The 56,586-nt window shown below is 66.7% G+C and carries 50 protein-coding genes, 2 rRNA genes, 1 pseudogene and 1 riboswitch (1 of these 54 running past the window's edge); of the genes and pseudogenes, 26 read left to right on the top strand and 27 right to left on the bottom strand.

What is annotated here, in order from left to right; translation table 11 throughout:
- Positions 1-52 precede the first annotated feature (52 nt).
- Positions 53-1,225, bottom strand: coding sequence for an isovaleryl-CoA dehydrogenase (locus ACAM57_RS03315; RefSeq protein WP_369660694.1), 1,173 nt, complete (start codon positions 1,223-1,225; stop codon positions 53-55).
- A gap of 141 nt (positions 1,226-1,366) precedes the next feature.
- On the opposite strand from ACAM57_RS03315, the gene ACAM57_RS03310 reads away from it, so the two are divergent.
- Complete coding sequence (locus ACAM57_RS03310) at positions 1,367-2,395, top strand: AraC family transcriptional regulator (RefSeq protein WP_369660693.1); 1,029 nt, start codon at positions 1,367-1,369, stop codon at positions 2,393-2,395.
- A gap of 21 nt (positions 2,396-2,416) precedes the next feature.
- Here ACAM57_RS03310 and ACAM57_RS03305 read toward each other — a convergent pair whose 3' ends face one another.
- From ACAM57_RS03305 to ACAM57_RS03275, 7 genes are all read right to left on the bottom strand, one after another.
- A complete protein-coding gene (locus ACAM57_RS03305; RefSeq protein ID WP_369660692.1) occupies positions 2,417-2,890 on the bottom strand; it encodes a hypothetical protein in 474 nt (157 codons plus the stop codon).
- Between the two features lie 46 nt (positions 2,891-2,936).
- Complete coding sequence (locus ACAM57_RS03300) at positions 2,937-3,263, bottom strand: thioredoxin family protein (RefSeq protein ID WP_369660691.1); 327 nt, start codon at positions 3,261-3,263, stop codon at positions 2,937-2,939.
- 85 nt (positions 3,264-3,348) lie between these two features.
- Entirely contained in the window at positions 3,349-4,041 is a 693-nt protein-coding gene (locus tag ACAM57_RS03295; RefSeq protein WP_184640913.1) for an HAD family phosphatase, read from the bottom strand.
- A 112-nt stretch (positions 4,042-4,153) separates the two neighbouring features.
- Positions 4,154-4,924, bottom strand: coding sequence for an SDR family oxidoreductase (locus ACAM57_RS03290; protein ID WP_126023760.1), 771 nt, complete (start codon positions 4,922-4,924; stop codon positions 4,154-4,156).
- A gap of 72 nt (positions 4,925-4,996) precedes the next feature.
- On the bottom strand, positions 4,997-5,917 hold the full coding sequence (locus ACAM57_RS03285) for a pseudouridine synthase (RefSeq protein ID WP_369660690.1): 921 nt from the start codon (positions 5,915-5,917) through the stop codon (positions 4,997-4,999).
- Positions 5,914-7,224, bottom strand: coding sequence for a leucine-rich repeat-containing protein kinase family protein (locus tag ACAM57_RS03280; RefSeq protein ID WP_369660689.1), 1,311 nt, complete (start codon positions 7,222-7,224; stop codon positions 5,914-5,916). The genes ACAM57_RS03285 and ACAM57_RS03280 overlap by 4 nt, the downstream gene beginning before the upstream one ends.
- A gap of 9 nt (positions 7,225-7,233) precedes the next feature.
- The gene (locus ACAM57_RS03275) at positions 7,234-8,295 is read right to left on the bottom strand and encodes an MBL fold metallo-hydrolase (RefSeq protein ID WP_369660688.1); all 1,062 of its coding nucleotides are present in this window, start codon (positions 8,293-8,295) and stop codon (positions 7,234-7,236) included.
- 120 nt (positions 8,296-8,415) lie between these two features.
- Between ACAM57_RS03275 and ACAM57_RS03270 the strand changes: the two genes are divergently transcribed.
- The 8 genes from ACAM57_RS03270 to iaaH all read left to right on the top strand — a co-directional run bounded on the left by ACAM57_RS03270 (position 8,416) and on the right by iaaH (position 17,665).
- Positions 8,416-8,850, top strand: a complete 435-nt coding sequence (locus tag ACAM57_RS03270; protein ID WP_126023764.1) for a MerR family DNA-binding transcriptional regulator — start codon at positions 8,416-8,418, stop codon at positions 8,848-8,850.
- A gap of 27 nt (positions 8,851-8,877) precedes the next feature.
- Positions 8,878-9,609, top strand: coding sequence for a carbonate dehydratase (can, locus tag ACAM57_RS03265; protein WP_369660687.1), 732 nt, complete (start codon positions 8,878-8,880; stop codon positions 9,607-9,609).
- 43 nt (positions 9,610-9,652) lie between these two features.
- A complete protein-coding gene (gene aceK, locus ACAM57_RS03260) occupies positions 9,653-11,473 on the top strand; it encodes a bifunctional isocitrate dehydrogenase kinase/phosphatase (RefSeq protein ID WP_369660686.1) in 1,821 nt (606 codons plus the stop codon).
- 50 nt (positions 11,474-11,523) lie between these two features.
- Positions 11,524-12,708 carry an acetyl-CoA C-acyltransferase gene (locus tag ACAM57_RS03255; RefSeq protein WP_126023767.1) on the top strand — a complete coding sequence of 395 codons (1,185 nt, stop codon included), beginning with the start codon at positions 11,524-11,526 and terminating at the stop codon, positions 12,706-12,708.
- Between the two features lie 84 nt (positions 12,709-12,792).
- Positions 12,793-14,043, top strand: a complete 1,251-nt coding sequence (locus tag ACAM57_RS03250) for a glutamate carboxypeptidase (RefSeq protein WP_369660685.1) — start codon at positions 12,793-12,795, stop codon at positions 14,041-14,043.
- Positions 14,044-14,074: 31 nt separating this feature from the next.
- On the top strand, positions 14,075-15,205 hold the full coding sequence (locus tag ACAM57_RS03245) for an acyl-CoA dehydrogenase family protein (protein ID WP_184640920.1): 1,131 nt from the start codon (positions 14,075-14,077) through the stop codon (positions 15,203-15,205).
- Between the two features lies 1 nt (position 15,206).
- Entirely contained in the window at positions 15,207-16,046 is an 840-nt protein-coding gene (locus ACAM57_RS03240) for a metallophosphoesterase (protein WP_369660684.1), read from the top strand.
- A 98-nt stretch (positions 16,047-16,144) separates the two neighbouring features.
- Positions 16,145-17,665, top strand: coding sequence for an indoleacetamide hydrolase (gene iaaH, locus ACAM57_RS03235; RefSeq protein ID WP_369660683.1), 1,521 nt, complete (start codon positions 16,145-16,147; stop codon positions 17,663-17,665).
- Between the two features lie 13 nt (positions 17,666-17,678).
- Here iaaH and ACAM57_RS03230 read toward each other — a convergent pair whose 3' ends face one another.
- Positions 17,679-18,419, bottom strand: coding sequence for a response regulator transcription factor (locus ACAM57_RS03230; protein ID WP_369660682.1), 741 nt, complete (start codon positions 18,417-18,419; stop codon positions 17,679-17,681).
- 188 nt (positions 18,420-18,607) lie between these two features.
- On the opposite strand from ACAM57_RS03230, the gene ACAM57_RS03225 reads away from it, so the two are divergent.
- Both ACAM57_RS03225 and thiC read left to right on the top strand, forming a co-directional pair.
- Positions 18,608-19,027 (top strand): YchJ family protein, encoded by a 420-nt coding sequence (locus tag ACAM57_RS03225; RefSeq protein ID WP_126023773.1) that lies wholly within the window; start codon positions 18,608-18,610, stop codon positions 19,025-19,027.
- Between the two features lie 41 nt (positions 19,028-19,068).
- Positions 19,069-19,174, top strand: a riboswitch (TPP riboswitch).
- A gap of 89 nt (positions 19,175-19,263) precedes the next feature.
- A complete protein-coding gene (thiC, locus tag ACAM57_RS03220) occupies positions 19,264-21,147 on the top strand; it encodes a phosphomethylpyrimidine synthase ThiC (RefSeq protein ID WP_369660681.1) in 1,884 nt (627 codons plus the stop codon).
- 32 nt (positions 21,148-21,179) lie between these two features.
- On the opposite strand, the gene ACAM57_RS03215 is transcribed toward thiC, so the two are convergent.
- The 5 genes and pseudogenes from ACAM57_RS03215 to glyQ all read right to left on the bottom strand — a co-directional run bounded on the left by ACAM57_RS03215 (position 21,180) and on the right by glyQ (position 26,665).
- Complete coding sequence (locus tag ACAM57_RS03215; protein WP_369660680.1) at positions 21,180-22,154, bottom strand: M48 family metallopeptidase; 975 nt, start codon at positions 22,152-22,154, stop codon at positions 21,180-21,182.
- 45 nt (positions 22,155-22,199) lie between these two features.
- On the bottom strand, positions 22,200-22,973 hold the full coding sequence (locus ACAM57_RS03210) for a 1-acyl-sn-glycerol-3-phosphate acyltransferase (protein ID WP_126023775.1): 774 nt from the start codon (positions 22,971-22,973) through the stop codon (positions 22,200-22,202).
- Positions 22,973-23,565, bottom strand: a pseudogene (gene gmhB, locus ACAM57_RS03205) (D-glycero-beta-D-manno-heptose 1,7-bisphosphate 7-phosphatase). The gene ACAM57_RS03210 and the pseudogene gmhB overlap by 1 nt, the downstream one beginning before the upstream one ends.
- 22 nt (positions 23,566-23,587) lie before the next feature.
- Positions 23,588-25,741, bottom strand: a complete 2,154-nt coding sequence (glyS, locus tag ACAM57_RS03200; RefSeq protein ID WP_184640926.1) for a glycine--tRNA ligase subunit beta — start codon at positions 25,739-25,741, stop codon at positions 23,588-23,590.
- A gap of 15 nt (positions 25,742-25,756) precedes the next feature.
- Positions 25,757-26,665, bottom strand: a complete 909-nt coding sequence (glyQ, locus tag ACAM57_RS03195; protein ID WP_184640927.1) for a glycine--tRNA ligase subunit alpha — start codon at positions 26,663-26,665, stop codon at positions 25,757-25,759.
- Positions 26,666-26,815: 150 nt separating this feature from the next.
- On the opposite strand from glyQ, the gene ACAM57_RS03190 reads away from it, so the two are divergent.
- Complete coding sequence (locus ACAM57_RS03190) at positions 26,816-27,634, top strand: phosphatase PAP2 family protein (RefSeq protein WP_369660679.1); 819 nt, start codon at positions 26,816-26,818, stop codon at positions 27,632-27,634.
- A 74-nt stretch (positions 27,635-27,708) separates the two neighbouring features.
- Here the strand turns inward: ACAM57_RS03190 and ACAM57_RS03185 are convergent, their stop codons facing one another.
- Entirely contained in the window at positions 27,709-28,779 is a 1,071-nt protein-coding gene (locus tag ACAM57_RS03185) for an asparaginase (protein WP_184640929.1), read from the bottom strand.
- 163 nt (positions 28,780-28,942) lie between these two features.
- Here ACAM57_RS03185 and ACAM57_RS03180 point away from each other — a divergent pair, with 163 nt between their 5' ends.
- Together ACAM57_RS03180 and ACAM57_RS03175 are read left to right on the top strand one after the other, a co-directional pair.
- The gene (locus tag ACAM57_RS03180; protein ID WP_184640930.1) at positions 28,943-29,620 is read left to right on the top strand and encodes a TetR/AcrR family transcriptional regulator; all 678 of its coding nucleotides are present in this window, start codon (positions 28,943-28,945) and stop codon (positions 29,618-29,620) included.
- Between the two features lie 194 nt (positions 29,621-29,814).
- Positions 29,815-30,939 (top strand): hypothetical protein, encoded by a 1,125-nt coding sequence (locus tag ACAM57_RS03175; RefSeq protein WP_369660678.1) that lies wholly within the window; start codon positions 29,815-29,817, stop codon positions 30,937-30,939.
- Positions 30,940-30,960: 21 nt separating this feature from the next.
- On the opposite strand, the gene ACAM57_RS03170 is transcribed toward ACAM57_RS03175, so the two are convergent.
- From ACAM57_RS03170 to ACAM57_RS03145, 6 genes are all read right to left on the bottom strand, one after another.
- The gene (locus ACAM57_RS03170) at positions 30,961-31,275 is read right to left on the bottom strand and encodes a hypothetical protein (protein ID WP_369660677.1); all 315 of its coding nucleotides are present in this window, start codon (positions 31,273-31,275) and stop codon (positions 30,961-30,963) included.
- 128 nt (positions 31,276-31,403) lie between these two features.
- The gene (locus ACAM57_RS03165; protein ID WP_369660676.1) at positions 31,404-31,799 is read right to left on the bottom strand and encodes a hypothetical protein; all 396 of its coding nucleotides are present in this window, start codon (positions 31,797-31,799) and stop codon (positions 31,404-31,406) included.
- A gap of 245 nt (positions 31,800-32,044) precedes the next feature.
- Positions 32,045-33,061, bottom strand: a complete 1,017-nt coding sequence (locus ACAM57_RS03160) for a spore coat protein U domain-containing protein (protein WP_369660675.1) — start codon at positions 33,059-33,061, stop codon at positions 32,045-32,047.
- Complete coding sequence (locus ACAM57_RS03155) at positions 33,058-35,379, bottom strand: fimbria/pilus outer membrane usher protein (RefSeq protein WP_369660674.1); 2,322 nt, start codon at positions 35,377-35,379, stop codon at positions 33,058-33,060. Before ACAM57_RS03155 ends, ACAM57_RS03160 begins: the two co-directional genes overlap by 4 nt.
- A gap of 40 nt (positions 35,380-35,419) precedes the next feature.
- Positions 35,420-36,151: a molecular chaperone gene (locus ACAM57_RS03150; RefSeq protein ID WP_184640935.1), complete on the bottom strand. Its 732-nt coding sequence runs from the start codon at positions 36,149-36,151 to the stop codon at positions 35,420-35,422.
- A 20-nt stretch (positions 36,152-36,171) separates the two neighbouring features.
- Positions 36,172-36,687: a spore coat protein U domain-containing protein gene (locus tag ACAM57_RS03145; protein ID WP_126023789.1), complete on the bottom strand. Its 516-nt coding sequence runs from the start codon at positions 36,685-36,687 to the stop codon at positions 36,172-36,174.
- Positions 36,688-37,001: 314 nt separating this feature from the next.
- On the opposite strand from ACAM57_RS03145, the gene ACAM57_RS03140 reads away from it, so the two are divergent.
- From ACAM57_RS03140 to ACAM57_RS03110, 7 genes are all read left to right on the top strand, one after another.
- Positions 37,002-37,589, top strand: a complete 588-nt coding sequence (locus ACAM57_RS03140) for an NAD(P)H-dependent oxidoreductase (RefSeq protein WP_126023790.1) — start codon at positions 37,002-37,004, stop codon at positions 37,587-37,589.
- Positions 37,586-38,851, top strand: a complete 1,266-nt coding sequence (locus ACAM57_RS03135; protein ID WP_369660673.1) for an amidohydrolase family protein — start codon at positions 37,586-37,588, stop codon at positions 38,849-38,851. Before ACAM57_RS03140 ends, ACAM57_RS03135 begins: the two co-directional genes overlap by 4 nt.
- 23 nt (positions 38,852-38,874) lie before the next feature.
- Positions 38,875-39,741, top strand: coding sequence for a creatininase family protein (locus ACAM57_RS03130; RefSeq protein WP_126023792.1), 867 nt, complete (start codon positions 38,875-38,877; stop codon positions 39,739-39,741).
- A 72-nt stretch (positions 39,742-39,813) separates the two neighbouring features.
- Entirely contained in the window at positions 39,814-40,797 is a 984-nt protein-coding gene (locus ACAM57_RS03125; RefSeq protein WP_369660672.1) for an ABC transporter substrate-binding protein, read from the top strand.
- 20 nt (positions 40,798-40,817) lie between these two features.
- Entirely contained in the window at positions 40,818-41,663 is an 846-nt protein-coding gene (locus ACAM57_RS03120) for an ABC transporter ATP-binding protein (protein WP_369660671.1), read from the top strand.
- Positions 41,660-42,469, top strand: a complete 810-nt coding sequence (locus tag ACAM57_RS03115; RefSeq protein WP_369660670.1) for an ABC transporter permease — start codon at positions 41,660-41,662, stop codon at positions 42,467-42,469. The genes ACAM57_RS03120 and ACAM57_RS03115 overlap by 4 nt, the downstream gene beginning before the upstream one ends.
- An 8-nt stretch (positions 42,470-42,477) precedes the next feature.
- A complete protein-coding gene (locus ACAM57_RS03110; RefSeq protein WP_369662388.1) occupies positions 42,478-43,857 on the top strand; it encodes an FAD-binding oxidoreductase in 1,380 nt (459 codons plus the stop codon).
- Between the two features lie 6 nt (positions 43,858-43,863).
- On the opposite strand, the gene lnt is transcribed toward ACAM57_RS03110, so the two are convergent.
- The 4 genes from lnt to ACAM57_RS03090 form a co-directional block, all read right to left on the bottom strand.
- Complete coding sequence (gene lnt / locus ACAM57_RS03105; protein WP_369660669.1) at positions 43,864-45,429, bottom strand: apolipoprotein N-acyltransferase; 1,566 nt, start codon at positions 45,427-45,429, stop codon at positions 43,864-43,866.
- On the bottom strand, positions 45,429-46,307 hold the full coding sequence (locus ACAM57_RS03100) for an HlyC/CorC family transporter (RefSeq protein ID WP_126023798.1): 879 nt from the start codon (positions 46,305-46,307) through the stop codon (positions 45,429-45,431). Before ACAM57_RS03100 ends, lnt begins: the two co-directional genes overlap by 1 nt.
- A gap of 109 nt (positions 46,308-46,416) precedes the next feature.
- Positions 46,417-47,145, bottom strand: coding sequence for a GNAT family N-acetyltransferase (locus ACAM57_RS03095; RefSeq protein WP_126023799.1), 729 nt, complete (start codon positions 47,143-47,145; stop codon positions 46,417-46,419).
- Between the two features lie 109 nt (positions 47,146-47,254).
- On the bottom strand, positions 47,255-47,728 hold the full coding sequence (locus ACAM57_RS03090) for an Lrp/AsnC family transcriptional regulator (protein WP_019658474.1): 474 nt from the start codon (positions 47,726-47,728) through the stop codon (positions 47,255-47,257).
- 156 nt (positions 47,729-47,884) lie between these two features.
- On the opposite strand from ACAM57_RS03090, the gene hppD reads away from it, so the two are divergent.
- The 5 genes from hppD to ACAM57_RS03065 all read left to right on the top strand — a co-directional run bounded on the left by hppD (position 47,885) and on the right by ACAM57_RS03065 (position 53,524).
- Complete coding sequence (gene hppD / locus ACAM57_RS03085; protein WP_184640941.1) at positions 47,885-49,012, top strand: 4-hydroxyphenylpyruvate dioxygenase; 1,128 nt, start codon at positions 47,885-47,887, stop codon at positions 49,010-49,012.
- 35 nt (positions 49,013-49,047) lie between these two features.
- A complete protein-coding gene (locus tag ACAM57_RS03080; protein WP_369660668.1) occupies positions 49,048-49,857 on the top strand; it encodes a transporter substrate-binding domain-containing protein in 810 nt (269 codons plus the stop codon).
- Between the two features lie 27 nt (positions 49,858-49,884).
- Positions 49,885-50,760 carry a phenylalanine 4-monooxygenase gene (gene phhA / locus ACAM57_RS03075; RefSeq protein WP_369660667.1) on the top strand — a complete coding sequence of 292 codons (876 nt, stop codon included), beginning with the start codon at positions 49,885-49,887 and terminating at the stop codon, positions 50,758-50,760.
- Positions 50,761-50,884: 124 nt separating this feature from the next.
- Entirely contained in the window at positions 50,885-52,582 is a 1,698-nt protein-coding gene (locus ACAM57_RS03070) for an AMP-binding protein (RefSeq protein WP_184640944.1), read from the top strand.
- Between the two features lie 9 nt (positions 52,583-52,591).
- Positions 52,592-53,524, top strand: coding sequence for an MBL fold metallo-hydrolase (locus ACAM57_RS03065; protein WP_369660666.1), 933 nt, complete (start codon positions 52,592-52,594; stop codon positions 53,522-53,524).
- Positions 53,525-53,671: 147 nt separating this feature from the next.
- Here the strand turns inward: ACAM57_RS03065 and rrf are convergent.
- Together rrf and ACAM57_RS03055 are read right to left on the bottom strand one after the other, a co-directional pair.
- Positions 53,672-53,784 (bottom strand): 5S ribosomal RNA (rrf, locus tag ACAM57_RS03060).
- Positions 53,785-53,911: 127 nt separating this feature from the next.
- A 23S ribosomal RNA gene (locus tag ACAM57_RS03055) occupies positions 53,912-56,586 on the bottom strand (it continues 196 nt past the right edge of the window).

The raw sequence follows: 56,586 nt of genomic DNA, 5'->3' as shown, positions 1-56,586 counted from the left end.
TCCTTGTCTCCTTCGTCCGGCACCTTCCCCGCTGGGGAAGGCGCAAAACATCCTAGGCCGTTTCGGAGAAGAGCTCGCGGCCGATCAGCATGCGCCGGATCTCGCTCGTGCCCGCGCCGATCTCGTACAGCTTGGCGTCGCGCCACAGCCGCTCGACCGGGAATTCCTTGGTGTAGCCCACGCCGCCCAGCGTCTGGATCGCCTCGCCGGCCATCCAGGTCGCCTTCTCGGCCGAGTACAGGATCGCGCCCGCCGCGTCCTTGCGGAAGGTGCGCGCATGGTCGTTGCGGTCGCAGGCCTTGCCAACGGCGTACACATAGGCGCGCGTGGCCTGCCAGGTCGAGTACATGTCGGCGATCTTGCCCTGCATCAGCTGGAACTCGCCGATGCTCTGGCCGAACTGCTTGCGCTCGTGGATGTAGGGAATCACCGCGTCCATGCAGGCGGCCATGATGCCCAGCGGGCCGCCGGAGAGCACGGCGCGCTCGTAGTCGAGGCCGCTCATCAGCACCTTGGCGCCCATGCCTTCGCCGCCGAGCACGTTCTCTTCCGGCACTTCGCAGTTGTCGAAGAACAGCGGATAGGTGTTGGAGCCGCGCATGCCCAGCTTGTCGAGCTTGGTGCCGGCCGAGAAGCCCTTGAAGCTCTTCTCGACGATGAAGGCCGTCATGCCGCGCGCGCCCATCTCGGGCTCGGTCTTGGCGTAGATCACCAGCGTGTCGGCGTCGCCGCCGTTGGTGATCCACATCTTGCCGCCGTTGAGCACGTAGTAGCCGTCCTTCTTCTCGGCCTTGAGCTTCATGCTCACCACGTCGGAGCCGGCGTTGGGCTCGCTCATGGCCAGCGCGCCCACGTGTTCGCCGCTCACCAGCTTGGGCAGGTACTTCTTCTTCTGCGCGTCATTGCCGTTGCGGTGGATCTGGTTCACGCACAGGTTGGAGTGCGCGCCGTACGACAGGCCCACCGAGGCCGATGCGCGCGAGACCTCTTCCATGGCCACGATGTGGGCCAGGTAGCCCAGCTCAGTGCCGCCGTACTCCTCCTTCACCGTCATGCCGTGCAGGCCGAGGTCGCCGAGCTTCTTCCAGAGGTCGTGCGGGAACAGATTGTCGCGGTCGATGTCGGCGGCGCGGGGGGCGATCTCGTTGGCGGCGAAGTCCTGGATCGCGCTGCGCAGCGAGTCGATGGTCTCGCCCAGGTCGAAGTTCAGGCCGGGATCGTGCATGGGGTTTGTCTCCTCTGAGGTCGGCGCGCAGAGCTACCCGCGCGGAATGGCGCTTGCTTGAAAGTCCGCAGCTTACGCTTCGCTGCGCCTCAATTGGCGCCACAATGGTTGCAAATTGCGCCACGACCCGCCGCCCAAGCCATGTCCCCCCCGTCGTTCCTCCGCCCCACCCGCGCCGTCACGCCGATGGCCTTCGTGAGAGCTATCGTGCAGGCCTACGAGCGCTACGGCAAGGACCCTGCGGAGGCACTGAGGGTGGCACAGATCACGCCGCGCGAACTGGCCCGGCCGGGCGCGCGGGTGACGGCGGCGCAGTTCGAGGCGCTGTCGAGCCACGCCATGCAGGAACTCGACGACGAAACGCTCGGCTGGTTCTCCCGGCGCCTGCCCTGGGGCAGCTACGGCATGCTGTGCCGTGCCTCGCTGAGTTCGCCCAACCTGGGCGTGGCCCTCAAGCGCTGGTGCCGCCACCACCGGCTGCTGACCGACGACATCGGCCTGTCGCTCGACGTGGCCGGCGGCGTGGCCACATTGCGCATCGCCGAGAACCGCCCGCTCGACGACGCCTTCCGCGAGTTCTGCCTGGTGACCATCCTGCGCTTCGTGCACGGCTACATGTGCTGGGCCATCGATTCGCGCATCTCGCTGCGCCATGCGGCCTTTCCATTCGCCGCGCCGCCGCACAGCGACGCCTACCCGCTGATGTTCGCGCCCGACGTGCGCTTCGGCGCGCCGCAGGCCGGCATCGCCTTCGACGAGCGTTACCTCGTCCTGCCGCTGCAGCGCGACGAACGCGCGCTGCGTGCCATGCTCAAGCGCGCGCTGCCGCTCACCATCCTGCAATACCGCCGCGACCGCCTGCTGGGCCAGCGCGTGCGCGAACTGCTGCGCTCGCGCACCAACGAGGCCACCACCGCCGAAGCGCTGGCCGCGCTGCTCAACGTGTCGGGCCGCACGCTGCACCGGCAGCTGCACGAGGAAGGCACCTCGCTGCAGGCGCTGAAGAACGAGGTGCGCCACGAGATGGCCGTGGATCAATTGCGCCGGACCAACCGCCCCATCAAGCAGGTCGCGCTGGCCGTGGGCTTTCGCAACGAGAAGAGCTTTTCGCGCGCCTTCCAGCAATGGACTGGGCAGGCGCCGCGCGACTTCAGGCAGCGGGACAAATAGGCGCTGCGTTCGGATGCGGGGTCAGCCGGCCCGCGCCGGCAGTGGATGCTCTTCGCGCAGCAGTGCCTCGAACGCCGAGACCTGCCAGGCGAACTCCTCGGCGAAAGCCTCGGGATCGGTGATCGCATAGGCGCCGTATGCATAGACGGTTGCGTAGGCCGCGTACTCCGCGGCCTGCAGTGCGCGGCCGGCAACCGCCTGGAACACCGCATAGGTCGCCGAGACTGCCGCATGGGCCGTTCCGTCGATGGAGCGGGAGCCCGGATGGCTCCCTGCCACCACGGCCATCCGCTGTTCGGCCAATGCCAGGGCGGCGGAGCTGATCTTGCCTTCGAGGAATGCGCCCAGCGTGTCCAGCCCTTCCAGGGCCTTCGGCGACTCCAGCAGGTGCCGCACACGCTGCACGCACGCGAAGCCGAAACGCAGCCGCAGCAACCGCCGCGCTTCCGAGCCGAGATCGGCCGTTTTCGCGAGCTGATGCAGTTCGGAGTTCATGGGTTCGCGGCGCTGCACCGATGGGCAGGCACCATGCCGGGAGCGGTCAGGCCGGCCGATCGATCAGCGCCAGCGCATCGGCGATGGACTTGCTGTCCTCCGGACGCACCAGCTTCGCGACTTCCTTGCCGTCGCGCATGAACACCAGCGTGGGCCACAGCCGCACGTTGAACGAGCGGCCCAGCGGGCGGCCGCTGCCGTCTTCCACCTTGATGCGGCGCACGTTCGGGAACTGGGTGAATGCTTCGGTGATGTTCGGCTGCGCGGCCTTGCAGATGCCGCACCAGTTGGTGCCGAACTCGACCACGGCGGGGCCGGTGAGCGCGTCGATCTCGCTGCGCTCGGGCTGCTCGGTTTTGTATTCGGAGGTCATGGATGTGCTTGCTTCCTTCCTGCCTGCCTTCGGCTCGGGGTTGGCTCGGGGGTGCCCGGGCTTCCTCCCGCATTCCAACAGAAACTCAGGCCGCCTGCAGCCCGTAGCCCGAAAGCAGCGCGGGCAATTCGGCCATGTCGCTGAACACCCTCACCGCGCCCACGCTCAACAATGGGCCCGGGCCGCTGTGACCCGACTCGCCCGTGCTGTAGCCGAACACCGTCGCGCCCGCCGCCACGCCGGCCATCGCGCCGGTGACGGTGTCTTCCACGATGGCGCAGCGCCTGGGGTCCACGCCCAGCGCCTTGGCCGCCGCGAGGTACACATCGGGATGCGGCTTGGAGCGCGGCATCTCGTGGCCGCTGAAGATGCGGCCCTGGAAAAAGTCGAGCAGGCCGACCTTGGCGAGCTGCAGTTCGACCTTGTGGCGGTCGGCGCCGGAGGCGCAGGCGATGCGGCCGTCGAGCATGGCGTGGATTTCGCGGATGGCTTCAGGAGCACGCGGAATGGCGACAAGATCGCGTTCCAGTGCCTCGTTGCGGCGGGCGCGGAAGTTCGCCAGCCATTCGTCGGTGATCCGGAAGCCGGTCTTCGATTCGATCAGCGCGGCTTCGTCCTTCACCGCCTTGCCAGTGAAGGTGTTCATCGCTTCCTCTGTGCTGAGCTGCCAGCCCAGTTCGCCGAGCATGCCGGCCAGGACGCGGTTGGTGATGGGTTCGGAGTCGACCAGGACGCCGTCGCAGTCGAAGAGGACTGCGGAGAAGGGGAAAGGGGACATTGTGTTTTTTGGGCCTTTGGGGTGCCGTTGATGGTAGCAATCGGCTTTTGGGGTTTGCTTTCCGAGGCCGGGTCTCGGCCCGGCCCCGGGAAACAAACACCCAGCCAAAAACTCAACGCGCGTGCGTAACGCCCCCGTCAACCACCAACGTAGACCCCATCACATAGTCCCCAGCCCGAGAGGCCAGGTAGATGGCAGCCCCAGCCATGTCTTCCGGCACCCCGATCCGCCCCGCAGGAATCCGCCCCTTGATCTCATCCCCATGATCCCGAGCCACCTTGTTCATATCCGAAGCAAAGGCCCCAGGCGCAATCGCACTGACCACGATGCGATCCTGCGCCAGCCGCAGCGCCATGCGCCGGGTAAGCTGAATCAGCCCCGCCTTGCTCGCCGCATAGGAGTACGTCTCCTGCGGATTGACCGAGATCCCGTCGATCGACGCAATGTTGATCACCTTCGCCAGATGGTCGGTGGCGGCTTTCTTGAGCATCGGCGTCAACGCCTTGGTCAGGAAGAACGGCGTCTTCAGGTTCAGGTCCACCACCTTGTCCCATCCGCTTTCCGGAAACTCCTCGTACGGCGCACCCCAGGCGGCACCGGCGTTGTTCACGAGGATGTCCAGCGAGCCTTCATGCTTCGCATAGGCATCGACCAGCGCCTGCGCCCCCTCCACCGTCGACACGTCGGCCGGCAAGGAAACGCAATGCCCGAAAGCCGACAGCTCCTTCGCCGTCTGGTCGCAGGCCGCGGCCTTACGCGCCGAGATGTAGACGCGCGCGCCCTGCGCGAGGAAGCCCTCGGCGATCATGCGGCCGATGCCGCGCGAGCCGCCGGTGATGAGCGCGGTGCGGCCCTTCAGCGAGAAGAGTTGGGTGGTGTCCATGGTGCGGATGTCTCCTGAAAGAGTGATCGGATTCAGGAAACCGAGCTTATTGCGCGCCGCTCCGCGCGCGCGTCACCTCGGTGTCAGCAGCAGGCTGCGGCGGCTGCCGAAGCTGCGTTGCGCCCCCGTCACCGGGTCGACGAAGGAGAGCGAACGCGCGAGCAACTGCATGGGCCGGGCGAAGTCGTCGGCGCCCTCGGGCAGCAGCACGGGATAGATCGGATCGTTCACGATCGGCATGCCCAGCGCCAGGCAGTGCACGCGCAGCTGGTGCTTGCGGCCGGTAATGGGCGACAGCCGCAGCAGCGCAAGGCCGTCCTGCACGTTCAGCACTTCGATGCGGGTCTCGGAGTTGGGCTCGCCGGGCTCCTCGCGTACGCGCATGAAATGGTCGTCGTCCACAAGGCGGCTGCGGTAGACCTCCGGCACCGACGACACGCCCTCCCGCCACGGCACCACGGCCTCGTAGTGCTTGGTGATGCGGCGCTCCGGAAACAGGGACTGGTAGACGCCTCGCGTCGCGGGCTTCACCGAGAACAGCACCAGCCCCGAGGTGCTTCGGTCGATGCGGTGCAGCGGCACGAGGTCGTCGAGCCCCAGCTTGCGCTTGAGGCGCACCAGCAGGCTTTCCTTCAGGTACTTGCCCTTGGGCGTCACGGGCACGAAGGGAGGCTTGTCGACGACCAGCAGCTGGTCGTCCTGGAAGACGACCTCCTCCTCGAAAGGAATGCTCACCTCGCCGTCGAGCGTGCGGTAGTAGTACACGCGCAGCGGCGACTGGTAGCGGCGCGCGGCGGTCACGGGCACGCCGTGCTCGTCGACGACGTCTCCCGCCTCGATGCGCTCCATCCAGGCCTGGCGCGTGATGACGGGAAAGCGCTCGATCAGGAACTCCGCGATGGTCGGCCAGGCACCGTAAGGCAGGCCGATGCAGCTCGGGCCCACGCCGTCGCGCGTGGGCAGCGGCATCTGCGCAGGGCGGCGACGGGTCATGGCTGGAGGGCGTGCTGCTGCAGTATCGACAGGGCTTCGGCGAAGGTCGGGCGCGCTGCTGCGTCGGGGTGCAGGCAGCGGCCCTTCAGCCTTGCGGCCTCCGGCGCAGGCACGTCGGTGCAGCGGTTCAGAAGCTCTTCCAGCAGGCAGCCGAAGGCGCGCACCTCCAGCGCCTGGAACGCCTGTGTCTGCCTCGCATCGAGCGCGCCGGTGAGCCATGCGGCGCCGAAGTCGCCCAGGCGGCCGCCGCCTCGCGCATGCCACAGGATGTTGTGGGCGTAGAGGTCGCCGTGAAGAATCCCGCGCGCATGCAGATGCTGCATGGCCGAGGCGATGTCGCGTGCGATGCGCATCGCCTCGCCGGCAGTCCACTTCGCCTCTTCGGCGTAGACGTCGCGTGTGCACGACGCAAGGCTCGGCGGCCCGGCGAGCGTAGCGAACGCGGGATCGACCAGCGCCATCACGAGCCCCTCCGTGCCTTCGGGGTGTCCGTCGATGCGGCTCTGCGCGGCGATCAGCGTGGGGTGTGCGCCGGCCGCGATGCTGGCGGCCATCTCGCTGTGCGGCCAACCGTCGCTGGTGACCGCGCCCTTGAAGAGCTTGACTGCCACCGGCCGTGAGTCAGCACCCAGGGTTGCCCGATGGATCACGCCCGATGCGCCCTCGCCAAGCTTTTCGCCCAGCGTGAGTTCGCTCCAGTCGACATGCGGCACCGACTGCGCCACGATGGCCGCATCCTCGGCCTGGGTGTCGAACGGATTGCCGGCGCAGGCGAGCCACGACAGGCGCGGCAGCGATGGCAGCCACCCCGGCAGCGTCTCGAAGCGGTTGGCGGAGATGCGCAGCAGTTCGAGCTGCTCGAACCTCGCCATCGAATCAGGCAGCGTGCGCAGGCGGTTGCCTGCGAGCATCAGCTTCTGCATCCGCGTGCATGCGCCAAGCGAATCGGGAAGCTCTTCGATTTCGTTGTCGGTGAGGATCAGCCATCGCAGCGAAGGCGGCAGCGCATTGGCCGGTACGGTGCGGATGCGGTTGGCCTTGAAGCCGACGATGTCGAGGCCGTTACAGCGGCCGATGGATTCAGGCAGCGTGGTGAAGCGGTTGTCGGAGCAGAACAGCACGCGCAGCCTGCGAAGGCGGTGCAGGTCGTCGGGCAGCGTCTCGAGCGCGTTGCCCGACAGGTTCAGCACCTCCAGCGAATCGGCAAGGTCGAAGACCTCGCGCGGAAACTCGGTGAGTCCGCACGAGAGATCGATTCGTGTTGCGCCTGCCAGCCGGCCCGCGCGCAGCTGAGCCAGCGTGTCCATCGGGCGAGTCTAAGCCTTGGGGCCGAAGCGGTAGATGCCGTCCTGGCCCAGTTCGCGCTTCACCTGGCCCGAGAACCACAGCAGGTGCAGGTGCGCCACGGTCTCGCCCATCGCGAAGGTCATCTGGTGCAGGTCGAGTTCGCGCTTGAACAGGATCGGCAGGCCCTCGGCGGCCGTGAGCGCGCGCGCCATGCAGGCTTCGAGCAGCTCGGCCAGGCGGTCGCGGTGATGCTCCTGCAGCTGCTCGACGCGGCGATGGATGCCCCGGAACGGCTTGCCGTGCGAAGGCAGCCCCAGTGTGTCGGCAGGCAGCGACTTGAATTTCTCGATGCTGTCGAGAAAGAGTCGCAGCGAGTTCGCCTCGGGCTCGCCTGCGTGCACGCTCACGTTGGTGGAGATGCGCGGCAGCATCATGTCGCCGCCCAGCAGCAGCTTGAGCTCGTCGCAGTACAGCGAAATGTGCTCGGGCGCGTGGCCATAGCCGCTGATGCAGCGCCAGGCGTGGCCGCCGATGTCGACGATGTCGCCGTCGAGCATGCGCACGAAGCTGTCGGGCACCGAGGGCACCATGTTCGCGTAGTAGTTGGTACGCGCCCGTATCTTGGCGACCGACTCGGGATCGGTCAGGCCGTGCGAGGCGAAGAAGCGCGCCGCCTGTTCGCCGCCCGCCAGGGTGTCGCCGGCGGTGCTGAGCACGCGGGCCACGTGGTAGTCGGTGGAACTGATCCACAGCGGTGCGTTCCAGCGCTTGCACAGCCAGTCGGCCAGGCCGATATGGTCGGGGTGCATGTGGGTGACGATGACGCGCAGGATCGGCATGCCCTGCAGCTGCGTCTCGAACACCTGCTCCCATTGCGCGCGCGCCTCGTCGCGGGCGATGCAGCAGTCGACCACCGTCCAGCCCTCGACGCCGTCGATGCTGTCGCGAAGCAGCCAGAGGTTGATGTGGTCGAGCGCGAAGGGCAGCCGCATGCGGATCCAGCGCACGCCGGGCGCCACTTCCAGGGTCCGGCCGGGCTCGGGGAGCGTGTCGCCGAGGGGGTAGTGGAGTTCGCGTTCGAGGAGGTTCATGTAAGATTGACGTTTACGTAAACGTCATGAGTCAAGGGCACCATTGTAGGGATCGCGGCGAAAACCTGCTGTCGCGCCCGTAACGTCCCCCGAACAAGGCCCTTTTCCGCCACCGTCGTCATGCCCGCGCAGACCTTCACCATCAGCCAGCTCGCGAAGGAGTTCGACCTCACCACGCGGGCCATCCGCTTCTACGAGGACATGGGCCTGCTCTCGCCCGAGCGCGCCGGCCTGCAGCGCATCTACAGCTCGCGCGACCGGGCCCGGCTCACGCTCACCCTGCGCGCCAAGCGCCTGGGCCTGAGCCTCACGGAGGCCAAGGACATCCTCGACATGTACGACAGCCCGCGCGACACCGTCCCGCAGCTGGAAAGATTCCTCGGCGTGCTGGGTGCCCACCGGGCCCAGCTCGAAGCGCAGCTGGCCGAACTGCAGGCCAATCTCGCCGAAGTGAAGGAGCACGAGAAGAAGGGGCGGGCAACACTCGCCAAGGCGCAGAAAACCAAGGCACAGAAGGCCGGCAAGGCCCAGAAACCGGCCGAAGCCAAGGCCTGATACACCTCTCACCGACAATAGCCGACTATGTCCGAAAAATCCGACAACCTCGACGACCTCTTCGCCCACAACCGCGCCTGGTCCGCGCAGATGGAACGCGACCGGCCCGGCTTCTTCACCGGCCTGGTGAAGCAGCAGACGCCGCGCTACATGTGGATCGGCTGTTCCGACAGCCGCGTGCCCGCCAACCAGATCACCGGACTGGAGCCGGGTGAAGTGTTCGTGCACCGCAACGTGGCCAACATCGTGGTGCACTCGGACCTCAACGCGCTCTCGGCGATCCAGTTCGCGGTGGAGCACCTGAAGGTCGAGCACATCATGGTGGTCGGCCACTACGGCTGCGCTGGCGTGAAGGCTGCGTTGAGCGGCGCGCGCATCGGCCTGGCCGACAACTGGATCCGCCACATCCAGGACGTGCGCGACCGCCACCACGTGATGCTGGAGAGCCTGCCCGACGAGGAAGCCCGCGTCGATGCGCTGTGCGAACTCAACGTGGCCGAGCAGGTGGTCAACGTGGCCGTCAGCACCGTGATGGTCGATGCCTGGGCCCGCGGCCAGAAGGTCAAGATCCACGGCTGGACCTTCGGCGTGCACGACGGCCTGCTGCAGGACCTGGGCCTGAGCGTGGACGGCACCCAGCCGCTGGACGCCGCCTACAAGGCCACCGTGCAGCGCATCCGCCACAAGTGGAGCAAGCCGGGCGAGGTGGTGCGTTCGATCGGGGCCCAGGCCGCGAACAGCGGCTCCGAGCCGGCCTGATACCGGGCGGCTCGCAGCCTTTCATCCGCTGTCTCTCGCCGCCATGTTCCCGCAGCGCCTCGACTCGCCGCTGGCCTACGACATCGCGAAGGCGATGATGGACGGCTTCAACCGGCACTACCGGTTGTTCAGGGCCGAGTCGGCGCGCGCCAAGCACCGCTTCGAGACTGCCGACTGGCATGGCCAGCAGCGCGCGCAGCGCGAGCGCATCGAGTTCTACGACCTGCGCGTGAGCGAGGCCGTGGCCCGGCTCGAGAAAGAGTTCAAGGCAGGCGAGCAGCCGATGGACGTGTGGCACCAGATCAAGCTGCACTACATCGGCCTGCTGGTGGACCACCACCAGCCCGAGCTGGCCGAGACCTTCTTCAACTCGGTGACCACGAAGATCCTGCATCGGGCGTACTTCCAGAACGACTTCATCTTCGTGCGCCCGGCCATCAGCACCGAGTACATCGAGCCGCGAGGCGCGCCCACCTACCGCCCCTACTACCCCAAGCCCGAGACGCTGGCCGACACCGTCGAGCAGATGCTCGACGACTTCGCGCTGATCGGCAGCTTCGCCAGCAAGCGGCGTGACGCGGAGCGCGTGGCGCACGTCATCCTGGGCCGCTTCAACCAGGTCAAGCTGCGCGCCAACTTCCAGCTGCAGGTGCTCTCGGGGCTGTTCTTCCGCAACAAGGGTGCGTACGTGGTCGGCAAGATCATGAACGGTTTCACCGAGCTGCCCTTCTCGCTGCCCATACTGCACGACAGCCACGGCCGGTTCTACATTGACGCGGCGCTCTTCGGCGAGGACGACCTGCAGATGCTCTTCAGCTTCGCGCGCGCCTACTTCATGGTCGACATGGAGGTGCCCTCCGCCTGGGTGCAGTTCCTGCGCTCGCTCATGCCGCGCAAGCCGCGCGCCGAGATCTACAACGCACTGGGCCTGGCCAAGCAGGGCAAGACGCTCTTCTATCGCGACTTTCTTTCGCACCTGAACTACTCGAGCGACCGCTTCCGCATCGCGCCCGGCATCAAGGGCATGGTGATGCTGGTGTTCGACCTGCCTTCGTTCCCGTTCGTGTTCAAGGTCATCAAGGACTTCTATCCGCCGCAGAAGGACACCACGCGCGAGCAGATCAAGGGCAAGTACATGCTCGTGAAGCAGCACGACCGCGTGGGCCGCATGGCCGACACGCTGGAGTACAGCGACGTGGGCTTTCCGCTCGACCGCTTCGAGCCCGAGCTGATCGAGGAAATCCGCAGGTTCGCGCCCAGCCAGCTGGAAATCGGCGACCGCGACGGCAACGGGGAGATGGAAGTCGTGGTGAAACACGTCTACATCGAGCGGCGCATGATCCCGCTGAACATCTACCTGCAGGAAGCCTTCGACACCTTGGCCGCCCCCGAGAGCCCGGCGCATGCGAAGCGCGCGAAGGACCAGCTCGAACATGCGGTCGTCGAATACGGCAACGCCATCAAGGACATGGTGGCCGCCAACATCTTCCCCGGCGACATGCTGTGGAAGAACTTCGGCGTCACGCGCGGCGGCAAGGTCGTGTTCTACGACTACGACGAGATCGAGTACGTCACCGACTGCCAGTTCCGCAAGGTACCCACGCCGCGCAACGAGGAAGACGAGATGAGCGGCGAGGTCTGGTATTCGGTGGGCCCGAAGGACGTGTTCCCCGAAACCTTCGAACCCTTCCTGCTGGGCAACAAGGACGTGCGCGCGGCCTTCATGGCGCACCACGCCGACCTGCTCGACGCCGCCTTCTGGCAGCACCACAAGGAACGCATCCAGGCCGGGCAGATGCTGGACGTGTTCCCCTACGAAGAGTCGCAGCGCTTCAGGCACGAGGGGCACGCGACGCACTTCTGACCCGTCGTTTCTTTTCCGATTCCGCTTTCACATTTCCGAAGGAGACCTCCATGTCCGAATCCATCGTCATCGTCGGCGCCGCCCGCACCCCCATGGGCGGCTTCCAGGGCGATTTCGCCTCCCTTTCCGCGCACGACCTCGGCGGCGTCGCCATCAAGGCCGCCGTCGAGCGCGCGGGCATCGCGCCCGACAGCGTGGGCGAGGTGCTGTTCGGCAACTGCCTGATGGCCGGCCAGGGCCAGGCCCCGGCGCGCCAGGCGGCCTACAAGGGCGGCCTGCCCGACAGCGCGGGCGCTGTCACGCTCAGCAAGATGTGCGGCTCGGCCATGAAGGCAGCGATGCTCGCGCACGACCTGCTGCTGGCGGGCACGCACGAGGTGATGGTGGCCGGCGGCATGGAAAGCATGACCAACGCGCCCTACCTCATGCTCAAGGGCCGCGGCGGCTACCGCATGGGCCACGACCGCATCTTCGACCACATGATGCTCGACGGCCTCGAAGACGCCTACCAGCCCGGCCGCAGCATGGGCACCTTCGGCGAGGACTGCGCCGCCAAGTACAAGTTCACGCGCGAGCAGCAGGACGCCTTCGCCATCGCCAGCGTCGAGCGCGCCAAGAAGGCCACCGACACCGGCCTCTTCAAGGACGAGATCGCGCCCGTCACCGTGAAGGGCCGCGGCGGCGAGACCGTGATCTCGGTCGACGAGGGCCCGGGCAAGGTCAAGCTCGACAAGATCCCCACGCTCAAGCCCGCGTTCAAGAAGGACGGCGGCACCATCACCGCCGCATCGAGCTCCTCGATCAACGACGGTGCGGCCGCGCTGGTGATGATGACCGAGTCGCACGCGAAGAAGATCGGCGCGAAGCCCATCGCCCGCGTCGTCGGCCACGCCACGCATGCGCAGCAGCCCGAGTGGTTCTCCACCGCGCCGGTCGGTGCGGTGCAGAAGCTCTTCGCCAAGACCGGTTGGAAGGCGCGCGATGTCGACCTCTGGGAAGTGAACGAAGCCTTCGCCGTGGTGCCGATGGCGCTGATGCACGAACTCGACGTTTCGCACGACATCGTCAACGTGCACGGCGGCGCCTGCGCGCTGGGCCATCCGATCGGTGCCAGCGGCGCGCGCATCATGGTCACGCTGATCCACGCGCTGAAGGCGCGCGGCAAGACGCGCGGCGTGGCGACGCTGTGCATCGGCGGCGGCGAAGGCACGGCCGTGGCACTCGAATTGCTATAAGAGCAGGGCCGGCAGCGTCCGATCAGGGCGCTCCCGGCTTTTTTCATACAGACAGACATACAAATGCGTAGAGCAGGAGATTTCATGCGCCCTTCCATCCACCGTACCGCCCTCGCCGCCTTGCTGGCCGCCGCCTTCGTCGCGCCCGCCGCCACCTGGGCCCAGAAGCGCGACAACGTGCTGTTCCAGGCCGCCACCGACGAGCAGCCCGCGGTGATCAAGACGCTGGAGAAGCTCGTCAACATCGAGACCGGCACCGGTGACGCCGAAGGCATCGCCGCCGCGGGCAACTACCTCGAAGCCGAGCTCAAGAACCTGGGCTTCACCGTCACGCGCAGCAAGTCGGCCGGCCTCGTGGTGGGCGACAACATCGTCGGCAAGATCAAGGGCCGCGGCGGCAAGAACCTGCTGCTGATGTCGCACATGGACACCGTCTACCTGAAGGGCATCCTCGCGAAGGCGCCCTTCCGCGTCGAGGGCGACAAGGCCTACGGCCCCGGCATCGCCGACGACAAGGGCGGCAACGCGGTCATCCTGCACACGCTCAAGCTGCTGAAGGACTACGGCGTGCGCGACTACGGCACCATCACCGTGCTGTTCAACACCGACGAGGAAAAAGGCTCCTTCGGCTCGCGCGACCTGATCCAGGAAGAAGCCAAGCTGGCCGACTACGTGCTCTCCTTCGAGCCCACCAGCGCCGGTGACGAAAAGCTCTCGCTCGGCACCTCGGGCATCGCCTACGTGCAGGTCAACATCACCGGCAAGGCCTCGCACGCGGGTGCCGCGCCGGAGCTGGGCGTGAACGCGCTGGTCGAGGCGTCCGACCTGGTGCTGCGCACGATGAACATCGACGACAAGTCGAAGAACCTGCGCTTCAACTGGACCATCGCCAAGGCCGGCAACGTCTCGAACATCATCCCCGCCAGCGCCACGCTGAACGCCGACGTGCGCTACGCGCGCAACGAAGACTTCGACGCCGCCATGAAGACGCTGGAGGAGCGCGCGCAGCAGAAGAAGCTGCCCGAGGCCGACGTCAAGGTGATCGTCACGCGCGGCCGTCCGGCCTTCAACGCGGGCGAAGGCGGCAAGAAGCTGGTCGACAAGGCGGTGGCCTACTACAAGGAAGCCGGTGGCACGCTGGGCGTTGAAGAGCGCACCGGCGGCGGCACCGACGCCGCCTATGCGGCGCTCTCGGGCAAGCCCGTGATCGAAAGCCTGGGCCTGCCGGGCTTCGGCTACCACAGCGACAAGGCCGAGTACGTGGACATCAGCGCCATCCCGCGCCGGCTGTACATGGCCGCCCGGCTCATCATGGACCTGGGGGCAGGCAAGTAAGGCACGAAAAGAAAAGACAGGAGACAACGCCATGCTGCTCAGCGCCGACCAGGAAGCCATCCGCGACGCGGTGCGCGACTTCTCGCAAGCCGAACTCTGGCCCAACGCCGCGAAGTGGGACCGAGAGCACAGTTTTCCCAAGGAAGCGCACCAGGGCCTCGCCGCGCTGGGCGCCTACGGCATCTGCGTGCCCGAGGAGCATGGCGGCGCCGGCCTCGACTACCTCACGCTCGCGCTGGTGCTGGAGGAAATCGCCGCCGGCGACGGCGGCACCAGCACCGCCATCAGCGTGACCAACTGCCCGGTCAACGCCATCCTCATGCGCTACGGCAACACGCAGCAGAAGAAGCAGTGGCTCGAGCCGCTGGCGCAGGGCCGGATGCTCGGCGCCTTCTGCCTCACCGAGCCGCAGGCCGGCAGCGATGCATCGAGCCTGCGCACCACCGCGCGCAAGGATGGCGACGGCTACGTGATCGATGGCGTGAAGCAGTTCATCACCAGCGGCAAGAACGGGCAGGTCGCCATCGTCATCGCGGTGACCGACAAGGGCGCTGGCAAGCGCGGCATGAGCGCGTTCATCGTGCCCACCGACACGCCGGGCTACAACGTCGCGCGGCTGGAAGACAAGCTCGGCCAGCACAGCAGCGACACCGCGCAGATCAACTTCGACGGCTGCCGCATTCCGCGCGAGAACCTGATCGGCGCGGAGGGCGAGGGCTACAAGATCGCTCTCGGAGCGCTGGAAGGCGGGCGCATCGGCATCGCCGCGCAGAGCGTGGGCATGGCGCGCAGCGCCTTCGACGCCGCGCTGGCCTACGCCAAGGAGCGCCAGGCCTTCGGCGGCTCCATCTTCGACCAGCAGGCCGTGGGCTTCCGCCTCGCTGAATGCGCGACGCAGATCGAGGCCGCGCGCCAGCTGATCTGGCACGCGGCCAGCCTGCGCGACGCCGGCCTGCCCTGCCTGAAAGAGGCCGCCATGGCCAAGCTGTTCGCAAGCGAGATGGCCGAGCGCGTGTGCAGCGCCGCCATCCAGACACTGGGCGGCTACGGCTACGTGAACGACTTTCCGCTGGAGCGCATCTACCGCGACGTGCGCGTGTGCCAGATCTACGAAGGCACTTCGGACATCCAGAAGCTGCTGATCCAGCGCGCGCTGGCGTGACGTGAGCGCACGCCGAGGGCGACGCCCGGGCTGGTGGTACGCCGCGGCATTCGTGCTCGCGGCATTGGCCGTCTGGAGCTTCGTCATCGAGCCACGCTGGGTGGCCGCGCGCGTCGAGCCCCTGAGCTCGGACCAGTGGCAGGCGCCCGCCGGCCTGAAGGTCGCGGTGGCTGGCGACTGGCACCTCACATCCCGCTCGGCATGGCGCGTCACCAGCGTGGAGCGCGCCGCGCGCATCATCGACGAGATCAACGCCGCGCAGCCCGACGTGGTGCTGCTGCCCGGTGACTTCCTCGCGGGCACCGGCGAGGACGACGAGCCCCTGCCCATCGAAGACATGGCCGCCGTGCTCGGCAAGCTGAAGGCGCCGCAGGGTGTGTACGCGGTGTTGGGCAATCACGACTGGTGGCACGGCGGCCAGCGCACCGCAGAGGCACTGGCCGCGCAGGGCATCCGCGTACTGGAGAACACTTCGGCGCGCCTGCCCGGCCACGACATCTGGGTCGCCGGCATCGGAGACCATTCGACCGGCCATTCGGATCCGATGCGCGCGCTGGCCGGCATCCCCGCCGATGCGGCGACGCTGGTCATGATGCACGACCCCTTCAGCTTCGCGACCATGCCTCGCACGCGAGGCCTCGTGGTCGCCTCGCACACGCATGGAGGGCAGGTGAGCATTCCCGGCTACGGCGCGCTGATCGTGCCGGGCGCCGCCCCGCGCGAGTGGGCCTATGGCTGGATCGCGCACAAGGGCCGGCGCATGTACGTCACCAGCGGGCTGGGCGTCAGCATCCTGCCGGTGCGCTTCAACATGCGACCCGAGTGGGTGATGTTCCGGTAGGGCTGCGGGCCGCCTCTGCCGCCTGTCATCGGTTTGGATGACAGACAGGCGCCGCGTGCCGGCGCACCATGGCCGCCTCTTTCCCGGAGGCCCTTGCCATGACCGTTCAGAAATCCATTTCCCTTGCCGCTCGGCTGGCCCTTGTGCCGTCCGCCGTCGCTCTCGCCCTCTCCGCCCAGGCCCAGCCGGCGACGCCCGACATCGCGACGCTGACCGCAACAGAAGCCGTGCGGCAGCTGTGCGCAGGCACCGTCACCAGCGAGCAGCTGACGGCCGCCTACATCGCGCAGGCCAAGGCGAAGTCGAACCTCAACGCGTTCATCACCCTCGACGAAGCCGGTGCGCTGAAGCAGGCGCGTGCCGCCGATGCGCAGCGCAAGCGCGGCGGCGCATGCAAGCCGCTGGCGGGGCTTCCGGTGGCCATCAAGGACAACATCCAGGTGCAGGGCCTGCCCGCCACAGCCGGCACACCGGCGCTCAAGGGCTTCGTGCCTGCCGCCGATGCGCCGGTGGTGGCCAGGCTGCGCGCGGCCGGCGCCGTCGTGCTCGGCAAGACCAACATGCACGAGCTGGCCTTCGGCGTCACCGGCTACAACCCCGCCTTCCAGACCGGCACCGAGGTGGGCGTGCGCAATGCCTACGACGCCAGCCGTATCGCGGGCGGGTCGTCTTCGGGCAACGGCTCGGCACTCGGCGCGCGCATGGTGCCCGCGGCGCTGGGCACCGACACGGGCGGCTCGGTGCGCATTCCCTGCGCATTCAACGGCTGCGCCTCGCTGCGCCCGTCGGTGGGCCGCTATCCGCAGCAGGGCATCGCGCCGATCTCGCATACGCGCGACACCGCCGGGCCGATGGCACAGTCGATGGCCGACGTGGCGCTGCTCGACAGCGTCATCGCCGGCGGCGCACCGCCGAAGCCCGCGAACCTCAAGCGCGTGCGCCTCGGCGTGGTGCCGACCTTCCAGGCGAATCTCGATGCCGACACGCGCGCGGCCACCGATGCCGCGCTCGAAAAGCTACGCGCTGCCGGCGTCACGCTGGTGAACGTCGAGATGCCGAAGCTCATGGAGCTCAACGGCGCCGTCGGCTTCCCGCTCGCGCTCTACGAGGCGAACGACGACATGGCGGCCTATCTCGCGACATACCGCACCGGCATCGACATCGCGCAGCTCACGGCCGGCATCGCGAGCCCCGACGTCAAGGGCACCTTCGAAGCCTTCGTCATCCCGCGCAAGCTGCCGGCGCCCAGCGGCGTGGTGGATGCGAAGCCGGTCTACGACAACGCGATGCGCGTCGCGCGCCCCGCGTTGCAGAAGCTGTATCGCGACACCTTCACGAAGAACAGGCTCGACGCGCTGGTGTTCCCGACGGTGCCGCGCGTGGCCCTGGCGGCCGCGCCGGACGCCAGCAGCCCCGAGAACTTCGGCGCGCTGATCCAGAACACCGACCCGGGCAGCAATGCCGGCATTCCCGGCATCCAGTTGCCCTCGGGCATCGGCGCGACGACGGGTCTGCCCGTGGGCCTGGAGCTCGACGGCCCCGCCGGCAGCGACCGCAGGCTGCTGGCCGTGGGCCTCGCGGTGGAGAAGGTGCTGGGACGGCTGCCCGCGCCGAAGTGACCGGCTGCGGGTGTCAGCGCAAGGCCGCCAGCGCCGAGCGGCGCTCGATGCCCAGCTTGTCGAAGATGCGGCGCAGGTAGGTGCGCACGGTGGGCACGCTCACCGCCATGCGCCGCGCGATCTCCTTGTCGGTGAGCCCTTCGCGTACGCAGCGGGCCACCTCCTGCTCGCGCGCACTCAGCAGCGCATCGGAGGAGGCAGGTGCATGCGATGAAGGTATGGCTGTTGCAGCGGCACGCTGCGCCCGCTGCAACGCGCCGATGAACGCCGGCTCGATCAGGTCCAGCAGCGCCTTCTCGTGATCGCCGAAATCGCCGCGCCCCTTGCGGCGCCAGATGCGCAGGTCGCCCAGTGCCCGGTCGCCCTCGAAGGCATGCAGGTTCATGCCCCAGTGCAGGCCGTCGCGCGCGAGGAAGTCGTTGAAGAAGGGCGTGCGCATCAGCTCGCGCTGCGGCATCACCTCGGTCACGCGCGTGGCACGGCGGCGCGACTGCAGCACGAAGGTGATCGGGTCGTGGTGCTGGTGCCACTGCGCGTAAGTGTCGAGGTTCGCCGGGTCCATGTGGATCGCCACGCGCGAGCCGAAGCTGTTGCCCGCCGCGTCCCAAACGAAGGAGGCGAACTGGTCGGCGTGCAGCAGGTCGAGCAGAGCCCTACCGAGGCGCTCGCGGATCTCGTGCTCGCCACGGTCGTCCTCGGCCAGCAGCGCGAAGACGCCGCGCAGGGCCTGCTGTTCGGGGGCTGTGAGGTACATCGCGGGCTTTCTCGACGGGCTAGGGCAACGCTATCGTTTAGCAAGCGCCGCGCCAAGGGTGGATGCCCAGGGACCGGGCCGGCCGGTGCGCAGGCGCTGCAGGAGCCCATCCGCCGCAAGCGGCCTTCACCGGCTCCGGGCTTGCCCTGTCGGAAGCTGGGCCGCGAGGTGTTCCAATAGCGGTCTTCATGAGTTCCACCGATCCCACCCCCGGGCCTTGCCCCTGCGGCCGAACCGACCGCCGCGACAAGCCCGTCGCCCATGCCCTGTGCTGCGGCCGATATCTCGACGATTTCGACGGCACGCCCGCGCCCGATGCCGAATCGCTGATGCGCTCGCGCTATTCGGCCTTCGTGCTGGAGCGCGGCGAGTACCTGCTCGCCACCTGGCACCCCTCGAAGCGCCCGGCCTCCATCGAGTTCGAGCCGGGCGTCAAATGGCTCGGGCTGGACGTCCGCGCCCGGTCGGTGCTCGATGCGGACCACGCCGAGGTCGAGTTCGTCGCGCGCCAGCGCGGCCCCTCCGGCGCCGCCACGCGCCTGCACGAGCGCAGCCGCTTCGTGCGCGAGGACGGGCGCTGGTACTACCTCGACGGCGACCTGCGGTAACAACCCGCGGGTTGACGCGCCCGGCCGAGGCTCGCACAATCGGCCCCGCTCCGGGGTGCACGCATGTGGCGTGCTGAGATGGCAAAGCTGCCGACCCGCGAACTTGATCCGGGTCATACCGGCGTAAGAAGAGCTGCACTCCCTGACTTCGGTCCGTCCACCTTCCCGTGACGGGCTTCTGCCGAAGACCACCGAGCGATTGCGGAGCACCCTTTCCTCAACAAGGAGTGCCTCCGATGAATGCCCCCGACAAGTTCACCTCGCTGCTTTCGCTGACGCGCGAGCCCTTTCCCGCGTCGCACAAGTGCGTGATCCCGGGCAGCCGGCCCGACCTGTTCGTGCCCGTGCGCGACGTGCAGCTGACCAACGGCGAGACCGTGTCGCTCTACGACACCTCCGGCCCGTACACCGACCCGAAGGTCGAGATCGACGTGCGCCGGGGCCTGCCCGACGTGCGCGGCGCGTGGATCGCCGAACGCGGCGACACCGAGAGCTACGAAGGCCGCGTGCACCATGCGCTGGACGACGGCGCCAAGAACGAGGACCGCGACGCCCAGCGCCTGGCCGAACTGCGCGCCGGTGCCTCGGCGCTGCAGCGCACGCCCCGCCGCGCGAAATCGGGCGGCAATGTCACGCAGATGCACTACGCACGCCGCGGCATCGTCACGCCCGAAATGGAATACGTCGCCCTGCGCGAGAACGGCAAGCGCGAGTGGATGGCCGAGTACCTCGCCAACGAGGAGCGTGCGAAGCGCGTGGCTGGCAACCCGATGGGCGCGAGCATCCCGCGCATCATCACGCCCGAGTTCGTGCGCGACGAGGTGGCGCGCGGCCGCGCGATCATTCCCGCGAACATCAACCACCCCGAGGTCGAGCCGATGGCCATCGGCCGCAACTTCAAGGTGAAGATCAACGCGAACATCGGCAATTCGGCCGTCACCTCGAGCATCGAGGAAGAGGTGGAGAAGCTGGTGTGGGCCATCCGCTGGGGCGCGGACAACGTGATGGATCTTTCCACCGGCAAGAACATCCACACCACGCGCGACTGGATCGTGCGCAACAGTCCCGTGCCGATCGGCACCGTGCCCATCTACCAGGCGCTCGAGAAGGTGGGCGGCGTGGCCGAGGACCTGACCTGGGAGATCTACCGCGACACGCTCATCGAGCAGGCGGAACAGGGCGTCGACTACTTCACCATCCACGCCGGCCTGCGCCTGCCCTTCATCCACCTGACGGCCAACCGCATGACGGGCATCGTGTCGCGCGGCGGCTCGATCATGGCCAAGTGGTGCATCGCGCATCACAAGGAGAGCTTCCTCTACACGCACTTCGAGGACATCTGCGACATCATGAAGGCCTACGACGTGAGCTTCTCGCTCGGCGACGGCCTGCGCCCCGGCTCGGGCGCCGACGCCAACGACGAGGCCCAGTTCGCCGAACTGCGCACGCTGGGCGAGCTCACGCAGATCGCCTGGAAGCACGACGTGCAGACCATGATCGAAGGCCCGGGCCATGTGCCGATGCACATGATCCAGTCGAACATGGACGAGCAGCTCAAGCATTGCCACGAGGCGCCCTTCTACACGCTGGGCCCGCTGACCATCGACATCGCGCCGGGCTACGACCACATCGCCAGCGCGATCGGCGCGGCCATGATCGGCTGGGCCGGCACCGCGATGCTGTGCTACGTGACGCCGAAGGAGCACCTGGGCCTGCCCGATCGCGACGACGTGAAGCAGGGGATCATTGCCTACAAGATCGCCGCGCACGCCGCGGACGTGGCCAAGGGGCACCCGGGCGCGCGCTCGCGCGACGACGCGCTGAGCAAGGCGCGCTTCGAGTTCCGGTGGCAGGACCAGTTCAACCTCGGCCTCGACCCCGACACGGCGCGCGAATTCCACGACGAGACGCTGCCCAAGGATTCGAGCAAGGTGGCGCACTTCTGCTCGATGTGCGGCCCCAAGTTCTGCTCGATGAAGATCACGCAGGAAGTGCGCGAGTACGCCGCGAAGAAGGGCGTGGCCGAGGATCAGGCCATGAGCGAGGGCATGGAGGAGAAGTCGAAGGAGTTCATGGCGGGCGGGGGTGAGATGTACATCCCCATCAAGGCCGTGTCCTGAAGCGTTGACCCCGGGGCCGGGGCGCCCCGGCCTCAGTTCCAGCGTGGAACCGCTTCGTCCTTGAGCTGCTGCCGCAGCGCGTCGTAGTCGGGCACCACGCTCTCCACGGTCTCCCAGAAGCGGTGCGAGTGGTCCATCACCCGCAGGTGGGCCAGTTCGTGCGCCACGACGTAGTCGATCACCGGCAGCCGGAAGTGGATCAGCCGCCAGTTGAGCCGGATCGACCCGTCGGCGCTGGCGCTGCCCCAGCGCGTTGCCGCGTTGGACAGCGACAGCTTCTGCCACTGCACGCCGAGCAGCGGCGCGAAGTGGTCCAGCCGCTCGATGAACAGCTTGCGCGCCTGCCGCATGAGCCAGGCCTGCGCGGCGTCGCGGATCTGCGAGGGCTCGGCGTTCTGCGAGACGGCCAGCCGCAGGATGCGCGGCGCGCCTTCCTCGGTGGCTGCGTCCAGCGTGCCACCGACGCTCGCGAAGCCGTGCTTGGGATCGAGCCGCATCACGACCGGCTCTCCCAGGAACGGGAAGGCTGCGCCGTCCTTCCATTCGATGCGCGTGGCTTCCACGCGCGCGAGGCGCTGTCGCGTCTCCGTGAGCTTGCGCAGGATCCAGTCCGACTTCTCGTGGATGGCCGCATCCACATCGCGCAGCGCCACCCAGCGCGGCGCGCGCACCGACAGCCCTTCGGCCCCCACCAGGAAGCCGATGGTCTTGCGCTTGCCGCGCTTGAATTCGTAGGCCACGCGCGCGGAGCCCAGCACCACTTCGCGCGTGGCCTGGGGGTGGGCGAAGTTCGCGAGCGTCAGCGTGTCGGCCAGCGGCACCGCGGGCGGCGCATTCGGATCGACGGGCGCGGGAGGAAGGATGGCCGCGTCCGGCAGCACGGAAGGCGGTACCGCCGGCTTCGGCTTCCTCGGACGGCGCGGACGTGCCGGCGCGGGCGCCGGGGGCGCGAACTCGCTCCCCAGCCCCTCGAACAGGTCCATCGTGAACCGGAGCAATCCCCCCATGGCGGGCCTTCTGGCTTCTGTCGCTCTACCGGCGGCCCGCGCCCGTCAGCTCACCGCTTCCTGCCGGGCGGGCCGGGAGGGGCTGTTCGCGTAGGCCTCGGGGTCGAGGCGGCGCATCTCGGCCTCGATCCACTCCTCGACCTCGCGCATCAGCTCGTCGGGCTTGCGGCCCACGCTGGGAATGGCCGGGCCGATGGACACGTCGACCACGCCGGGGCGCTTGATGAAGGCCTTGCGCGGCCAGACCTTGGCCGAGGTCACGGCGATCGGGATCACCGGCACGCCGGTCTCGCAGGCCAGCCGCGTGCCGCCGCTCTTGTAGGTGCCCTTCTGCCCGCGCGGGATGCGCGTGCCCTCGGGGAACATGATGATCCAGATGCCCTGCGCGAGCAGCTTGCGCCCCTGGTTCACCACCTTGTTGAAGGCCTGTGCGCGCTGGCTGCGGTCGATGTGGATCATGTCCAGCCGCGCCATCGCCCAGCCGAAAAAGGGGATGTAGAGCAGCTCCTTCTTGAACACGTAGGCCAGCGGATGCGGCATCAGCGTGGGCATGAGGAAGGTCTCGAGCGTGGACTGGTGCTTCACCAGCAGGATCGCGCCGGCGAGCTTGTCGGTCGGCAGGTTCTCCATGCCGCTCACGCGCGTCCTGATGCCCAGCAGCACCCGCGCGCCGCCGATGGCCCAGCCCAGCCACCGCACGGCCATCCAGTAGAGCGGCACGCCGCGCTTCCAGAGCGAGCTGACGCACATGATGATGCCCCAGGGCACCACGGTGACGAGCATCCAGAGTGCGTGGAGAACGGAACGGAACAACGCCATCAGACAGCCACCTGCAGTGCATCCCGCGCTTCGCGCGCGAGCAGAAAATCGACAAAGGCGGCGAGGTCGTCGTGGACCATCGTGTTCGCCGGGTATTCGGAAGGAAGCGGATCCACGCCGCGGCAGGCCGCGCCCATGCCTGTGAGCAGCAGGTGCGGCTCGCAGCCGGCCGCCGCGCCGGCCTGCAGGTCGCGCAGGCTGTCGCCGCAGGTCGGAATGCCCTTGAGATCGATGCCGTAGCGGTCGCCGATCTGCAGGAACAGGCCGGCTTCGGCTTGCGGCAGTCGCAGTTCTCGTCGGGGCTGTGCGGGCAGTAGAACACCGCGTCGACCTTGCCGCCCACGGCCGCGAGCATCTTGTGCATCTTGGCGTGCATCGCGTTGAGCGAGGCCATGTCGAACAGGCCGCGCCCCAGGCCCGACTGGTTCGACGCGATCACCACGTGCCACCCCGCATGGTTGAGCCGCGCCACCGCTTCCAGCGCACCGGGCAGCGGCGTCCACTCGATGTCGCTCTTCACGAAGTCTTCGCGGTGCACGTTCAGCGTGCCGTTGCGGTCGAGGATGACGAGTTTCATGGCGGTGCCGCCCATGGTGGTGTTGCCGGAAGGATGTTCAGACCGCCAGCCGCTCGAGCTGCGCCACGCGGTTCATCGCGGCGTGCAGCGACATCAGCAGGCCCAGCCGGTTCAGCCGCAGGTCGGCCTGCTCGGCGTTGACCATCACGCCGTCGAAGAAGGCATCGACCGGCTCGCGCAGCGCGGCCAGCGTCTGCAGCGAAGCGGTGTAGTCGCCGGCGTCGAACTGCGCGTTGGCGGCGGGCACGACCTGCGCCATGGCCGCGTGCAGCGCCTTCTCGGCGGGCTCCTGCAGCAGCAGTTCGCTGACGTGCGCGTCAGCCTCGGGAGCCTTCTTGAGGATGTTGCCGATACGCTTGTTCGCTGCCGCGAGCGCTGCGGCGGCCGGCAGGGCAGCGAAGGCGCGCACGGCGGCCAGCAGCTTGGGCACCTCGCCCAGGCGCTGCGGGCGCGGTGCCAGCACGGCCTCGACCTCCTGCGCGCTGGCGCCCTGCTCGCGCAGGGAACCCGCAAGGCGGTCGTAGATGAAGTCGACGACCTGGCCAACGTCCTCCGCCGCCTTGTGCAGCGGGAACTCGCCGGTCTTGCCGATGGCGTCGTCCAGCGCCGTGCGCGCGTCGCTCACCAGCCTGGTCAGCTCCAGCGGCAGGTCTTTCTCGACCAGCATGCGGATCACGCCCAGCGCGTGGCGGCGCAGCGCGAACGGGTCGCGGTCGCCCGTGGGCAGGTTGCCGATGCCGAACATGCCGACCAGCGTCTCGAGCTTGTCGGCCAGCGCCACCACGAGGCCCACGGTGTTGCGCGGCAGCTCGTCGCCGGCGAAGCGCGGCTTGTAGTGGTCCTCGATGGCGTCGGCCACCGATGCGTCGAGGCCGTCGTGCAGCGCGTAGTAGCGGCCCATGATGCCCTGCAGCTCGGGGAACTCGCCGACCATGTCGGTCACGAGGTCGGCCTTGGCGAGCTGGGCGGCCTGCGTGGCATGCGCGGCGAGGGCCGCGTCGCCGAGCTTCTCGGCAATGCCGCGCGCGATGCGCATCACGCGCTCCACGCGCTCGCCCTGCGTGCCCAGCTTGTTGTGATAGACCACCTTGCCCAGCGATTCGACGCGCGAGGCCAGCGACTTCTTGCGGTCCTGGTCGAAGAAGAACTTGGCGTCGGCCAGGCGCGGGCGCACCACGCGCTCGTTGCCGCCGATGACCGCGCTCGCGTCGTCGGGGCTGATGTTGCTGACGACGAGGAACTTGTTGGTGAGCTTGCCCGAGGCGTCGAGCAGCGGAAAGTACTTCTGGTTGGCCTTCATCGTGAGGATGAGGCACTCCTGCGGCACTTCGAGGAACTCGCGCTCGAAGCTGCAGACCAGAACGTTCGGGCGCTCGACCAGCGCGGTCACTTCGTCGAGCAGGGCGTCGTCCTCGATGGGCACCGAGCCGCCGCCGGCCTTCACCGCGGCCGCCGCGAGCTGGCGCGCGATCTCGGCGCGGCGCGTCTCGAAGCTCGCGATGACGGCGCCTTCCTCCTGCAGCTGCAGCGCATAGCTGTTGGCATCGCGCAGCACCACCGGATCGACCGCCGCCTCGAAGCGGTGGCCGTGCGTTTCGCGGCCCGCCTTCAGGCCCAGCGCCTCCACCGGAACCACGGCATCGCCGTACAGCGCCACGAGGCCGTGCGCGGGTCGCACGAAGCTCACGCTGCTCCAGCCCGGCAGCTCGCAGCCGCTTTCGAGCTGGTAGCTCATGACCTTGGGAATCGGCAGCTTGGCGATGGCTTCGGCCAGCGCCTTCTGCAGGCCCTCGGCCAGCGTTGCACCCTTGGCGGTGCTTTCGTAGAACAGGGCTTCGGCCTTGCCGTCCATCGCGCGCTTGAGGCCGGGCACGGCGGAGGCGTCGGCGCCCAACGCGCCCAGGCGCTTCAGCAGAGCGGGCGTAGGCTGGCCCGAAGCGTCGAGGCCCACGGCCACGGGCATGAGCTTCTGCGACACGGCCTTGTCTGCGGCGCGTTCGGCCACGTGCGTGATGTGCGCGGCCAGGCGGCGCGGCGAGGCGTACGGCGTCAGCACCGCACCGGCGTCGGCAAGGCCCTGCGCCACGAGTTGGTCGCGCAGCACGCCGGCAAAGGCGTCGCCGAGCTTCTTCAGTGCCTTCGGCGGCAGCTCTTCGACAAACAGTTCGACCAGGAGGGAGTTCTTGTTCATGGGGGTCGTCATCGCTCAGGCAACCTTCTTCGGCGGGATCTGCGCGACCCACTCGCGCGGCGCCATCGGGAAGCCCAGGCGCTCGCGGCTGTCGTAGTAGCTCTGCGCCACGCTGCGCGCGAGGTTGCGGATGCGGCCGATGTAGGCGGCGCGCTCGGTCACGCTGATCGCGCCGCGCGCGTCCAGCAGGTTGAAGCTGTGCGCGGCCTTCAGCACCTGCTCGTAGGCGGGCAGCGCGAGCTGGGCGTCCATGAGGTGCCTGGCCTGCTTCTCGTGCGCGTTGAAGGCGGTGAACAGGAACTCGGCGTCGCTGTGCTCGAAGTTGTAGGTCGACTGCTCGACCTCGTTCTGCTTGTAGACGTCGCCGTAGCTCAGGCCGTCGGTCCAGGTGAGGTTGTAGACGTTGTCCACGCCCTGCAGGTACATGGCCAGGCGCTCCAGGCCGTAGGTGATCTCGCCGGTGATGGGCTTGCAGTCGATGCCGCCGACCTGCTGGAAGTAGGTGAACTGGGTCACCTCCATGCCGTTGAGCCAGACTTCCCAGCCCAGGCCCCAGGCGCCGAGCGTGGGGTTCTCCCAGTCGTCCTCGACGAAGCGGATGTCGTTCTTCTTCAGGTCGAAGCCCAGGGCCTCGAGGCTGCCGAGGTAGAGCTCGAGGATGTTCGAGGGCGCCGGCTTCAGCACCACCTGGTACTGGTAGTAGTGCTGCAGGCGGTTGGGGTTCTCGCCGTAGCGGCCGTCCTTGGGGCGGCGGCTGGGCTGCACGTAGGCGGCTTTCCAGGGCTCGGGGCCCAGCGCGCGCAGGAAGGTGGCGGTGTGCGAGGTGCCCGCGCCCACTTCCATGTCGTACGGTTGCAGCAGCGCGCAGCCCTTGTCGGCCCAGTACGACTGCAGTTTGAGAATGATTTGTTGGAAGGTCAGCATGGATCTGCGTGAAGGCGGCCGCCCGGCGGGAGAAGAACCCGCGGCGCAACGAACCGGCTATTTTACGAGGCGGCGGGCAGTCAGGAACGGGCCGCTATGCTCCTGCCCTTCCCGTCGAACCCCCAGCCCTGTCGCCCGAACGCCCCACTCATGCCCGTTGACCATGCCGCACTGATCGCCCTGGGAGAGCGCCTCGGCGCCCAGGCCTGGCCCGGATTCCTGGTTCTTCTCGCCCTGCTGACCCTGGTCGCCGGCATCGCCGCATGGGGCTTCGAGCACCTGCGCCGCCGCCGCGCGGCGCAACCCGAGCCGGGCGCCGGGCTGCTGTTCGGCGGGCTGGCCATCGGTGCGGCGGCGGTGCTGGCGCTGGCCTGGGTATTCGCCGAAGTGGCCGAGGGCCTTGGCAACGGCCGGCCAATGGGCCTGCTGGACGAGACGATCAGCCATTCCGTGGGCGTGAATACGCCACCGGGCGTGCGCGAGGTGTTCTCGTGGCTCACCCACCTTGCCGACCCGATCACCGTGGTGCTGCTGTGCACCGGAGTGGCGATCGCGCTGTGGCTGCGCGGGCACCGCGGCTTCGCTGCCGGCTGGGTCGCGGCCACGGTCGGCAATGCACTGCTGAACCACATGCTCAAGCACATCTTCGAGCGCGCCCGGCCGGTGCATGACTTCGGCTTCGCGCAGGTCTCGGGCTACTCCTTTCCGAGCGGCCACAGCTCGGGCTCGATGGTGCTCTACGGCATGCTGGGCTACCTGGGGCTGCGCATGATGCCCGCGCGCTGGCGCGTGCCATCGGTGATGGCGGCGACGGCCGTGATCGTCACCGTGGCCTGCAGCCGCATCTTCGTGCGGGCGCACTTCCCGAGCGACGTGCTCGCGGGGCTGTGCTCGGGCGCCGCATGGCTGGCGATCTGCATCGCGAGCATCGAGTACGCGCGGCACCATCGCGGAACGGACCGCCGATAGAAAGAAAAAAGGCCGCTGCGGCTTTCACCGCTGCGGCCTTGTTCTGCAGAGGGGCGCCATGCGCCCCGGGGGGATCAGTACTCCCAGAAGATGCGCTGCAGTTCCTTGGTGTTGTTCGTCTTGGTCAGGGCGACCATCGCCAGGATGCGCGCCTTCTGCGGACGCAGGTCGTGCGCCACCACCCAGTCGTACTTGTCGTCGGGCTGCTCGGCGTTGCGGATCACGAAGCCGTCGGGCACGCGGGCGCTGCGGATCACGATCACGCCGTCGGCGCGGGCCTTCTGCAGGTTCGGAACGATGCGGTCGGCCACCGAGCCGTTGCCGGTACCGCCGTGGATCAGCGCCTTGGCGCCGCTCTTGGCGATGGCGTCGATGGCCACCGAGCTCACGCCCTCGTAGCCCATGGCAATTTCAACCGGCGGCAGCGCGGTGATGCTGTCGATGTCGAACTCCGAGTTCATGGTGTGACGCTTCACCGGCGCGCGGAACCAGTAGTTGCGGCCTTCGACGATCATGCCCAGCGGGCCCCACTGGCTGGAGAAGGCATTGGTCTTGATGTTGACGTTCTTGCTCACGTCGCGGCCGGTGTCGATGTTGTCGTTCATCGTCACGAGCACGCCCTTGCCCATCGCGTCCTTGCTGCCCGCCACGTTCACGGCGTTGTACAGGTTGAGAGCGCCGTCGGCCGACAGCGCGGTGCCCGGGCGCATCGAGCCGACCACCACGATCGGCTTGCTGGTGTGCACGGTCAGCGTGAGGAAGTAGGCGGTTTCTTCCAGCGTGTCGGTGCCGTGGGTGATGACGATGCCGTCCACGTCCGATTGCTTCGACAGCGCAGACACGCGCTTGGCCAGCGTCATCAGGTTGTCGTTGGTGAGGCTTTCCGACGCGACCTGGAACACCTGTTCGCCGCGCACGTTGGCGACCTTGGAGAGCTCCGGCAAGCCGGCGATCAGCTTCTCGACGCCGACCTTGGCGGCCGCGTAGGTGGCGCTGTTGACGGCCGAGGCGCCGGCCCCGGCGATGGTGCCGCCGGTGGCGAGGATCACCACATTGGGCAGCGCCTGCTGCGCCTGCGCGAGCGCGCTGGCGGCCAGCAGCGCGGCGCCGGCCGCGAAGGCACGGAAACGGGGAGAGAGGTACATAAACAACTCCTGTGTTGAATGGAATTTTTCGAGGCGGCGAGGAAGATACAGGAACCATGCCCGCATGCCCTGCCCGCTCATGCCGGCATGGCATGCGGTCATGCCAGGGGTACCGGTGGTATTACCATCGACCGCGCGCACCGCCGCTCGCCCACCCGCCACCATGAACGCCGATCCCGCCGCCCTTCCCGTCTCGACCGCCCAGGAAATGCCCGCGCCCGACGGCCCCCTGTCGCGCGCCAGGCCCGGGCGCGAACGCATCATGGCGGCGATCCGCACCGCGGCGGTCACGGAGTTCAGCCTGCATGGCCTCAAGGGCACCTCGACCCAGGCCATCGCGGCGCGCGCCGGCCTCACCAAGCCCCAGCTGCACTACTACATCGCCGGCAAGGAAGAACTCTACGAAGAGCTGCTGATGCAGGTGCTGCACGCATGGAAGGTGGTGTTCTCCTTCGAGGACGCGAGCGACCCGGCCACGGTGCTGGGCGACTACATCCGCAAGAAGCTGGACCACGCCATCGACAGCCCCGAGATGTCGCGCATCTTCACGCGCGAAATTCTCGACGGCGGGCGCAACCTCGACCGCTACTGGCCCAACGCACGGGCCTGGACGCAGAAGAAGATCGACGTCATCAACGGCTGGATCGCGCGCGGCCAGATGCGCCCGCTCGACGCACGCATCCTGCTGATGCACATCTGGGCCATGACGCAGAGCTATGCCGACTACGCGATCCAGACGCGCGTGATGCTCGGCCTGCCGCCCGACGCGCCCTTCGACCGCGAGCCGATCGCGCGCGAGCTGGTGGCCTTCGTGCTGCACGGCTGCGGCATCGAGGCCTGAGCGCCGGCTGCGGTCGTAGCCAATTCTTTCTTCTTACTCCTCTTCCAGCCTTCCTTCCGCTTCCTGCAACGCAGTGACTTTGTGCACTGTGTTCGGTACGCCCGCGCGCCTACCTTCGCACGCTTCGCCGCCCAGCCTTCTTTTTCTTCTTTCGCGGCGGCGAATCACGAACAGACAAACAGGAGTAGAGGATCATGAAAGCGAGATTGTTCTTTGCCGCGCTCGCGACGGCAGCACTGGTGGCCTGCGGCGGCGGCGGGGGTGGCGGCAGCAGCTTCGACCCCGGGCTCTTCAGCCAGATACCCCCTCCGCCGAAGGAGCCGCCGCCAAAGGAGCCGCCACCTGAAGAGCCTGGCCCCGGCACCAATCCGACGCCCGTCAACGCCCACTACAAGTGGGTGACCTTCGAGCAGGACCGCGATCCGGACGTCGATCCGGCCGAGAAGCGCTACGACGACTACATCGCGCTGCTGAACCGCGAAGGCGCCGCGGGCTATCGCTATGTCGAAGGCACCCTGGGCGGCAACATCGTGCGGCTGCAGGACAAGTTCATGGTGGTGAAAGACGTCGACACCACCTACAGCTATGAGTACAAGACGATCGAGCTCGACATCCTGACGCCCGACCTGCTGCCGCGCCTGCTGCAGCAGATGAAGGACCAGGGCGCGCAGGGCAAGGTCTTCGTGCAGCTGATGCCGCAGCTGAAGATCCTGCCGCCGCCGAACAGCAACCCCGTGTTCGGCGTGCTCTACCGCAAGGACATGGGCTCATCGGCCACCTACGACTACAACTCCATCCCGATCCCGACCACCAAGGTGGACATGGTGAACGCGGCCAACGCGCAGGGCGCCAACGGCTTCAGGCCGTGGTTCGCACCCAGCACCATCAACCACGAGAGCGCGTATTTCTTCATCAAGGACATGAGCAGCCCGGCCCGCTACGAGATGAAGGCCGTGATCAGTCCGCTGAGCGTGGTCGGCGGCGACTTCCCCGACGTCCCGAAACAGATCCGCGAACAGGGTGCGCTGGGCTACCGCCTGCTGAAGGAGCGCTTCCTGACCGACGAGGGCAAGACTTCGAGCTTCTTCCTCTACATGAAGGACCTGACGCAGGCGAGCACCTTCGAGTACGAGTTCCCCAAGGCCAACAACATCTACTTCGGTCTCGATGAAAACAACATCATCCAGGCGAACGAGCAGACGGCCAACGGCCTGCGCTACTTCGGCAACCCGGACGAGCCGATCTTCTTCCGGTCGCTGAACTGCACCGGGGCGCTGTGCCTGTCGCCGGACAACACCGAGATCGGGAACCAGGACTAGCGCCGAACGGCCGGCCGCCGTCTAGAGGCCATGCACGACCCAGGCGCCTGCAGGCGCCTCGGGTATGTGCACGGTGTGCTCGCCGGGCCGGTCGAAGCTGTACTCGCGCCCGCCGATGGTGATCGACCTCATGTTGGTCCAGACCAGATAGTCGCATCCCTCGGGGGTTCGCGTGGCCTGCAGCACCTGGAACACAGGCGCCACGCTCACCACGAGCCGTACCCGCGCCGTCGCTGTAGCCGGGCCGGCGCTGCTCTCCGCCGCGCACACCAGCGGCGCGAATGCGACCAGCGCAGCCAGGGCGGCGCGCGCCGGTTGAAACCGATTTCCCGTCATGAGGCCCGATCCGTTGTCGTGCGTCGCAAGGACGCGAGGCGCGGGCGCGGCAGGGGCGCCCGGCATCCGGATATCGGCAGGAATGGAAAGAAATGCAGGGCCCGCCGGAGAAACCGGCGACTGGCCGGTCAGTAGGTCACCGTCACCCGCGTGGCATTGCTGCCGTCGCCGGCTGCAGCACTCGCGGACTGCGCCGAAGCGCCGCCCGCGGTCGCGGCCATCGCGCTGACGGTGCCGTGCAGGGCGGTGCCCAGGCTTGCACGGCCGTCGGCATCGGTGCCAGGCACCATGAAGGTCGCTTCCCCGACCTTGTCGAACCGGTACTCCCGCCCCTTGATGACCACCGACGCCATGTTGGTCCGCACGCGGTACTCGTGCCCGCCGTTCACGGGCCTGATCTCCAGCACCTCGAAGGTCGGGAGCACGTTGATCGTCAGGTTGAAGCGGCCGGCCGCCCTGTTCGCTTCGCGCGCCGGCTCGGCGGAACTCAATTGCAGCGGCAGGGGCAACACGAGCAGCAGCATGCCTGCGGCCGCCAGTGGTGGTGCCGTTCGCGGCGACCGCAGCGCAGCCGCCCTCGCAGTTCGCCTGTTTCCGGGCATGGGAACTCCTATCGTCGCAACCTGGGAGGCATCGGATCGATGCCCAGTCAGGCTTATCGGCAGAGTCGCGGAAAAATGAAGGCCGTGAGGCCCCATTCTTCACACATTCCCGCAATTTGCCAGCGGGCTTCCCGTTTCGCTCGCCCGGGCTCGGCCCGGACCCGGATTCAGTAGGTCACGGTGACCGTCACGACGTCGAGGTAGCTGTCCGGCCGCACGTTGGTGCTTGCGCCGAGAACGCGGCCATACAGGGGCAGCGTCTGGACCTGGCCGCTGCCCGTCCCCCCCATGGTGTTGGTTCCCGAGATGTTGCCCCAGGCATTCGTGCGCCCGGCGTTGCGGTAGAGGTGGTACGGCACCGTGTCCGTGTTGCCGGGCACGCCCCCGGTCGGCGTCATCGCCCCCGCACCATTGGCCACGTTGTTCGACGGCGTCAGCCCGACCGTGTAGGAGGTGGGCGTCGTGCAGGTCACGTAGATGTTGCCGAGCTTGTCGATGTTGGCCCCGCCCGGCAGGCCCGCGACGGAGCCGAAGTTCAGCGGATCGGCCGTGACGACGCAGCTCTTGGAGATGGTGGCGCTGACGATGAAGGCGAACTGGTCCGCCAGCGTCGTGCCGCACGTGGTCGGGGGCGCGTTCGTGCTCGACGTCAGCGTGATCGAGGTGTGGATGCCGGCGAAGTTGTCCTGATAGGAGCCCGGGGGCACAGTGCTCTGGCCCGCGAGCAACTCACCGCGCATCGTGGCGGTGCCCGAGGTGGTGGTGGACCGGGCGGGAATCGCGATGTTGATGGTGAACGGGTTCGGCACCGCGGCGTTGCCGTTCGAGCCCCAGATCGTGTTGCTCGTCCCCTGGTAGAGCTGGAACTTCAGGCTGTCGCCCGCGGTGTTCTTCATGACGCGCGGATTGAAGTTCGTGAGGCCCTCGTTGCCGTCGCCGATGTTGAAGCAGACCCTGGCGTACTCGGTGGTGTTGTTGTTGCCGCTCTTGGTGCAGGTGTAGCTCAGCGTGGCGTTGGCGGGCGTGGCCGTGCCGGCAACCAGGTCGACCGGGCCGAAAGCCATGGCCGTCATCGATGCCGTGCAATTGATCGACGCCTGGGCGCTGCCCGCCGACAGCAGCCACAGCAGCGCGCAGAACATGGGCAGGCGCAGGGCCCGCAGCGTGCGGATCAGAAGACTCATGGCGCCTTGGCCTCCCTGGTGCAGCGCAGCGGCCCGATCTGCGGGACTGCCGCGCCTTCCTTGCGATAGTCGAAGCTGGTCCGGCAGACGCCGTTGGGCGTCTGCACGTCGAGCGTGTTGCGGGCCTGCAGCGACTCGAGATACACGGCGCCGTCGAAGCCCACCAGCGCCGGCTCGCCGCCCTGTGCGTTGGCTCGCACGCGACTGCCCAGCGGCAGCGGCTTGCCCGCCTCGTCCACCAGCAGCAGCGCGGCCGCGCTGACCGGCGTGATGCCGAAGCGCACCAGCGTGCCGGCCCGGTCGCTCGGCGTGGCGACCGTCTTCACGCGCTCGATCCTCACGTCGGCGGGCAGCTGCATCGGGTCGATGGACAGCTGGTTGTTCTGGTAGGAGCGAAGCGGCGCCACCAGCAGCATGCCCTTGTCGTCCGTGGTGCCGATGTCGCGGTTTTCCAGCCTCACGGGCACACCCGCGATGCCGTCGGTGGAAACCACCGCGAAGGCGTCGTCGATGCGCCGCGCCGCGAAGGGCTGGCCGCCCATGAACGCGATCGAGCCGGTGGCGCCCGCGTAGGCGAAGCGGTTGTCGCCGAGCACGCTGATGCCGGCCATGGCGCGGCCGTAGCGGCCGAGGTAGTCGATCTCGGCCTGACCGCCGTTCTGGCCGCCGCCCTGGCGCAGGCCCGCTCTCCAGCCGATGCCGCCGTCGCCCGGCATGGAGCTCTGCGCATCGGCGGTGTAGACCGTCTTGCCGTTGTCGCGCTGGACGCCGGCGCTGGCCGTGATGTTGCCGTCCAGCGCCCAGGTGAAGCCGACGAAGAGGCTGCGCTCGCGGCGGTTGTCGAGGTTCTGGTTGAGGCTCACGTTCATCGAGGCGCTCTTTCCGATGGCCCGGAACCAGTAGACGCTGGCCATGCGCGTCGCCTCCTGCGCCGGGTAGCGCAGGTAGAGGTAGCTCAGGCCGAAGCTGCCGAGATCCTTTGTCGTGTAGCCGATGGATGCACGGCCCGAGCCACGGGCCGGTGCGCTGCCGTAGAGCGAGGCGACGTCGCGGTACTCGCCGCGCGTGCGCGTGCCCTCGACCGCGAAATTGAACTGGTTGTCGCGCCAGCTGTAGCCGAGGTTGAGCAGCGAGCCCTGATCGCCGCGATAGCTGCTGTGCGCCACGGCGCCCGTGAACACGCCGCTTTGCCCGATCAGCCATGCGCCGCCGACACCGCCCTTCACCAGCCCCTTGGTGGTCTCGCCGTGCGCCTCCAGCGTGAAGCTGTTGCTCACGCCGTAGCGCCAGGTGCCGGTGGCGGCGGGGTCGCTGCCGTAGTCGTTCGAGCGCAGGCCGTAGTTCCTGCGCACCATGCCGAGATCGACGGACCAGTCGGACAGGCCCTCCTGCAGCAGGCGCTGCGTGTCGTACAGCGAGAAATCGAGGGTCGTCGCGCGCCCGAAGGCGTCGGTGAGAACCACCTGGGCATTGCCCGCGCCGTTGATGCTGGGCACCGTGTTCAGCTGGAAGGGCCCGGCAGGGACCTGGCCGGTGTACTGGCGCAGGCCGTTGATGTAGAGCTCCACCTGCGAGGGCAGCGTGGCCGAGCCCAGGAAGGCCGGCAGAGGGGTCGTCGTGCGATAGGGCTGCAGTGAGAAGTTGCGCGAGAGCTGGATGCCGCCGATGCGGGTGGAGCGCGACCACGGCAGCGACGCGGTGGTGGTGTCGCCCACGCGCAGCGTCAGCATGTCGTCGGGGAAGGACTGGCTCCAGGTGGTGTCCAGCCGCACGGAGTCGTGCTTCCAGTCTTCGTTGTCGGAGCGGTAGGCGCGCGACATCATGGTGCTGGTGAACACGCTGCTTCCGCTGAAGGCGCGAACTTCGGCCAGCGCGTTGAGGCTGGTGCTGTTGCCGCGGCCCTGCGTGCCGTAGAGGTCGTAGTTCAGCAGCAGGCCGGGCGAGGCGCTGGCCTTGGGGGAGGCGACCGTCGAGGTGTTCACCACCGTCGTGGGCAGGCGCAGCACGTCGGCGGGCGCGTTGATGGCGACGCTCTGCCTTGCGGCGTCGTAGGCGACCTTCACGCCGGGAAGGTTGTTGAGCCTCACCGGGTCGGACGCGCCCGGCGGCAGGACGAAGCCCAGTTGCCGCAGGGTGGAGGCGCTGGCCCAGAGCTCGCGATCGCGCAGCCCGAAATGCACCAGCCCCTGGGGGTTGCCGTTGAGGCTCAGTTCCAGGTAGAGGTCGCTCCCGGTCGGGCCGGTGAGGTCGCTTTCCGCAGCGGATGCGACCAGCCACGAGCCCGGTCCGGCTGCAGTCTTCTCGGCCTGGGCGTCCAACGACGCCAGACCCGACAGAAGCAGCAGTGGGAGCAGACGCTCAGCGGACGCGTGGAAGTGGCGGAATCTTTTCCTGCGTCGCGTTGCCATTGATCTTCGTTTCCAGAACGCCGCCGGTGGCGAAGGCCTCCGCGGGGGTCTTCAAGGGCCAACGCATGTTCGCGCCCGGCAGGACGTAGCCCATCAGGCCGGCGTGCACCGGAGTGCGCTTGCCGGCGGTATCGACGAAATCCAGATCGGCGAGCTGGGCGTGCATGCCGCCGCCGTTGGCGACCTCGAGCACCGCCTGGCTGCCTTCGCGGCGCAGCGACCAGCTGAGCTGGGGTGCGGCCGGCTGCGCGCCGGCGGCTGCGATGAAGATGGGCACCGAGTAGCGCAGCACCAGCTGCAGGCCCTTCTTTTCCTTCATCTCGACGGGCAGTTCGTCGATGACTACCCGGTACGAATTCTCGACCGCGCCGGCAGGAACCCCGGTGCGGATGACGCGGATCAGCTGCCGCTCGGACGGTGCGAGCTGCACCATCGGCGGGCTCACGAGGAGCTCGCGCGAGGGCGTGAGCTTCTCGTTGCCGGCTTCCTGCGACCACTGGTAGACCCGCACCTGGGCGTGCACCACGTCGTCGCCGGTGTTGCTGAGCCATAGGCCATCGGCGTTCTGCGTGGCCTGCAGCGTCAGCGTGACCGGAGAGACCTGCAGCCCGCTAGCCGAGGCGGCCGCGTGCGCCAGCAGGGCGAACGCGAGGGCAAGGGTGTGGCGCAGCAGGCGGTGCACGGTCGGCCTCAGGCAATGGATCAGTAGTTGACCTGGACGGTCACGGTGTCGGCGTAGGCACCAGGCGTCACGTTGGCGCTTGCGACCGTTGCGAACACGGGGATGGACTGGGCCGTGCCGGTGCCGGTGCCGGCCACGCCGTTTCCAACCGAGGTGGGCGTGGCGGTGTTGCCCCAGATGGGACCCGTCGCGCTCACCGAGCGAAGCTGGTAGGCAATGGTGTCCGGGCCAGCCACGATGGGACTCATGAAGCCGGCGCCGGTGGTGTCGGTGGCAGCGGTGCTCGAAGGCTGCAGGCCGATGTTGTAGGGCGTCGACTTGGAGCAGGTCACGCTGATGTTGCTGCTGGCCGACAGGGCGGTGGCGGTCGAGGTGACCGAGCCGAAGTCGATGTTCGAGGCCGCACCCGCCGTGACCGAGCAGGCCTTGGTCACGGTGATGAGGACCTTGAACGTGGAGCTGGCCGTGTCGGCGATCGCCGCGCTGGCGGCCAGAGCGGCCAGGACGGCTGCAACGATGAGGGAAGGTTTTTTCATGAGGACGGACTCTCGGGTATCGAACGGTTGATGAAGAGAGAATGAGGCCCAAAGTTCACAAATTTGGGACTGTGAATTTTAGTTAACAATTGGAAGAAAGAGTGAGCTGTTGTTACGGCGACAGCAAAATTCGCTCGGGCAAGCACTCGTTTCCCGGCCTTGCGTGACTTTTGTTACGAAATTCGGCCACTCATCCAGCAGCCCTCCGACAGTTCCGTAGCGCGGCCGCCACGCCGCCCCAAGCCGGTGCACCCGCACTGGCACGTCGCTTGCATAACCTGACCACTTGCTCTGATTAAGCGGTCAAACACACCATGCGAGTGCTCGTCGTCTACTGCCATCCGGTCGAAACCAGCTTCCACGCCGCCCTGCACCAGGAGGTCTTGAAGAACCTTCGCGCGGCCGGGCACGAGGTGGACGACTGCGACCTCTACGCCGAAGGCTTCAACCCGGTGCTGTCGCGCGAGGAGCGCCTGGGCTACCACGACGTGCCTTCCAACCAGCTGCCGCTCGCGCCCTACGTGGAGCGGCTGCTGTGGGCCGAGGGCATCGTGTTCTGCTTTCCGACCTGGTGCTTCGGGCTGCCGGCGATGCTCAAGGGCTACTTCGACCGGCTCTTCATGCCGGGCGTGGCCTTCGACATCAGCGACCCGGCCAACGTGAAGCCGATGCTCACGCACATCAAGCGCATCAGCGCCGTCGTCACGTACGGGCGGCCGCGCTGGATGGCCATGTACATGGGCGATCCGCCGCGCAAGATCGTCACGCGGTACATGCTGCGGCTGACCGGCCGGCGCGCGAAGGTGGACTACCACGCCCACTACCACATGAACGTCGCCACCGAGCCCCAGCTCAAGCGCTTCATGGCGCGCGTGGGGCAAGCCATGGCGCGCTTCGCATGAGCGCGCCATCGCTCCTCGACAACGTGCGCCTGCCGCGCTGGCTGCTACCGGCCGACTGGCCGCAGCGCGATGGCGTGCCCGAACTCGCGCGCGTTGCGATCGAGGCAGGCCGCGTGCGGTCTGTCGACCCCGCTGTCGCCGCCACGCCCTCCGCCTGGAACCTCGACGGCGCACTGGTGCTTCCCTGCTTCGTCGACGCCCACACGCACCTGGACAAGGCCTTCACCCTGCCGCGCATGAAGCAGGTGCAGCCCGGCCTGCTCGGCGCCATCGACGCGATGCTCGCCGATCGCGTGCACTGGACGCCGGCCGACGTGCACGAGCGTGCCTCGCGCGGCCTGCAATGGGCCTGGGAATGCGGCACCGCGCACCTGCGCACGCACGTCGACTGGTGGGAGCCCGATGCCGTGCCGATGGCATGGCCGGTGATGGCCGAGCTGGCGCAGGAATGGGCCGGCAGGGTGCGGCTGGAGCAGGTGAGCCTGATCAAGCTGCCGCTCTTCGAAGACGCGGCTCAGGCCATGCGCCTCGCGAAGCAGGTCAAGGCCACCGGCCCGCACACGCTGCTCGGCGGCTTCGTGCACTCCACCAACTGGAGCGAGAAAGCGCTGCGCAACCTGCTGGTGTCGGCGCAGGCCTGCGACCTCGACATCGACCTGCACGTCGACGAGGAGCTCAACGCATCGGCTGTCGGCCTTCAGACCACCGCCCGCATCCTGAAGGAGATCGGCTATCAGGGCCGCGTGGTCTGCGGACACATCTGCGCGCTCGCGGCCCAGCCCGAGGCGCAGGCCCTCGCCACGCTCGACGCGGTGGCGCGCGCGCCGATCACGGTGGTGTCGCTGCCCGCCACCAACCTGCTGCTGCAGGACGCCGTCACCGGCCGCACGCCGCGCCTGCGCGGCATCACGCTGGTGAAGGAGGCGCGCGAGCGCGGCATTCCGCTGCTGTTCGCGAGCGACAACGTGCAAGACCCGTTCTGCCGCGTCGGCAGCTTCGACCCGGTCGAGGCGCTGGGCACGGCCGCGCTGGTGGCGCAGCTCGACGAACCTTTCGACGAATGGTCGCAGGCGCTGTGCCGCAGCGACTGGCTGCGGCGCCAAGCCGCTCCTGCGAGGCCCACGCTGGTGGGCCAGGGCGCCGACCTGGTGCTGTTCACGCAGGCCGACCGCCACGGCTGGCCCTCGCGCACCGCCGGCCGCGTGGTGCTGCGCGACGGCCGCGTCACGCACGGCGACGCGACGCCCTTCCTCCCCCGGTAACGAACACACAAGGACACCTTCCCATGCTCCACGGCTACATCCCGCCCCACCGCTTCCTGCCCTACCTGAGCTGGACCGAAATCGCCGCGCTGCCCGACCGCGAGAACACCGTCATCGTGCTGCCCTGCGGCGCCATCGAGCAGCACGGCCCGCACCTGCCCTGCTCGGTCGACAGCGTGATCTGCTCGGGCGTGATGGGCAAGGCGCTCGAAAAGCTCCCCGCCGAGGTGCGCGCCTTCGCGCTGCCGACCATCACGTACGGCAAGTCGGAAGAGCACCTGCACTTCCCCGGCACGATGACGCTGACAGGCACCACGCTGCTGTCGACGGTGATCGAGATCGGCGAGTCGGTGTACCGCTCGGGCTTTCGCAAGCTGCTGTTCGCCAACGGCCACGGCGGCCAGCCGCAGGTGCTCGAAATGGCGGCGCGCGAGTTGCGCCTGCGCCACGGCGATTTCGTGGTGGTGCCGCACGGCGTGTCGCGCCTGCCGAGCGCGGCCAGCAAGCAGGTCAGCGAGCAGGAGAAGAAACTCGCGATGCACGCCGGCCATTCCGAGACCGCGCTGATGCTCGCGCTCGCGCCCGAGACGGTGCACATGGAACATGCGGTCGCCAACTTTCCGCCGCCCTTCCCGATCAAGCTGCTGTCGGCCGACGGCCGCCCGGCCTGTGCATGGACCTCGCGCGACTTCGGCCCGAGCGGCGTGATCGGCGACCCGACCACCGCCACGCGCGAGCAGGGCGAAGCCATCCTCGACACGCTCTCCGACAGCTGGGTGCAGGCGCTGACCGAGCTGCACGCACTGCGCTGGGTGGTGCGCGAGGAAGCCACCTGGGAGCGCGGACACCAGCAGGGCTTCATCCAGCAGCGCTTCGAGCCGGCGGCCTGAGCCCGCTTCTTGCAACGGCCGCTTCTTCCTTTTCCTTCGTCTTCTTCAACCCCCTGCCCCAGAGAGGTCCCCATGCGCTCCTTCGCACTGTCCATCGCCGGCGCCGCCGCCATCGCATTCCTCGCCGCCGCACCCGCGCAGGCCGAGGACAAGTTCACCTACATGACCAACTGGTACGCGCAGGCCGAACACGGCGGCTTCTACCAGGCCGTGGCACAGGGCATCTACAAGAAGTACGGCCTGGACGTGACCATCAAGATGGGTGGCCCGCAGGTCAACATCACGCAGATGATGGCCGCCGGCCAGGCCGACTGCATCATGGGTTCCAGCGACATCCAGATGATGCAGGTGCGCGAAGGCGGCGTGCCGGTGGTCAACGTGGCGGCCTTCTTCCAGAAGGACCCGCAGGTGCTGATCGCGCACGAGGACGTGAAGAAGTTCGAGGACCTGAAAGGCAAGACGCTGCTGATCGGCGCGCAGGCCCAGCGCGGCTACTGGCCGTGGCTGAAGGCCAAGTTCGGCCTCACCGACGAGCAGACCCGCCCCTACACCTTCAACATCCAGCCCTTCGTGGCCGACAAGAATGCCGCGCAGCAGGGCTACCTGACCTCGGAACCCTACGCCATCCAGAAGGTCGGCGTGAAGAGCACCGTGCTGATGTTCAGCGACCACGGCTTCCCGGCCTACGCGACCACCGTGTCGTGCATGGAGAAGACGGTGAAGGACCGCAGCAAGCAGGTCGCCGCCTTCGTGAAGGCCTCGGCGGAGGGCTGGAAGAGCTACCTCGCCGACCCCGCGCCCGCCAACGCGCTCATCAAGAAGGACAACCCCAACATGACCGACGACCAGCTGGCCTACAGCGTGGCCAAGCTCAAGGAGATGGGCATGGTCACCGGCGGCGACGCGGCCAAGCTCGGCATCGGCGTGATGACGGATGCGCGCGCGAAGGCGAGCTACGACTTCCTGGTGAGCGCGAAGCTGCTCGACCCCGCCAAGGTCGAACTCGCCAAGACCTACACGACCGAGTTCGTGAAAGACGCGAAGGTTCTGCCCTGACCGCGCCAAGGCCCCGCCGCATGAACCGCATCGATCCCCAGACGCTGGCGCCGCCGCCGGAGCTCGCGCCCGCCGTGCCCGCCGTGCCCGCCGTCGAGGTGCTCTCGGCCGAGAAGACCTATCCCAACGGCACGCAGGCGCTGCTGCCGGTGGACCTGTCTATCGCCGAAGGCGAGTTCGTCACCCTGCTCGGCCCCTCGGGCTGCGGCAAGAGCACGCTGCTGAAGATGGTGGCGGGCATGCTGGAGCCCAGCGACGGGCGCCTGCTGGTGTGGCGCCGGCCGGCGGCGCAGCTGCACGACTGCCCGCGCAAGATGTCCTTCGTGTTCCAGTCGCCCACGCTGATGCCGTGGGCCAGCGTGCAGACCAACGTCCGCCTGCCGCTGGACCTGGCCGGCGTGCCGCGCAAGGAGGCCGATGCGCGGGTGATGGAATCGCTCGCGCTCGTGGGTCTGGAGAAGTTCGCCGACACGCTGCCGCGTGCGCTCTCGGGCGGCATGCAGATGCGCGTGTCGATCGCGCGCGGCCTCGTCACGCAGCCCGACCTGCTGCTGATGGACGAGCCCTTCGGCGCGCTCGACGAGATCACGCGCCACAAGCTCGACGCCGACCTGCTGGAGCTGTGGCGCAAGAAGAAGCTCACGGTGATCTTCGTGACGCACTCGATCCACGAGGCGGTGTTCCTGTCGAGCCGCGTGGTGATGATGGCCGCACGGCCCGGCCGCGTGGTGGAGGAGTTCCGCATCGACGAGCCCTATCCGCGCAGCGCCGACTTCATGGTCACGCCCGAATTCGCGCGCTACGCCAAGCAGCTGCAGGACAGCCTGCTGCGCGCCAGCAGCACCGACGAGGAGGCCGCGCGATGACTGCCAAGACCCTTCCCCTGCTGGCTCAGCCGCGCGTGCAGCGCGTGCTCTACCCGGTGCTGATCGGCGTGGCGCTGGTCGCCCTGTGGCAATGGATGGTGGTGGCGATGGAACTGCCGCCCTACCTGGTGCCCTCGCCCTACCTGATGATGCAGACGCTGGTGACCGACTGGGCGCCGCTGGGCAATGCGCTGCTGGTCACGCTGAAGATCACGGTGCTGTCGTTCCTGCTGGCCACGGTCGCGGGCGTGCTGGTCTCCTTCCTGTTCGTGCAGAGCAAGCGCATCGAGACCGCGCTCTTCCCGTACGCCGTGCTGCTGCAGGTCACGCCCATCGTGGCGGTGGCGCCGCTCATCATCATCTGGGTGAAGAACCCGGTGGCGGCGATGACGGTGTGCGCGGCGCTGGTGGCACTGTTCCCGATCATCAGCAACACCACGCTGGGCCTGCGCAGCATCGACCCCGACTTGCAGAGCTACTTCAAGCTCAACCGCGCGACGCGCTGGCAGCAGCTGGTGCGGCTGCGCATTCCGAGCGCGCTGCCCTACTTCTTCGGCGGCCTGCGCATCTCCAGCGGCCTCGCGCTGATCGGCGCGGTGGTGGCCGAGTTCGTCGCGGGCACCGGCGGCTCGGGCGCGGGGCTGGCCTACCAGATCCTGCAGGCGGGCTTCCAGCTGAACATCCCGCGCATGTTCGCGGCGCTGCTGCTCATTTCCCTCACCGGTGTCGCGCTCTTCGTGCTGATGGCCTGGCTCACCAAGCTGGCGCTGGGCTCGTGGCATGCGAGCGAACTTTCACAGGACTGACCTTGACCATGAACGCCCCTGTTTCCGCCATCGAGCAGCTGCTGCTCGAACTGCCCGACCTCGACTGGATCACCGACGAAAGCCGCGTCACTCGGCTGTCCTCCGACTTCTCCTGGTTCAGCCCCGTGCTGGTGCGCCAGCTCAAGGACAAGCGCGCCGACGTGGTCGTGCGGCCGCGCACCGAGGAAGAGATCCGCGCGGTGGTCGGTGCCTGTGCGCGCCGCTGCGTGCCCATCACCATCCGCGGCAGCGGCACCGGCAACTACGGCCAGACCACGCCGCTGGCCGGCGGCGTGGTGCTCGACATGACGGGCTACAACAGCTGCCTGTGGGTGCGCCCCGGCGTGGCGCGCGCGCGGGCCGGCATCCGTCTCGGCGAACTCGAGAAGCAGACCAAGCCCACGGGGCAGGAGCTGCGCTGTGTTCCATCGACCTACCGCAGCGCGACGCTGGGCGGCCTGTTCGGCGGCGGCTTCGGCGGCGTGGGCTCCATCAACTACGGACCGCTGGGCGCGCCGGGCAACGTGATCGGCATCCGCGCGATGACCATCGAGGCCGAGCCGCAGGTCGTCGAACTGCGCGGCGCCGACGCGATGCGCATGCACCACCTGTGGGGCACCAATGGACTGGTGCTGGAGCTGGAGATCGCGCTGGCACCCGCGCATCCGTGGCTGGAAACACTGGTGACCTTCACCGACTTCGAAAGCGCGCTGCACTTCGCGGACAAGCTCGCGCATGCGCCGGGCATCGTGAAGCGCGGTGTCACTTTCTTCGCGGCGCCGATCTCCGACCATCTGTCGCAACTCGCCGCGCACCTGCCCAAGGGCTGCCACACGGTGCTGTCGCTGGTGGCCGAGTCATGCGAGCCCGCGATGCTGCAGTTGGTGGAGGCACACGGCGGCACCGTCAGCTACCGCAAGACGGCGGCCGAGGTGCAGAAGAGCAATCGCACGCTGATGGAATTCACCTGGAACCACACGACGCTGCATGCGCTGAAGATCGATCCGAGCCTCACCTACCTGCAGAGCGGCTTCGTTCCGGGCCGGCACGTCGAGCAGGTCATCGAGATGGAGAAGCTGCTGGGCGGCGAAACCGGCGAGGTGATGATGCACATCGAGTTCCTGCGCAACGTGGCCGGCCTCATGACCTGCAGCGGGCTGCAGTTGGTGCGCTTCAGCACCGAGGAACGGCTGCAGGAGATCATGCGCATCCACCGCGAGCACAACGTGCACATCAACAACCCGCACGTGAACATCGTCGAAGACGGCAAGGCCGGCGGGCCGCTGCCGCCGGAGGTCATCGAGGTGAAGAAGCGCTTCGACCCGCTGGGCCTGCTGAACCCGGGCAAGCTGCGCGACTGGCCGGTGAAGGCGGCTTCGGCAGCCTGACCGATCTCAGTTGCGGCGACGGCCCTGCAGCCAGGCCACCGCCACGATGGCCATGGCCAGCAACCAGAGCGGCCAGAGCCCGAACGGCGCCACCCAGCGTGCGAAGGGCGTGAGGCCGCGACGGCCTTCAACGTTCGCTTCGAGCACGCCGCGCGTGAGGCGTGGCAGCTCGTGCGTCACGCGGCCCTGGGCGTCGATCACCACGGTCGCGCCAGTGTTGGTGGAGCGCACCATCGGCCGCGCGAACTCGAGCGCGCGCATGCGCGAGATCGACAGGTGCTCGTCGATGGCCACCGTGTCGCCGAACCAGGCGATGTTGCTCACGTTGAGCAGGATGGTGGGCGCGCTGGCCTCGTCGCGGAAGTTCGCGCCGATCTCGTCGCCGAACAAGTCCTCGTAGCAGATGTTCGGCGCGACGCGCTGGCCCTGCCAGACGAAGGGCGCCTGCGCGAGCCCGCCGCGCGCGAAGTCGCCCAGCGGGATGTTCATCATCTGGATGAACCAGCGGAAGCCCCAGGGAATGAATTCGCCGAAAGGCACGAGGTGGTGCTTGCTGTAGGCGTAGGGCTGCGCGTCGCCGGGGCGGAAGCCGAGCACCGCGTTGCTGTAGGTGCCCTGCCCGCCGAGCGGCAGGCCCACGATGGCGGCTTGATTGCCCTGGCTGTAGCGGGTCTTGATCGCTTCGAGATAGCCGGCTGGCAGCTGCTGAGGCAGCAGCGGCAAGGCGGTTTCGGGCGTGACGACGAGCGAAGCCTTGGCATCGCGCAGTTGCTCGCCGTACCAGCGCAGCGCGGTCTCGATGCCGCCGCCGGGAATGAATTTTTCGTCCTGCGGGATGTTGCCCTGCAGGAGCGCGACGCTCAGGTTGCCGGCCGCGCCTTTCGCGCCTCGCACATCGTCGCGCAGCGCGGGCACGAGGTTCGGCACGGCGAACACGAATGCGATCAGCACCACGCCCTGCACGGCTTCCGCGATGCGCAGCGGGCGATGCAGCGCGACCAGCGCAACGGCCAGTGCTGCTGCGGCGCCGATGCCGTACACGCCCACCCATGGCGCAAGCGCCGCTAGCGGCCCCTCGACATGCGCGTAGCCGCCGGCGCCCCAAGGGAAACCGGTGAACCAGCTGCCGCGCACCAGCTCGGCCAGCGTCCAGAGCGCCGCAAAGACCAGCGCGCCCGCCACCCGCCCCTGCGGCCCCTTCACCACGAACCATGCAGCGGCGACCGCGTAGTACAGGCCCAGCGCGGCAGCCAGGGCGAGCACGGCGATGGCGGCCAGCGGCGCCGGCAGGCCGCCATAGGTGTGCATCGAGATGAAGAGCCACCAGAAGCTGCCGGTGAGCCAGGCGGTGGAAAACAGCCAGCCGTGCAGCCCGGCACGTCGCCAGCCTGCGCCCTGCGAACGCAGTCCGTCCAACAGCCAGACGAACGCGCCAAGCGACAGCAGCTGCAGCCACCACAGCGGCTTTCCGCCGGCGGGCGAAGCCATCGAGAGCGCCTGCGCAAGCCCGGCGGCGACGAAGCCGAGCGGACGGAGGAAGGAGGCGAAGGAGGAAGCCGGCGCGCGAGCCATCAGTCGGCCGCGTCGCCGCCGCGCGCCGGAGACACCTTGAACCAGCGCACCGCGCCGCCCTTGGTGTGCAGCACGACGAAGTCGAAGCCGCCGATCGCATGGTGCTCGCCGCGCTTGGGCACGTGGCCCATCTCGTGCGCGATCAAGCCGCCGATGGTGTCGAAGTCTTCGCTGAGCTGTTCTTCGTCGAACACGATGCCAAAGGCCTCGGCGACGCGCTCGATGGGCGTGTCGCCCGAGACGCGGTAGGTGTGGTCGGCCAGGCCGAAGATGTCGCCCTCGTCCTCGGCGATGTCGAACTCGTCCTCGATCTCGCCGACGATCTGCTCCAGCACGTCCTCGATGGTGATGAGGCCGGCCACGCGGCCGAACTCGTCGATGACGATGGCCAGGTGGTTGCGGTTGCCGCGGAACTCGCGCAGCAGGTCGTTCAGGCCCTTGCTCTCGGGAACGAAGGTGGCCGGGCGGAGCAGCGCGCGGATGTTCAGGCCCGGCGCGCGCTGCAGCTTGAGCAGGTCCTTCGCGAGCAGGATGCCGATGATGTTTTCCTTCTCGCCCTCGTACACCGGAAAGCGCGAGTGCGCGGTGTCGATGACGAGATGCAGCAGCGCGTCGAACGGGGCGTCGATGTTCACCAGGTCCATGCGCGGCGCGGCGACCATCACGTCGCCGGCGGTCATGTCGGCCATGCGCAGCACGCCTTCGAGCATCACGCGCGACTCCGCGCCGATCACCTCGTTGTCCTCGGCGTCTGCCAAGGTTTCGATCAGCTCGTCGCGCGAATCGGGGCCGGGGTGGATGAATTCGGCGAGTTTCTGGAGAAAGCTGCGCTTGTCTTCCCGTTCGACGGGAGCGCGTTCAGGGTGAGGTTCGGCCACTGCGGGAGGGCGGAGTTGAGGAGGGACAAGGATACCGGATTGCGTGTGACACGCTCTACCGGGCCCTCCCCGAGGGTAAGTACGGAAGCAGCCGCCAGGGCCGCGGAGCTCAGGGCGCCGACTTCTTCCGGGCGTCGCGCATGCCGCTGCGCACTTCCTGCAGGCTGGCCAGGAAGGCCCAGAACTGCTTGGCCCGGCTCTTGAGCGCGAAGTCGACGGCGGCGTAGTGCTCCAGGGCGATCTCGCTCATGCGGCTGTCGAAGGTGGCGCTGGGCAGCTCGAGATGGGCCTCGGCTTCCGAGCCGCTGCGCACCACGGTGGCACCGGCGTTGCGGGCGATCTTCAGCATGGCGGCGTTCTCGCTCAGCGCATGGATGAAGAGCATGCCCACGCCTTCGTTGCGCGCCACGACCACCGCACGCTCGAAGAGGCGGGCGCCGTAGCCGCGTCCGCGGGCATGGGCCGACACGGAAACGCCGAACTCGGCGCAGTCGCTGTGCTGGTCGCCGGGGGCGAAGGCCAGGTGGGCCATCGCGATCAGGTCGAGGCGGCGGTTGTAGATGCCGAAGAGCTCGTCGCGCTCGAAATCGAGGCTGTCGACGTAGCGCTGGATCTGCTCGTCGGCCGCCGCGTAGCCGAAGCGCAGGTAGCGGTCGTGCGGAGTGAGGTCGAGCAGGTGGCGGGCGATGCGCTCGCGTTCGCGGGGGCCGATCGAGCGGATCGGCACCATCACCGGTTGAGGCGCGCTGACTGCGCGTGGTTGCGCCTCAACCATTGGCGCCTTCAGGAAAGAGCCAATGCCGAGAGACGCTTTGAGAAGGGTCTTGGCGGTAAGCATGGCTCCAATGTAAGGGTTTTCACCTAAACAACAAGTTCACAAGGTTAATCCGGGGACACATTCGTGACCCCTTACCAGAACGTGTGGCGCCATCGCAACCAAATTGTGGCTAAACAGGCACAGCTGTTGTGGCCTTGACACGGTCGAGCACGAAGCTGGTCTTGCAGTCTTCAACGCTCGGGTGCTTGAGCAGGGTGTCCATGATGAAGCGGCTGTAGTGAGCCATGTCGGCCACCACCACGCGCAGCAGGTAGTCCATGTCGCCGGTGAGAGCCGCACATTCGACTACCTCGGGCCAGGTCTGCACGCTGGCGCGGAACAGGTCCATGGGGTTGCGCTTGTGGGTCTCGGTGTGCTTTTCCAGCCTCACGTTGAGGTAGGCGGTCAGCCCCAGGCCGACGGCTTCGGGCTGGACCAGGGCCACATAGCGGTCGATCACCCGATGCTCTTCCAGCCGCTTGACCCGGCGCAGCACGGCGCTGGGCGACAGGCTCACCTGCTCGGCGATCTGGTCGTAGGTGGCGCGGCCGTCTGCTTGCAGCGTGCGCAAAATGAGCCGATCAATCTTGTCCAGTGCTTCCATTTCGCCATTCTTGCAGCTTTACTGCGCAAGAGCCACCATGAGCGCGTGGAAACGCAGAAAACCTGAGAGGCATCCACCCTACATTGCATGACCGGCCGATTTCGCGCCCCATTTCATTCGATCCGTTCCATTCCCCACCTCTACCGGAGACCGCACATGAGCCTTGCCGACGCCCCCGCCTTCACGCCCTGGGAGAACCCCATGGGCACCGACGGCTTCGAATTCATCGAGTACGCGGCACCCGATCCGGCCGCCATGGGCAAGGTGTTCGAGCGCATGGGCTTCAAGGCCGTGGCCAAGCACCGCCACAAGAATGTGCTGCTGTACCGCCAGGGCACGATCAACTTCATCATCAACGCCGAGCCCGATTCGTTCGCGCAGCGCTTCGCGCGCCTGCATGGCCCCAGCGTCTGCGCCATCGCCTTCCGCGTGCAGGACGCCAAGTTCGCCTACGAGCGCGCCATTTCGCTGGGCGCCTGGGGCTTCGCCGACAAGGCCGGCCCGGGCGAGCTGAACATTCCCGCCATCAAGGGCATCGGCGACAGCCTGATCTACCTGGTCGACCGCTGGCGCGGCAAGAACGGCGCGAAGCCGGGCGACATCGGCAACATCGGCTTCTTCGACGTCGACTTCGAGGCGCTGCCGGGCCTGACGGCCGAAGAGGCGCTGGCCCCGGTGGGCAACGGCCTGACCTACATCGACCACCTGACGCACAACGTGCACCGCGGCCGCATGAACGAGTGGGCCGAGTTCTACGAGCGCCTGTTCAACTTCCGCGAAGTGAAGTACTTCGACATCGAAGGCCAGGTCACCGGCGTGAAGAGCAAGGCCATGACCAGCCCCTGCGGCAAGATCCGCATCCCGATCAACGAGGAAGGCAAGGAGCAGGCAGGCCAGATCCAGGAGTACCTGGACATGTACAACGGCGAAGGCATCCAGCACATCGCGATGGGCTCGGACGACCTGTACCAGACCGTCGACGCCCTGCGCGCCAACGGTGTGAAGCTGCTGGACACCATCGACACCTACTACGAGCTGGTCGACAAGCGCATTCCGGGCCACGGCGAAAGCGTGGAGGAGCTGCACAAGCGCAAGATCCTGATCGACGGCAAGAAGGACGCGCTGCTACTGCAGATCTTCAGCGAGAACCAGCTCGGCCCGATCTTCTTCGAGTTCATCCAGCGCAAGGGCGACGACGGCTTCGGCAACGGCAACTTCAAGGCGCTGTTCGAGAGCATCGAACTCGACCAGATGCGCCGCGGGGTGCTGAGCGCCGCAAAATAAGGGCCCCATCCCTTATTCACGCTTCTGGAGCACGCATGCGCAGCTGTACGCCTTCGATCGGTCTGACCTTCATTGCGGCGGCAGCCGCCCTTCTTTCGGGCTGCGCCATGGCCCCGGCCGCCACCGTGCCGGTGGCCGGGGCCTCGCACCTGGACACGGTGCAGAAGGCCGCGGTACTGCGCATCTGCACCCCGGGCGACTACAAGCCCTTCAGCTTCCAGAAGCCCGACGGCGCATTCGAGGGCATCGACGTCGACCTGATGACCGGCTTCAGCGCCAGCCTCGGCGCGAAGCCCGAGTGGGTCAAGACCACCTGGGCCAACCTGCTGCCCGACCTGGCCGCCGGCAAGTGCGACATCGCCGTGGGCGGCGTGTCGGTCACCACTGACCGGCAGAAGCGCGCCTTCTTCAGCGCGCCCTACATGGTCAACGGCAAGACGCCGATCGCGCGCTGCGCCGACGTGTCGAAGTACCAGAGCGTGGCGGCCATCGACAAGCCATCGGTGCGCGTCATCTTCAATCCGGGCGGCAGCAACGAGCGATTCGCCCGGGCCAATTTCAAGCAGGCCAAACTCACGCTGCACGGCGAGAACGTGACGATCTTCGACGAGATCCTCGCCAACCGCGCCGACGTGTTCGTCACCGAGGCGGCCGAGGCCATCACGCAGCAGAAGCTCAAGCCGGGCCTGTGCGCGGTCAACCCCGACAAGCCGCTGCAGTACGGTGAAATGGCCTGGATGCTGCCGCGCGACGACGTGGCCTTCAAGTCGTATGTCGACCAGTGGCTGCACCTGCAGCAAGCCGGCGGCGACTTCCAGCGGACGATGGACCGCTGGCTCAAGTAACCCTTCCTCCTCCGAGATCGCTTTTTCATGGACTCCCCCGCCGCCGCAGTTGTCACCCCCGCCGTCTATGGCGCCTCCGACCGCCCTCCGCGCGGCGACTACTCGCGCGGCGGCGCGGTGCTGGCCGACTACACCTGCCCGCAGGACTGGGCCAGCTACACGCCGGCCGACCACGACACCTACCGCCGCCTCTACGAGCGGCAGGTGGCGCAGCTGCCGGGCCTGGCCTGCGACGCCTTCATCAACGCGCTGCCCTCGCTGGGCGTGAAGGACCGCATCCCGCGCTTCGACGAGCTCAACGAGCGGCTGCACAAGGCGACAGGCTGGGAGATCGTGGCGGTGCCTGGGCTGATTCCGGAGCTGCCCTTCTTCACGTTGCTGGCGAACCGCAAGTTTCCGGTGACGGACTGGATCCGCAAGCCCGAGGAGTTCGACTACATCGTCGAGCCCGACGTGTTCCACGACCTGTTCGGCCACGTGCCGATGCTGTTCGACCCGACCTTCGCCGACTACGTGCAGCGCTACGGCCAGGGCGGTATCAAGGCGCACGAACTCGGCGCGGGCGAGAAGCTCGCGCGGCTCTACTGGTACACGGTGGAGTTCGGCCTGATCCGCCAGCCGGACGGCCTGCGCGCGTACGGCGCCGGCATCCTCAGCTCCGTGGGCGAACTCAGGCACGCCGTGCTCAGCGACGAGCCGCGCCGGCTGCCGCTGGACCTGCTGCGCACCATGCGCACGCGCTACAAGATCGACACCTACCAGGCCAACTACTTCGTGATCGACAGCTTCAGGCAGCTGTTCGACCTCACCGAGCCCGATTTCACGCCGCTGTACGAGTCGCTGAAGGTCGCGACCGACATCGAGGCCGGGGTGTTGCTGCCGGGCGAGTCCGGCAAGGCCTGAAAGCTCGAAGGGTTGTTCGCACGCGCAGCTATCGCGCGCGCGACAGCGCACACCCCTTCCCTAGGACAAGCCCGCTGGTCGCGGAGGCAAGGTGCCTTCCACAATCCGCGCCAAAGGAGCTTGCATGCAGACCAACACATCCGCGCGACAGAACTATCCGGCCGGCGTGCCGCACGAGATTCATCCGGAGCAGTACCGCTCGTTGCCCCAGATGTTCGACGAGGCCTTTGCCCGTTATGCCGACAGGCCCTTCTCGGTCTGCATGGAGCGCTGGATGTCTTACGGCGAGCTCGATGCGCTGTCGAAGGCGCTGGGCGCCTGGCTGCAGTCGCGCGGGCTGGAGCCAGGTGCGCGGGTGGCGATCATGCTGCCGAACATCCCGCAGTTCGCGGTCACCATGTGCGGCGTGCTGCGCGCGGGATACACGTGCGTCAACGTCAATCCGCTGTACACGGCGCGGGAACTGGAGCACCAGCTGAAGGACTCCGGCGCGACGGCCATCGTCATTCTTGAAAACTTCGCGTCCACGCTCGAGAAGGTGATCGAGCGCACGCCGGTGAAGCACGTGGTCATGACCTCGATGGGTGACCTGCTGGGCGGCCTGTACGGCGCGTGGATCACGATGGCCGTGCGCCATCTCGCGAAGCTCGTGCCGGCCTACAAGCTGCCGCTGAGCGACGGGCGCAGCGTGACGCCGTTCAGCCAGGCGATTGCCGAGGGACGTGGCCGCACGCTGGGACCCGATCAGAGCACGCTCGATTCGATCGCCTTCCTGCAGTACACAGGTGGCACGACCGGCTTGTCGAAGGGCGCGGTGCTGACCCACCGCAACATCGTCGCGGCCACGCTGCAGGCCGAGGCCTGGTTCACGCCGGCACTGTCGCGCGCGGGTGACCTGGCGAAGGTCAACAGCATCGCGGCGCTGCCGCTTTATCACATCTTCGCGCTGACGCTGTGCCTGCTGGTGATCCGCCAGGGCTCGCACATGACGCTGATCCCGAATCCACGGGACTTCAACAAGTTCATCGCGGTGCTGAAGAAGCGGCCCTTCCACATGCTGCCCGCGGTGAACACCTTGTTCAATGCGCTGCTGATGCATCCGGAGTTCAAGTCGATCGACTTCTCGACGCTGTTCGTCTCGCAGGCGGGCGGCATGGCCGCCTCGGAAGGCACGGCGCGCAAGTGGTTCGAGGCCACTGGCTGCCCGATGATCGAAGGCTGGGGCATGAGCGAGACCTGCGCGATCGGGACCAACAACCCGGTATCGAACACCGAGTTCACCGGGACGATCGGGCTGCCGCTGCCCAGCATCGAGATCGCCATCAAGGATGACGATGGAAACTCGCTGCCCGTGGGCCAAGCCGGGGAGCTCTGCATCAAGGGGCCAAACGTGATGACGGGCTACTACAACCAGCCGGCCGAGACTGCCGCGGCTTTCACTGCCGATGGCTTCATGCGCACCGGCGACATCGCGGTGATGCAGGAAGACGGGTACAGCCGCATCGTCGACCGCAAGAAGGACATGATCCTGGTGAGCGGTTTCAACGTGTTCCCCAACGAACTGGAGAACGTGATCTCGCTGTGCCCGGGCGTGGTGGAGTGCGCGGCGGTGGGCGTGCCCGATGAGAAGCAGGGCGAAGCCATCAAGGTCTTCGTGGTCCGCAGGGATCCGGCGCTGACCGAGGATGCGGTGCTGCAGTACTGCCATTCGCAGCTCACCGGCTACAAGCGGCCGAAGCACATCGAGTTCCGGGAATCGCTGCCGAAGACCAATGTCGGGAAGATCCTGCGGCGTGAGCTTCGCGTCAATGCAAACGCCTGAGCGGCACAGATGAGCCCTTCGTCGGCTAGCGCCGGGCTGCCGGCGGGTGTCTTTGTGTTCGAGCGGGGGTGGCTGTCTTCGAACAACGTGCTGTTCGTGGCCGGCGAAGAGACTGCGCTGGTCGACACGGGGTACGCGACGCACGCCGAGCAGACCTTGGCGCTGGTCGAGTCGGTACTGGGAGAGCGACCGCTCGACCGAATTCTGAATACGCATCTGCACAGTGACCACTGCGGGGGGAATGCTGCGCTGCAGCTGCGATATCCAACGGTTCGTACCGAGATTCCGCCGGGGGAAGCTGCATTTGTGGAGAGCTGGGACCAGCAGGGGCTGAGTTTTCTGGCTACCGGGCAGACTTGTCCCAGGTTCCGATTCACAACGCTGCTGCTGCCGGGGTGCGATTGCGTGCTTGGCGGCAGGCCGTGGCAGGTGCACGCGGCACCGGGGCATGATCCTCACTCGGTCATCTTGTTCGATGAGCAGTCGCGCACGTTGATATCAGCGGATGCGCTGTGGGAGAACGGGTTCGGTATCGCGTTTCCAGAACTGGCGGGGGAGCCGTCGTTCGGAGAAATAGGAGCGACCTTGGATCTGATCGAGAAGCTGGCGCCGGAACGAGTGATTCCGGGGCACGGAGCTGTGTTCGACGATGTTGGGAAAGCGCTGGCTGTTGCGCGGCAGCGCCTGGAGAAATTGATGCGCGATCCGGCCAAGCATGCGCGGCATGCCATCAAGATCTTGATGAAGTTCAAGTTGCTGGAAGTGCAGACCATCTCGACAGCCGGATGGAATGCATGGTTGCACGGCACGCCCTATCTCGAGGCGATCCGATCACGCTTTTTCGGTGACGTCGAGTTGGGTCGGCTGACTGGCGATATCTTGGCGGAGCTGGTCAGCGCTGGCGCGGCCGAAGTGGGCCGCACAGATATCCGCAATCGGTAATTGGTGCACCCCGCGCCAAGCGTTTTGCTTCACTTTTGGCGCTCTCGGAGCATCTGATCCGTCTCCTGGCGTTTTTTCTTGTTTGTGCTGTGCAACAAAGCAAAAACCCCCGATCGCGATGGACCGGGGGTTTTTGGGGCTGTAAGAGCCTGACGATGACCTACTTTCACACGGGAACCCGCACTATCATCGGCGCTGAGTCGTTTCACTGTCCTGTTCGGGATGGGAAGGAGTGGGACCAACTCGCTATGGTCATCAGGCATAAAGGGTTGTCTGGCTGATCACATGATCAATCAGACGAATTCATAGAGTTTGGAATCAGTTTTGGCGAATTGTTTTGAATGCGTCAACTTGGCATAACACCTTGATCTGACTGATCAAAGTTATAGGGTCAAGCCGCACGAGCAATTAGTATCAGTTAGCTTAACGCATTACTGCGCTTCCACACCTGACCTATCAACGTCCTGGTCTTGAACGACTCTTCAGGGGGCTCAAGGCCCCGGCAGATCTCATCTTGAAACGAGTTTCCCGCTTAGATGCTTTCAGCGGTTATCTCTTCCACACTTAGCTACTCGGCAATGCCACTGGCGTGACAACCGATACACCAGAGGTGTGTCCACTCCGGTCCTCTCGTACTAGGAGCAGGCTTCCTCAAATCTGCAGCGCCCACGGAAGATAGGGACCAAACTGTCTCACGACGTTTTAAACCCAGCTCACGTACCTCTTTAAATGGCGAACAGCCATACCCTTGGGACCGGCTACAGCCCCAGGATGAGATGAGCCGACATCGAGGTGCCAAACACCGCCGTCGATATGAACTCTTGGGCGGTATCAGCCTGTTATCCCCAGAGTACCTTTTATCCGTTGAGCGATGGCCCTTCCATACAGAACCACCGGATCACTATGTCCTGCTTTCGCATCTGCTCGACTTGTCAGTCTCGCAGTTAAGCACGCTTATGCCATTGCACTATCGTCACGATGTCCGACCGTAACTAGCGTACCTTCGAACTCCTCCGTTACGCTTTGGGAGGAGACCGCCCCAGTCAAACTGCCTACCATGCACTGTCCCCGATCCAGATAATGGACCTAGGTTAGAACCTCAAACACACCAGGGTGGTATTTCAACGTTGGCTCCACAAGATCTAGCGACCCTGCTTCAAAGCCTCCCACCTATCCTACACAGATCTGTTCAAAGTCCAATACAAAGCTACAGTAAAGGTTCATGGGGTCTTTCCGTCTTTCCGCGGGGAGATTGCATCATCACAAACATTTCAACTTCGCTGAGTCTCAGGAGGAGACAGTGTGGCCATCGTTACGCCATTCGTGCAGGTCGGAACTTACCCGACAAGGAATTTCGCTACCTTAGGACCGTTATAGTTACGGCCGCCGTTTACTGGGACTTCAATCAAGAGCTTGCACCCCATCATTTAATCTTCCAGCACCGGGCAGGCGTCACACCCTATACGTCCACTTTCGTGTTTGCAGAGTGCTGTGTTTTTAATAAACAGTCGCAGCCACCGATTTTTTGCAACCCGTTCATGCTCCGTTGTTCACTTCACACTAATAGGGCACACCTTCTTCCGAAGTTACGGTGTCAATTTGCCGAGTTCCTTCTCCTGAGTTCTCTCAAGCGCCTTAGAATACTCATCTCGCGCACCAGTGTCGGTTTGCGGTACGGTCGTTGTTAGCTGAAGCTTAGTGGCTTTTCCTGGAACCTCGTTCAATCACTTCACCAGCAAGCTGGCTCGATCGATGGCCTCGGTATATGTGCACCGGATTTGCCTAATGCACGCCTACATCCATCTAAACCGGGATATCCAACACCCGGATGACCTATTAAGATCCGTCCCCACATCGCACTAACAATCGGTACAGGAATATTGACCTGTTTCCCATCAGCTACGCATCTCTGCCTCGCCTTAGGGGCCGACTCACTCTACGCCGATGAACGTTGCGTAGAAAACCTTGCGCTTACGGCGAGGGGGCTTTTCACCCCCTTTAACGCTACTCATGTCAGCATTCGCACTTCTGATACCTCCAGCACGCTTTACAACGCACCTTCACAGGCTTACAGAACGCTCTCCTACCACTTGCAATAAATTGCAAATCCGCAGCTTCGGTAACTGGCTTAGCCCCGTTACATCTTCCGCGCAGGACGACTCGATCAGTGAGCTATTACGCTTTCTTTAAATGATGGCTGCTTCTAAGCCAACATCCTGACTGTTTTAGCCTTCCCACTTCGTTTCCCACTTAGCCAATTTTAGGGACCTTAGCTGGCGGTCTGGGTTGTTTCCCTCTTGAGTCCGGACGTTAGCACCCGGTGCTCTGTCTCCCAAGCTGTACTCTTCGGTATTCGGAGTTTGCCTTGGTTTGGTAAGTCGCCATGACCCCCTAGCCAAAACAGTGCTCTACCCCCGAAGGTAATACTTGAGGCACTACCTAAATAGTTTTCGGAGAGAACCAGCTATTTCCAAGTTTGTTTAGCCTTTCACCCCTATCCACAGCTCATCCGCTAGTTTTGCAACACTAGTCGGTTCGGACCTCCAGTACCTGTTACGGCACCTTCATCCTGGCCATGGATAGATCACTTGGTTTCGGGTCTACACCCAGCGACTGATCGCCCTATTCGGACTCGATTTCTCTACGGCTTCCCTATTCGGTTAACCTTGCCACTGAATGTAAGTCGCTGACCCATTATACAAAAGGTACGCAGTCACCCTTGCGGGCTCCTACTTTTTGTAAGCACGCGGTTTCAGGATCTATTTCACTCCCCTCCCGGGGTTCTTTTCGCCTTTCCCTCACGGTACTAGTTCACTATCGGTCAATGATGAGTATTTAGCCTTGGAGGATGGTCCCCCCATATTCAGACAGGATTTCTCGTGTCCCGCCCTACTTGTCGTTAGCTCAGTACCACACAGGTCATTTCACGTACGGGGCTATCACCCGCTATGGCCAGCCTTTCCAAGCTGTTCCGTTATGTCTTGTGCTATCACTAACAGGCTTCTCCGATTTCGCTCGCCACTACTTTCGGAATCTCGGTTGATGTCTTTTCCTCGAGCTAC

The sequence above is a fragment of the Variovorax sp. V15 genome, from assembly GCF_041154425.1.
Taxonomy (GTDB): Bacteria; Pseudomonadota; Gammaproteobacteria; order Burkholderiales; family Burkholderiaceae_C; genus Variovorax; species Variovorax guangxiensis.
The sequence above is the reverse complement of the archived record's forward strand: the minus strand, read 5'-3'. Positions and strand labels throughout refer to the sequence as shown.

Coding starts and splice junctions, on each gene's coding strand:
- ACAM57_RS03315 (WP_369660694.1), bottom strand. CDS start 1,225: ATGCACGATCCCGGCCTGAACTTCGACCTGGGCGAGACCATCGACTCG.
- ACAM57_RS03310 (WP_369660693.1), top strand. CDS start 1,367: ATGTCCCCCCCGTCGTTCCTCCGCCCCACCCGCGCCGTCACGCCGATG.
- ACAM57_RS03305 (WP_369660692.1), bottom strand. CDS start 2,890: ATGAACTCCGAACTGCATCAGCTCGCGAAAACGGCCGATCTCGGCTCG.
- ACAM57_RS03300 (WP_369660691.1), bottom strand. CDS start 3,263: ATGACCTCCGAATACAAAACCGAGCAGCCCGAGCGCAGCGAGATCGAC.
- ACAM57_RS03295 (WP_184640913.1), bottom strand. CDS start 4,041: ATGTCCCCTTTCCCCTTCTCCGCAGTCCTCTTCGACTGCGACGGCGTC.
- ACAM57_RS03290 (WP_126023760.1), bottom strand. CDS start 4,924: ATGGACACCACCCAACTCTTCTCGCTGAAGGGCCGCACCGCGCTCATC.
- ACAM57_RS03285 (WP_369660690.1), bottom strand. CDS start 5,917: ATGACCCGTCGCCGCCCTGCGCAGATGCCGCTGCCCACGCGCGACGGC.
- ACAM57_RS03280 (WP_369660689.1), bottom strand. CDS start 7,224: ATGGACACGCTGGCTCAGCTGCGCGCGGGCCGGCTGGCAGGCGCAACA.
- ACAM57_RS03275 (WP_369660688.1), bottom strand. CDS start 8,295: ATGAACCTCCTCGAACGCGAACTCCACTACCCCCTCGGCGACACGCTC.
- ACAM57_RS03270 (WP_126023764.1), top strand. CDS start 8,416: ATGCCCGCGCAGACCTTCACCATCAGCCAGCTCGCGAAGGAGTTCGAC.
- can (WP_369660687.1), top strand. CDS start 8,878: ATGTCCGAAAAATCCGACAACCTCGACGACCTCTTCGCCCACAACCGC.
- aceK (WP_369660686.1), top strand. CDS start 9,653: ATGTTCCCGCAGCGCCTCGACTCGCCGCTGGCCTACGACATCGCGAAG.
- ACAM57_RS03255 (WP_126023767.1), top strand. CDS start 11,524: ATGTCCGAATCCATCGTCATCGTCGGCGCCGCCCGCACCCCCATGGGC.
- ACAM57_RS03250 (WP_369660685.1), top strand. CDS start 12,793: ATGCGCCCTTCCATCCACCGTACCGCCCTCGCCGCCTTGCTGGCCGCC.
- ACAM57_RS03245 (WP_184640920.1), top strand. CDS start 14,075: ATGCTGCTCAGCGCCGACCAGGAAGCCATCCGCGACGCGGTGCGCGAC.
- iaaH (WP_369660683.1), top strand. CDS start 16,145: ATGACCGTTCAGAAATCCATTTCCCTTGCCGCTCGGCTGGCCCTTGTG.
- ACAM57_RS03230 (WP_369660682.1), bottom strand. CDS start 18,419: ATGTACCTCACAGCCCCCGAACAGCAGGCCCTGCGCGGCGTCTTCGCG.
- ACAM57_RS03225 (WP_126023773.1), top strand. CDS start 18,608: ATGAGTTCCACCGATCCCACCCCCGGGCCTTGCCCCTGCGGCCGAACC.
- thiC (WP_369660681.1), top strand. CDS start 19,264: ATGAATGCCCCCGACAAGTTCACCTCGCTGCTTTCGCTGACGCGCGAG.
- ACAM57_RS03215 (WP_369660680.1), bottom strand. CDS start 22,154: ATGGGGGGATTGCTCCGGTTCACGATGGACCTGTTCGAGGGGCTGGGG.
- ACAM57_RS03210 (WP_126023775.1), bottom strand. CDS start 22,973: ATGGCGTTGTTCCGTTCCGTTCTCCACGCACTCTGGATGCTCGTCACC.
- glyS (WP_184640926.1), bottom strand. CDS start 25,741: ATGAACAAGAACTCCCTCCTGGTCGAACTGTTTGTCGAAGAGCTGCCG.
- glyQ (WP_184640927.1), bottom strand. CDS start 26,665: ATGCTGACCTTCCAACAAATCATTCTCAAACTGCAGTCGTACTGGGCC.
- ACAM57_RS03190 (WP_369660679.1), top strand. CDS start 26,816: ATGCCCGTTGACCATGCCGCACTGATCGCCCTGGGAGAGCGCCTCGGC.
- ACAM57_RS03185 (WP_184640929.1), bottom strand. CDS start 28,779: ATGTACCTCTCTCCCCGTTTCCGTGCCTTCGCGGCCGGCGCCGCGCTG.
- ACAM57_RS03180 (WP_184640930.1), top strand. CDS start 28,943: ATGAACGCCGATCCCGCCGCCCTTCCCGTCTCGACCGCCCAGGAAATG.
- ACAM57_RS03175 (WP_369660678.1), top strand. CDS start 29,815: ATGAAAGCGAGATTGTTCTTTGCCGCGCTCGCGACGGCAGCACTGGTG.
- ACAM57_RS03170 (WP_369660677.1), bottom strand. CDS start 31,275: ATGACGGGAAATCGGTTTCAACCGGCGCGCGCCGCCCTGGCTGCGCTG.
- ACAM57_RS03165 (WP_369660676.1), bottom strand. CDS start 31,799: ATGCTGCTGCTCGTGTTGCCCCTGCCGCTGCAATTGAGTTCCGCCGAG.
- ACAM57_RS03160 (WP_369660675.1), bottom strand. CDS start 33,061: ATGAGTCTTCTGATCCGCACGCTGCGGGCCCTGCGCCTGCCCATGTTC.
- ACAM57_RS03145 (WP_126023789.1), bottom strand. CDS start 36,687: ATGAAAAAACCTTCCCTCATCGTTGCAGCCGTCCTGGCCGCTCTGGCC.
- ACAM57_RS03140 (WP_126023790.1), top strand. CDS start 37,002: ATGCGAGTGCTCGTCGTCTACTGCCATCCGGTCGAAACCAGCTTCCAC.
- ACAM57_RS03135 (WP_369660673.1), top strand. CDS start 37,586: ATGAGCGCGCCATCGCTCCTCGACAACGTGCGCCTGCCGCGCTGGCTG.
- ACAM57_RS03130 (WP_126023792.1), top strand. CDS start 38,875: ATGCTCCACGGCTACATCCCGCCCCACCGCTTCCTGCCCTACCTGAGC.
- ACAM57_RS03125 (WP_369660672.1), top strand. CDS start 39,814: ATGCGCTCCTTCGCACTGTCCATCGCCGGCGCCGCCGCCATCGCATTC.
- ACAM57_RS03120 (WP_369660671.1), top strand. CDS start 40,818: ATGAACCGCATCGATCCCCAGACGCTGGCGCCGCCGCCGGAGCTCGCG.
- ACAM57_RS03115 (WP_369660670.1), top strand. CDS start 41,660: ATGACTGCCAAGACCCTTCCCCTGCTGGCTCAGCCGCGCGTGCAGCGC.
- ACAM57_RS03110 (WP_369662388.1), top strand. CDS start 42,478: ATGAACGCCCCTGTTTCCGCCATCGAGCAGCTGCTGCTCGAACTGCCC.
- lnt (WP_369660669.1), bottom strand. CDS start 45,429: ATGGCTCGCGCGCCGGCTTCCTCCTTCGCCTCCTTCCTCCGTCCGCTC.
- ACAM57_RS03095 (WP_126023799.1), bottom strand. CDS start 47,145: ATGCTTACCGCCAAGACCCTTCTCAAAGCGTCTCTCGGCATTGGCTCT.
- ACAM57_RS03090 (WP_019658474.1), bottom strand. CDS start 47,728: ATGGAAGCACTGGACAAGATTGATCGGCTCATTTTGCGCACGCTGCAA.
- hppD (WP_184640941.1), top strand. CDS start 47,885: ATGAGCCTTGCCGACGCCCCCGCCTTCACGCCCTGGGAGAACCCCATG.
- ACAM57_RS03080 (WP_369660668.1), top strand. CDS start 49,048: ATGCGCAGCTGTACGCCTTCGATCGGTCTGACCTTCATTGCGGCGGCA.
- phhA (WP_369660667.1), top strand. CDS start 49,885: ATGGACTCCCCCGCCGCCGCAGTTGTCACCCCCGCCGTCTATGGCGCC.
- ACAM57_RS03070 (WP_184640944.1), top strand. CDS start 50,885: ATGCAGACCAACACATCCGCGCGACAGAACTATCCGGCCGGCGTGCCG.
- ACAM57_RS03065 (WP_369660666.1), top strand. CDS start 52,592: ATGAGCCCTTCGTCGGCTAGCGCCGGGCTGCCGGCGGGTGTCTTTGTG.